Here is a 57,671-nt window from a genome sequence, read left to right as displayed (position 1 = left end):
AAAGATAGCGGTTCAGATGGCGACAAAAAAGAAAAAGTTCTTGTCTTTGGTCGCGGAGCTGACTCTGTAAAATTAGATCCAGCTGCTGTAACAGATGGTGAGTCACTGAATGTAACAAAAAATATTTTTGAAACATTAATCAATTTTGGTGAACAAAACACAGATTTAGTACCTGGACTTGCTTCAAAATGGGAAACATCAAAGAATGGCTTAGAATATACATTTGAGCTACAAAAAGGTGTTAAATTCCAAGATGGTACAGATTTTAATGCTGAAGCAGTTGTGAAAAACTTCGAGCGCTGGATGAATGGTAATGCTGAAAAGTTCCCATACTTCCAATCGATGTTCGGTGGTTTTAAAGGCGATAAAAATGCCGTTATTAAAGAAGTAAAAGCAGATGGTGAAGATAAAGTTATCATCACATTAAATTATCCGCAAGCACCATTCTTAAAGAACTTAGCGATGACGCCGTTTGCGATTGCATCGCCAACAGCACTTGAAAAAGAAGGTAAGAATTTCGAAAAGAAACCAGTTGGTACAGGTCCATTTACATTTGTTGAGTGGAAACGTAACGATTCCATTACATTGAAGAAGAATGAAGATTACTGGCAAAAAGGATTACCTAAACTAGATAAAGTCATCTTCCGTTCTATTCCAGATAACTCAGCACGTCTAAATGCTTTAACATCTGGTGAAATTGATTTAGCAGACGGTATTAACCCATCAGATGCAAAAATGATTGAAGATAATCCAAATTTACAATTATTCAAACGTCCATCTTTAAATGTTGGATACCTTGGTTTAACCGTAACACGTAAACCATTTGATGATAAAAAAGTACGTCAAGCTGTCAACTATGCAATTGATAAACAAGCGATTGTTGATACGTTCTATGAAGGACAAGCGGATGTAGCGAAAAATCCAATGCCACCAGTTATTAAAGGATTCAATGATTCGGTTGAAGACTATAAATATGATCCTGAAAAAGCGAAGAAATTATTAGCTGAATCAGATTATAAAGGTGAAACAATTGAACTTTGGGCAATGCCAGTGCCACGTCCATACATGCCAGACGGACAAAAAATTGCTGAAGCAATTCAAAAGAATTTAGAAGATGTTGGAATGAAATCTAAAATTGTCAACTACGAGTGGGGCACATATTTAGATAAAGCTTCAAAAGGTGAAGCAGATGCCTTCTTACTTGGTTGGACAGGTGATAATGGAGACGCTGATAACTTCCTATACACACTTTTAGATGAAGATAATATCGGTAGTAACAACTACACATTCTTCAAAAATGCTGAAACACACAAATTATTAAAAGAAGCGCAAAAAGAAGTAGATGAAGAAAAACGTGCGAAATTATACGAAAAAGCACAAGAAATTATCCATGAAGAAGCACCTTGGGTAGCGATTGCTTACTCAACACCTTTATTAGCAGGTAAAAAAGAAATTACTGGTTTCAAAGCTCATCCAACAGGCTCTGACCGCTTTGACACAATTGATTTTAAATAAGTAAACATGCGCTGTCGCACAGAGTTGAACAGTGTGACAGCGCATATTATTTTAGGAGGTAACGTGTATGCTACGCTATACAGGAAAACGACTTTTACAATTAATCCCTGTCCTCTTTGGTATGACATTTATTGTGTTTATGATTGTACGAGCTATTCCCGGTGACCCAGCGAAAATCATCCTCGGTCAACAGGCAAGTAAAGAAGCTGTGGCTGCATTACGAGAAAGTTTAGGTCTCGATAATCCATGGTACATACAATACTTTAATTATCTAGGACAATTATTTACAGGTAACTTGGGAGAGTCGATTAAAACAGGTGAAGCTGTTAGTGCAGAAATCTACCCATATTTAGCCGCAACAATGGAATTAGGCTTTGTTGCAATGGTTATTGCTATTGTCATTGGCGTCAATGCAGGAATTGTGTCTGCATGGTTCCAAAATTCATGGTTTGATTATAGTGCGATGATTTTAGCACTAATTGGTGTATCGATTCCAATTTTTTGGTTAGGTTTATTAGGACAGTGGGCATTCAGTGTTGAACTTGGTTGGTTACCAACTTCCAATCGATTTGATCCACGAGATCCTGTTGAAGCTATTACGCATTTCTATTTAATTGATACATTAATTGAAGGGCGTTTTGATCAATTTTTAGATGTTGTGAAGCATTTAATTTTACCAGCGACTGCTTTGGCTACAATACCAATGGCAATAATTGCACGTATGACACGTTCAACAATGATTGAAGTGATGCGTTCGGACTTCATTCGTACAGCACGAGCGAAGGGACAAAAGATGTTTTGGGTTGTTTATAAGCATAGTTTAAAAAATGCAGTCATTCCCGTACTAACAGTAATTGGTTTACAAACAGGGCTTTTACTTGGCGGGGCTATTCTAACGGAAACCATCTTTAGTTGGCCAGGTATTGGACGCTATATTTATGATGCGATTAGTTCCCGTGATTATCCAGTTATTCAATCAGGTATTCTAGTTGTAGCATTCTTATTCGTCATGATTAATTTACTGGTTGATTTACTTTATAGTGTGATTGATCCGCGTATTAAATACGATTAAGAGGAGGGAACAACATGACAGGTATTACACCCGAAATACAATTACCAGAAGAGAAAAGTAAGGCACGTAGTCCATTCCAAGATAGTCTACGAACTTTTCGGAAAAGTAAAGTAGCTGTAGTAGGCACAATCATTGTTGCTTTCTTCATCTTACTTGCTATTTTCGGTCCGTGGATTGCACCACAAGGGATTAATGAACAAAATTTAAAATTGCGACTCTTACCACCTTCTAGCGCACACTGGTTTGGGACGGACGTATTTGGACGCGATATTTTCTCACGCGTTATTTTAGGCGCAAGATTATCTTTACTAGTAGGTTTTGCGTCTGTTGCACTTTCCATTATCATTGGTAGTATATTAGGAATTTTAGCAGGTTATTATGGAAGATGGGTAGACACGATTATTTCACGTTTCTTTGATATTTTACTTGCCTTCCCAAGTATTCTACTAGCGATTGCAATTGTCACAGCACTCGGACCATCTTTATTCAATGCACTACTAGCGATTGCGATTGTCAATGTACCAAACTTTGGTCGTCTTATTCGTTCTAAAGTATTAAGTATTAAAGAAGAAGAATTTATTACAGCTGCTCGTGCAGTCGGAATGCGTGATACACGTATTTTATGGGGACATGTATTACCCAATTCCATGACACCGATTATCGTACAAGGTACGCTGGCGATTGCCACAGCGATTATTGAAGCAGCGGCACTAGGTTTCTTAGGACTTGGCGCACAAGCACCGCAACCTGAATGGGGGAAAATGTTAGCAGATGCGCGTATTTATTTAATCAATGCACCTTGGACGATGATTTTCCCAGGTCTTGCGATTATGCTAACGGTACTCGGCTTCAATTTAATGGGTGATGGTTTACGCGATGCTTTTGATCCAAAAATGAAAAATTAATACGAAAAAAGGACTTCGGCATAATCCGAGTCCTTTTTATTTTTAGAAAAAGTATTTGAAATATAAAAAGATAATCGCTGCGTACACTGCTGTCGCAATAACCATATGTAATGGATCTTTTGAACGGAAGCCTACAATACGGTTATACCATTTACGGTCGACAACGATTAATTTTACTTTATCAGGTAATGCAGAGCGAAGTGTTGCAGAAGATACCCATGTTTTAACGATTAATTGTTCACCATTTGGACGTGTAAATGTGTAGCGTTGTGATAACGAAAACTGATCATATTTCACCGTCTCAAACTCGGAAAATTTATAAGATGCTAATTCTTCAATCGCTAAAATTTTATCCGTTGTCGGTGTATCACGTGTTGGTTCAATAATCCGCACGAATAAAAAACGATCAACACCTGCTTTAAATAGTAAATGACTGGCACCCGGAACTTGTTTTGAATCTGTTTGTGCCACTTGATAACCTTTATATTGTTTATTTTTATTCATAAACTGTAAAATTTCATAGTTATTAATCATACATGCCGTCTCCTTTTCAATATACCTAGCGTAACATAGTTGAAAGCGAGTAAAAAACCCCTCTCCCTCAACTTTCTATAGCATTTTTGTGAAGGTTTGAATTTCCTCAAATAATGTAAGGACAGAACCTGGAAAACGACGATTTTTTAAATAGTATAAAAAGACAGGACGAGCTAAAATATTATCTTCAATCACACGATAGTCGAGTGTATCGGGAAAGGCATTTTTAATATAGTTTTCAGGCAAAATACTAATACCAAGTCCTTCATTCACAAGAAGTTTCGCCATTTCAAAGCGTTCAATTTGATAGTCAATTTTAGGTGTTAATTGTAATTTATCAAAAGCACTTAAAATCTGTTTACATGTTTCAAATTTCGGCATCCCTGTAATAAGAGAATCATCACATAAATCTTTCAATGTGATATGTTCTTTTTTAGCGAGTGGATGCTCCTTTTGAAAAATAACAACAAAGCGTTCTGTATAGAGCTGAATCCCTGTAATAGAAGGACTTTGAATGCGATGATTCGAAATCGCTGCGTGAATATGATATTTCTCAAGAGCTGTTACAACACGTGTGTTATACAGTGTATCAATCACTGAAAATTGAACAGCTGGATATTTCTTTGCGTAATCATACATAACCTTTGTAAACCAGCCATGTGCCGATTCAATCATGCCAAATACAATCTCGATTTCCTCTCCATGTACAATATCTTGAATTTCCTCATTCATAATTGAAAACTGTTCAAGTAAGGAAGTCGCACGTTCAAGTAGTAACTCACCTGTATCTGTTAATTTTAATTGTCTAGTCGTTCGTTCAAATAAAGAACTTCCAATCTCTTTTTCTAAATTCGCAATGGAATTACTAAGAGAAGGTTGTGAAATATGTAGCCCGAGCGCAGCTTTTGAGAAGCTAAGTGTTTTGGCTACTGTCACAAAATACGTTAATTGCTTTAAATCCAAGTGAACCATCCCTTTCATTTATAGTTTGAAACTATAAATATATACAAAATCAGTATTAGTAATTATATATAACAGAAATTATACTAAGAATACGCTTTCATGTAAAAGTTTTAAAGGGGGAGAGCCAATGTATGATTCGAAAGTATCAGCTTATTGGAATGGACGTGTTGATAGCGAAATAAATGAAGAGAGTTTTCGTTTACATCAAGTTGTCACACAGAAGAAAATCGATGAGCTTGAACATAATGCAGCAGACCTTGTTCTAATGGGTTTTGTTTGTGAAGAAGGAGTAAGACGTAATCAAGGAAGACTTGGCGCAGCAGAAGGGCCAAATGCTTTACGAAAAGGTCTTGCAAGCTTGCCGAAGAATGACCAACATATTCAGAATATTGTGGACGTTGGCAATATTGTGTGTGAAGGACAAAAACTTGAACAAGCACAACAACAATTAGGAGACGCTGTTCAACAAGCACTACAAACGAATGCGAAATGTATCGTTTTAGGCGGTGGACATGAAACATTATATGGACATTACTTAGGTGTACGTGCAGCATACGGTCAAGATGCTAAAATCGGTTTAGTGAATATTGATGCACACTTTGATTTAAGAAGTTACGATGAACAACCTTCATCTGGTACAATGTTCAAACAAATTTTAGATGAAGATGCAAATGCTTCTTACTTTGTTTGCGGTATTCAGCGCTATGGTAACACGAGAGAATTATTTAATCGTGCAGATAAGCTAGGCGTGACGTATTTATATGAAGATGAGATGACGTTAGCAGATGTTTCGGTAGAATTCGACCGTTTTGCAAATGAATGTGATATTGTATTACTTACGCTTTGTACAGATGTCATTGAATCGGCACATGCACCAGGGGTTAGCGCGCCGTCACCATTCGGGCTACATCCGAAAATGGTTCGCTCCATTATTCAACTCGTTACACAACACGAAAAAACAACAAGCTTCAACATTTGTGAGGTGAATCCAGCACTTGACTCAGAGGGGATTACAGTTAAGTTGGGAGCCTATTTAACAAATGAAGCGATGATCGGAATCACAAGGGGGAAATAATATGTTAGAAGTCAATCAAATTACAACATTATTCATTGCAGTAGCGATGTTTTTATTAGGTACATTTTTAGTTCGTAAAGTCGGCTTTTTAAGTCGCTTCTGTATTCCAGCACCGGTTGTTGGTGGTTTAATTTTCGCAATCATTGCGACAACTTTAAAAGCAACAGGCGTTGTCGAAATTGCATTAGATACATCGTTACAAAGTATCTTTATGATTACCTTCTTCACAACGATTGGTTTAGGCGCAAGTTTTAGACTGGTACGCTTAGGTGGCAAATTATTAATTATTTATTGGATTGCTTGTGGTTTCTTAGCACTTATGCAAAATGTCATCGGCGTTAGTTTCGCTAAATTATTTGGTTTAGAGCCATTATTAGGTGTAATGGCAGGCGCTGTGTCAATGGAAGGCGGACACGGAGCAGCTGCAGCTTACGGTGAAACATTACAAGGATTAGGCGTTGACTCAGCGATTTCAATCGGTTTAGCAGCCGCAACACTTGGTTTAGTTGCTGGTGGTTTAATCGGTGGTCCAGTTGTTCAATATTTAGTGAAAAAATTTGATTTAAAACCGGTAGAAGTACCAGAAGAAAAATATGTTGAGCAATACGAACATCCTGTAACTGAAAAGTCATTTATGAATCAAGTATTCTTAATTACATTCAGTATGGCAGTCGGTACGTATTTAGGTGAATTATTCTCAAATGCGACGGGCTTTGTGTTACCAGGTTATGTTGGTGCGATGTTTACAGCTGTTATCTTACGTAATGTAATGGACCGCGTAAAACCAGGCTTCATTAATATGAAAGAGATTAATTTGATTGGCGATATTTCATTAGGTATTTTCTTATCAATGGCTTTAATGAGTATCAAACTTTGGGAAGTAGCAGGTGTAGCACTTCCAATCGTCGGTATTGTATTCATTCAAGTCGTATTCATCACTGTTTTTGCGATTTTTGTGCTATTCAGAGCGCTTGGCAAAAACTACGATGCAGCTGTAATGGTTGCGGGTTTCTTAGGACATGGACTTGGTGCAACACCAAATGCGATGGCAAACATGTCAGCAGTTGTAAAGAAATTCGGCCCATCTCAAAAAGCATTTTTAATCGTTCCAATTGTAGGAGCATTCTTGATTGACGTATTTGGTATGCCAATCATCATTGCAACGATTAACTTATTCAAATAAAATGAAAAGGAATCGCATCGTGGTGCGGTTCCTTTTTTGATTACTGAATGAAAGGGACAAATCTGCGCGTGAAAGGGAATCCTGTTCGTTGAAAGGGACAAATCCGCGCGCAAAAGGGAAAGTGACTCGTTGAAAGGGAATCTTAACCATGCATAATACAATACACAAAAAGGAGAGACACTATGATTCGATTATTCCAAGAAAAAGATCGTCAGTCGCTTCAACAATTATTTTTAGAAGTACGAACAAAGCATTTCTTTTGGGAAGATGGAGCATCTTTTGAGCTACAAGATTTTGATTTGCAAACACAGGATGAAATTATACTTGTTGCAGAAGATGAAAAAGGTATACTTCAAGGATTTTTGGCAATTTATGAACCAGATCAATTCATACATCATCTTTTTATCGCAAATGATGCGCAAGGAAAAGGAATTGGTAAACAACTTATTGATGAAGCGGTTAAGCGTTTTGGAACACCACTCACATTAAAGTGTGTGAGCAAAAATACAGCCGCCTTACAATTTTACTTAAAAAATAACTTTTATACAGTGGAAGAAGTTGATGCGAATCCACCGTATCATTTAATGCGCTTAGAATAAAGGAATTGAGCTGCTTTATGTAGAATACGAACAGTAATACGAATAGCGGTTGGGGGAATGTGGTTATGCTTCGTAAATTATTCGGGATGGTGCTCATTGTATTACTCATTTATTTAATTGTAAATTATTTACAAACAGGCGTGTAATCAAAAAAGACTTTAGCACGCAAGCCAAAGTCTTTTACATAATTATTCTTTTACTTCAAATTCCCAGTAAATATCTTTGGCATCTAATGCATCCGCAGGTAGATACTTCACTGTATATTTGCCAGCACCTTCTACATCATACTGAATTGCACCGTTTACATCGGCTCCTTTTTCATAGTCGCCACCTAACCGTTTTGCTCCACCATAAAAAGCGTCTAGTTCTTTACCGTCTTTGTATAAACGGAATGACATAGATGAAATATAAACTTTACGATCAGAGTTGTTTTTCACGTTAAAATCAAGTGTTAAGATTTTCCCTTTTTTCGGTTTACCATAAGGGTCGCTATCAGACAATTTCGCTGATTTTAATGTGTAGTCCACATCTTCAAATGTCACTTTCTCACCAAGTTTGTGATAGGTCACATCTTTTGTTTCATCATCTTTTTTTACTTCCGTTTTTGTACCTTCATCTTTTTTATCTGATGAATCACTACAAGCACCTAAAAATAGAGCAGCTACAATGGGTAATGGAATTAATAATTTTTTCATGTACATGACCTCCTTTTAATTTATCCCTCATTTTCTGAATCTATAAACATTTCTTTTATTTTCAAGTAATTTTTTACTAAATATGATAAATTAATAATAATTAAATGTTAGGAGGAAGCGTATGAAGAAGTTATTATTAACACTATTTTGTATGACGGTGGTTTTTTCAGTGTATGGAACAAAAGCATTTGCAACGTCTGTAAAGTCGAGTGATTATTTACCAAGTACACAAAAAAGTCATTACAAAGAAGGTACAGGTTACTATTTAGATAATTATCGTTTTAAATATAAAACGGTATTTAAAAAAGGATATTGGCATACATATGAATATGATTATAAAAAGAAAAAATATAATACATATGTGTCTTCAAAATTAAAATATGTTGTGAAAAAAGATGGTATTCACACGATTGATTATCAAAATAATTATGGTGAGATTGATCGTATGGAGAGTAAGGTCTTACCAGCGACATTGAAAAAAGGAATGAAGTTTACAACGTATGCTAAACTGAAAGGTTATCCAACAGCTAAGTATCATAATGTAGTTGCTTCAACAAACGTAAATATGACGATAAAAGGCAAGAAATATAAAAATGTCGTAAAAATTGTTCAAGCTAATAAAAAAGAAAAATTAGTGCAGTATTGGGCAAAAGGCAAAGGAATCATCAAACACACGTATACGAATGGTGAAAATGGTGCATCGAAAATGCGCTCAACGTCTTATTTAATCAAATAAAATGATAAAAGTTCATAGAGTTTCTTCTATATAAATAGCGTGCTATAATCATAGTGGAAACGATGTAAATAAATTCGTTTGATTTATAATGTAGAAATGAGGAAATCAATATGTCAAATGCTTATGAAGAATATATGCGCGGAATCGTTGCGCCAATGCGTCAAGAATTAGTAGATGCAGGTTTTACACAATTATTAACTGCTGATGAAGTAGCAGAACATATGCAAGAATCAAAAGGTACATCATTAATTATGATTAACTCAGTATGTGGTTGTGCAGCAGGTCTTGCGCGTCCAGCTGTTATTGAAGCAGTACAGCAAGTAGAGAACAAACCAGACCACTTAGTAACGGTGTTTGCAGGTCAAGAAAAAGAAGCAACAGAACAAATGCGTGCATTCTTTGAAGAAGTGCCACCAAGCTCACCATCGATTGCTGTTTGGAAAGATGGTAACCTTGCTTACTTCATTCCACGTGAACAAATCGAAGGACATATGATGGAAGAAGTTCGTGACCATTTAGCAGGTGCATTAGAACAAGTATGTGCAAAATAAGAACTGTTGCCACTACAGGTGGTAGACCAGACGCGCTTTCTATTGAGAAGGCGCGTTTTGTTGGTCATACGTTACAAATCGATGTTGTGCCACGCGATAAAAAATCGGTTCAAAAAATAGCAGAACGATACGAAGCAAATGTGATTGTAGCAGGGAAAAATCGCTATGAGTATTATGCTTATGGCGCAAAAGAGCCTTTCTTTTTCCATCCGAGTTCGGCTGCTTTTCGTGTGAAAAGACTTGCAAAGGGACAAGCAGATCCACTATTAGAACTTGCAGAATTAAAGCAAGGTGATTCATTTTTAGATTGTACATTAGGACTTGGAACCGACAGTATGATGGCGGCAGTAGTTGTTGGAGAAGAAGGACGTGTAGTGGGGTGTGAAGCGAATCCTAATGTGGCGTTTATCGTGAAACAAGGTTTACAACACTATGATTTCGAATCAGAGGGTTTATCACTTCTTCAAAATATGCGTCGTATTGAAGTCGTTTCGCAAAATGCAGTAGACTACTTAAAAACCTTACGAGACAATACCTTTGATGTGGTCTATTTAGATCCAATGTTTGAAGAAACAATCGAAGAATCAGTTCATTTTCAGCCACTTCGACAAGCAGGTGTACATGATGTGGTAACAGAAGAGTGGATGACGGAAGCAAAACGAGTGGCAAAAAGAAGTGTGGTTTTAAAGGCACATTACCGTTCTACTTTATTTGAAGATTTCCATTTCCAAAGAATTGAACGCAAAAATACAAAATTCCACTTCGGTATTTATAAAATAGGATGAAAAAGCATTATATATAATATATAATTACTATGTATTTGTATGAAATTATTCATTTGTTTAAGTCCTCAAGATTATTTATACTAAATATAATCATATGTAAAGGAAGGAAGTTTTGGCTTGGAGTACGTACAGCACCAAGTTCTTCGTAAAGGTTGTAATGGACAGAATGATGTAACGGTAATTTTATGTTCAAGCGAATTATCAAAAGAAGAACGTGAACAGATTGTAAAAGAAAATAAACAGAAAGAGATTGCTTTTCTTTTTCCGTCTGACACAGCAGACTTTCGCGCAATTTTTTACATGCATAAAAAAGAACAGGATTTATGCTTTTTAGGGTTAACGGCCACTTTGCAAACACTACTTCAACAATATTCCTCTTATAAAGATTATTCGAAAATTACAATCGAAACAAATGTAGGACCTTTCGAAATGGATCTTGTCACGAAAGAATTTTCGTTAAAAGATTATCAACTATATGAAAAAATTAAAACAGCCGTAAACTCGGAACAAACGCCATATTGGACGAACGATGTTCCACACTTAAATGAGTATCCTAAAGAATGCTTTTTGTTAGATGTTCCTGAACCTTCGCTTGTATTAAGTGAACCGAATACAGAACACTATTTTTTGAAGTCGACACTCGTACGTCGAGAAGATATAGATGAAAGTTTTGCTAATCTATTTTCGATTTTTGATCAATTAAAATATCGACTACAGGTGAAGTGGCATACACATCAGATAGAAGCCATTTTTGTTACGCTCTATATTCAAAATTTAGCAACAGGAAGTATGCTTCGACTGGACTCATTAAGTTTAGAAGCTTAAATAGAAGTAAATGAAACTGTAAGCAAACCGAATGACTCAGTTTGTTTACAGTTTTTTTATCGTAAGGAGGAAGCGATGCAGCAAGCGGTTATTGAATTATTTCAAACAAATCCCCAAGTAGCGATTATGATTAGTCTACTTTTAAGTATAGCTATTAGTATATTAGGTGTAGTGCCGAGTGTATTTTTAACAGCAGCCAATTTAATTGTATTTGGTTTTTGGGGTGGTCTCTTGTTATCCTTCGCAGGAGAAGTATTAGGTGCGACCGTATCATTCTTCTTATACCGCAAAGGTTTTAAACGATTGAACGATACACGTGCTTTTCAATATCCCAAAGTTCAAAAATTATTACAGGCCAATCAAAAAGAGGCTTTTGCTCTCATTATTTCTTTACGTATTTTACCGTTCATTCCATCTGGGCTTGTGACATTTGTAGCGGCAGTTGGACAAACCACATTTTTCACATTTTTTATTGCGAATATGATTGGGAAGATTCCTGCCATTGTGATTGAAAGCTTATCTGTTTATCAACTGCTTCACCTATCATTTGAATGGAAAATTGGTGTCACGATTCTAGGTTTAGGTGTTCTCATCTATATAATGAAAAAAGTAGGTGTAGTTGGGCGAAGTTCATAAAGTTTGCTAGAAAAATCGTCAGTAAATTGCAACTTTTCTGTAGAAAAGTGCGTTCTAAAAAGTATTGAGGGTTTTTCTTATAAATATTTTTCAGTCTATTGTACAATAGAGACAAATCAGGTGAACGACTAATAAAAAAGAGGGTGATTTTATGAAGAAATGGATTCAAAAGTTCCTTGTTTCAGCGGTAGCAGTAGTAACATTAGGTGTTATTACACCAAGTCATACCATTTGGAATAATATTTTAAGTGATGAACAGGCAAGTGCTAAGTCACAAAATATTGGCGAGGATACACAACACTCCACCTACATAGAATCAACTTTTGAAGAACCAACACAACCAGAAGTTGATTTGATTGTGGAAGCCAAAGAACAGGCTTATCAAAAATTCGGTTCTCGTATCGGACCGAAAATTCAGGAAGACTTTGATACACATATTTTTCCGAAAATCCAAGAAGCTATTGATCAAACTGTAACGAACGCAGAAGTACAGCAGCTAGCAATTACCGAAAATCCAAGTGGCAACTATGCTGAAAAGATGTTCAATATTTACGATGAACAAACCGGCAAAGACTTAATTCGATTCCACGTGCGAACAGAAAATCGCCCAGGAGAAGGGTATTACTACAACTTCCACTACCATACAGCTGAAGATCAATTTGCAACACATCATAATCTTGGGGATGTTTATTGGAGTAAAAATACGCCACCTAAATGGTTATCTTAATAATAGAAGAAAATACTGAGCGATTCATCGCTTGGTATTTTTTTATTGCTAATTTTAAGTTATTAATATATAGTAAGTTACATAAAGTAAGTTAATGAGAGAGGGATTTATATGCCAACAACATTTCATCAAAAACCAAATTTATTTATTCAAAACGTTACATTAAAAGTTTCAAATCTTTCGCGTTCGATTGATTTTTATACAGAGATTATTGGTTTTCGTGTTTTACAACAAGAAGAAGGACGAGTTACGTTAACAGCAGATGGTCAGCACGCACTGATTACATTAGTAGAAGTACCGAATGCTCAGTTTGTAAGAGGCGCAACTGGTTTGTATCATTTTGCATTATTATTGCCAAGTAGAAAAGATTTAGGAAACTTAATTCAACATTTTATTCAGAAGAATGTTCAGATTGGTGCGGGAGACCATGATGTGAGTGAGGCACTTTATTTATCAGATCCAGACGGTAATGGCATTGAGATGTATATTGATCGACCAGCTGATACGTGGAAGTGGGATTCGAACGGACAAGTTTACATGACAACAGACCCTGTACAGTTCCAATCTGTGTTACGTGAGGCAGATGGTACATGGAGTGGTTTACCAATAGATACAGTAATGGGACATATTCATCTATCTGTGCGCAATCTACAAGAGTCGGAAGATTTTTATACATCGTTATTAGATTATGCCGTTGTTTCACGTTACGGTGGACAAGCGTTATTCATTTCTACAGGTGGTTATCATCATCATATTGGTTTGAATACATGGCATAGTGAAGGAGCAGAGGCTTTACCAAAAGATGCGGTAGGTATTCAATCTTATACAGTTCAATTACCGGATCAAGACTATGCGGTAAACTTAAAAAAACGTTTTGTTGAGCAAAATATGGAAATAAAAGAACAAGAAAACATTTTTTCAATCATTGAACCAAATGGAATTGAAGTGAAATTTACAATATAAGGATAAAATAAAGGCTCTTTGTAACAATTGGGCATTTATAAACAACATATTTTCATTTTAAACGTGTATTTCGATAGAAAATACACGTTTTTTATTTATTTATTTTGTTGAAAAATGTCGAAAAAACAAATATAGATACCAAAAAATGGAACACTTAAAATATTGATATAACGCGATTTATGAAAAAAATCCATTAAAATTGCGAAACTACATCCATTTTATACCATGGTATGTAACATTGCTGTAACATGCGTGAAAATGAACTGACATCTGATTGAAATTTATGCTTGGTATAGTAGTGACAGTTAGAAAAACCGAGGAGGACATTTCACATTATGAAAAAACAAATTATCGCACTGACAGGTGCCATCGCATTATCAACAGCAGCATTCGCAGGTACAGCGTCAGCGAAGACAATTACGATCCAATCAGGTGACACACTATCGAAATTAGCAGCAGAGCACAACACAACAGTGCGTACGCTTCAAAATATGAATCATATTAAATCAGCAAACTTAATCTATGCAGGCGCTCAACTAGAAGTTGGTGACGGCAATGGAAACGCAACTTACCAAGCTCCTGTAAAACAACAAACAACACAATCAACATATAAAGTACCAGCGCAACAACAAACACAAGCAAAATCAACATATAAAGCGCCAGTACAACAAAAACAACAAGCACAAACACAAACAAAGTCATATCAATCAACACAAAAGGCACAAACAACACAAAAAGCAAGTAATGCATCATCATACCAAGGTTCATCATCTTCAGCGAAATCATGGATTGCCCAAAAAGAATCAAGCAACTCATATGAAGCAAGAAGTGCAACAGGTAAATATATTGGTAAGTACCAATTAGATAAATCATATTTAAATGGTGACTATTCAGCAGCTAACCAAGAACGTGTAGCGGATAACTATGTGAAACAACGTTATGGTTCATGGGAAAAAGCAAAACAATTCTGGGTTTCAAACGGCTGGTACTAAGATTTTTTAAAACAGTGAACTAAAGAGGGGCTGCTACGCGCAGTTTCTCTTTTTTATTAGGTAAAAATCAGATTGAGACATGAGTGTAAAAATACCCTCCTATATGAGCATAAGAAAAACTGGAATCGCGCTGTGACGCGGTTCCAGTTTTTCTTTGTGAACGCTAAAAAAGAAAGTGACATATTTCATCCCAGTCTGATTTTCTATTTTGGCAGAATGATTTGCCAATCAGCTGCTTTTTGAATTTTTTTAGATTTTTCATCAAGAACATCTGTTGTCTTCACTTGGATTGTTCCTGCTGACTTTTCATGTAAAATAACGCCTAAATTACCACGCTTTATTTCACCAGGAAGATAAGTACCATTCAAATTATCTAAATAGACTTCTTGCTCATGTGTCCACATCTGTTTTCCTAAAAAAGCAACAGCAAATGGCGCAAACTGAATTTTTTTCTTTCCGGTATTTTCGATTGTCACAAATACTTTCGCAATCGGAAAAGTAGTACGGTCTGTTAATCCATGAAAATAATCAATCATACTGTGAGAAGGTGTCAGTTGTAAAATTTTTGTTTCGTGAACGGTCAATTTTATATCACCTAGATTATACGTATCTACTTTGAATGAAGCATTCTCTAATGTAGCAACACCAAGGCGAGAACGAACGGTATCTTCTTGTTCTTTTAAATTCGTATCATCGGGTACTTGAGGGTTGACCGTATAATCTGTCCGATAATCTTCTTGTTGTTTTTCTGGTTTTGTTTCAGCTTGTGATGTACAACCTGCGAGTAATAAGCACAAAAATAAACTACCATACATCCATTTTTTCATATAAGCCTCCTATGTAAAACAGAGACAATTCATATAGAATTGCCCCCGTATTCCTTAGCGGTCTTTAATGACCGTTTGTTTTTTCGCACCTTTTTCAATAATCTTAAAGATTTTTTTTGCTTGGTCAGTATTATCAAGTAACCCGCGGAATTGGTCTGATCCTGGCCCATATGCATAAACGTTTACATCTTCACCTGTATGTCCACCTGTTGTCCAACCGGTATTAGAGCGCTGATTGACAATTTTTTCGATAGCGTTATCAATCGTTGTTACATCTTTTTCCTTTACAGCGACAACAGATTGAATTTCTTCTTCACTTAGAGGGAATTGAATGTATTTTTTTAATACTTTTTCAGGTGCGACACCGTCTGTAATTTGTTCTGCCATAAAGTCAGGCGTTCTTGTAATGGAACGAATCACTTCAGGATTCCAATTATAGTCGCCACCTTGTGCTACCGAGAATCCACCTGTTGAATGGTCAGCTGTTGCCACAACTAATGTATGTTTATCTTTTTTAGCGAACTCCACAGCTGCTTCGAAAGCATCTTCAAAATCTGCCATCTCACTCATAGCACCGACAATATCATTATCATGTCCAGCCCAGTCAATTTGACTGCCTTCTACCATTAAGAAGAAACCTTTTTTGTTTTTAGATAATTGTTTTAATGCTGCATTCGTCATATTACCGAGAGAAGGAGTCGAACTATTGCGGTCAATTTTTTTATCTAATCCACCATCTGCAAATAATCCAAGTAGTTTTTCATTTGTATTTTTTTGAAGTTGATCTTTTGATGTGACATAACGATAACCTGCTTTTTTAAATTCCTTTGTTAAGTCACGGTCTGTTCGTACAAAGTTCGCTTTACCACCACCAAGTAGAACGTCTATCTTATGTTTACCTTTAATTTTTTCATCAAAATAATCATCTGCAATCCCATTCATATTCTTACGCGTTTCATCATGCGCGCCAAAAGCAGCTGGTGTTGCATGTGTAATTTCAGATGTTGCAACAAGCCCAGTTGATTTACCTTGTTCTTTTGCGGCTTCTAAAACGGTTTTCACATTTGAACGGTCATTGTCAACAGCGATTGCTGCATTGTATGTTTTAACACCGGCAGACATGGCAGTAGCTGCACTTGCAGAATCTGTTACATTTTGCGTTGGATCTTCAGGATACGTCATCTGTTGCCCAACTAAATAGCGATCAAAGATACTTTTATCGACAAATTTAGTCGATGAGCTATTTTGTAAGTAACGATAAGCAGATGTATAGGATGTTCCCATACCGTCACCTATTAAAAAAATGACATTTTTAATTTCAGGTGTAGTTGGTTTTTTCTTTGTTGCAGCAGAGACATCAGACGTTTGTACAGCTGCAATGGTAGAGAATGCTATTGCAGATGCAGCAAAAGTAGAGAGTAATTTTTTTGATATGATTTTCAAAGGTAAATCCTCCTTTAGTTTGATAATTTTACTATACAGAATAATTGTAAAGAAGGATTGTTCTAAATGTAAAAGTATGTAAAAATAATAAAATGATTGTCTTTTCCATAAAAATACTTTTTTAATATTTTAGTAAAAACTAGCAACCATGTTTAAAGTATTTATTTTTAGGATAAGATAATAAAAGAGTCTTGCTGTAAGGAGGAAGCTATATGTCAAAAATATCGTTTATTCTACCGGCATACAATGAAGAAGAGAATGTGCCACGAATTTACGAAGCGATTGATCGGGAGGTTCGAGAGTCCAAATACGACTACGAATTTATTTATGTCGATGATGGGAGTAAAGATCGAACGCTAGAACGTATCAGAGAACTACAGCAAAAAGATAATCACGTGAACTACGTATCTTTTTCAAGGAATTTTGGTAAGGAAGCGGCTATCTATGCAGGTTTACAACATGCTACGGGAGATGCAGTCATCTTAATGGATAGTGATTTACAACATCCGCCAAGTTTAATAATGGACATGATGAAAGGTTTCGAAGAAGGGTATCACCAAGTCATTGCTTGCCGCGATCGTCGTGGAGAGAGTATGGTTTATCGTGGTATTACAAACACTTTTTATCGAATGATGAATAAATTAAGTACAGTAGAATTGCAAAATGGCGCAGGAGATTTCCGTCTATTAAGTCGCCAAGCAGTTGATGCACTTTTATCTTTAAGTGAAAATAATCGCTTTTCAAAAGGACTTTTTGAATGGATTGGATTATCAAAAAAGAATATCTACTATGAAAATGTCGAGCGTCAATTTGGCGAAACGAAATGGTCCGTTAGTATGTTATTCTCGTACGCAGTAGATGGTATTTTATCCTTTAATACAAAACCGCTTCGCATCTGTCTATATTTAGGGTTATTGACGATGCTTTCAGGGATTGCTTATATCGCAATTATGCTTGGAGGAATCTTTTTCAAAGGAATTGACGTACCTGGCTACTTTACAACGATTTCTGCCATTCTTGTGCTGGGAGGTTTACAGTTGATGAGTTTGGGCGTAATTGGCGAATATATCGGACGCATCTATTGTGAGGTAAAAAGAAGACCGCACTATATCGTAGGCGAAACGAATGTGAATCGTGCATTACGTGTTGTAAGTATGGAGAAGAGTAAGGTCAATTCAAAATAGAAAATGAGTCGTGTGTATGAATACTAGAAAAGAATATATCAAATTTATCATTGTAGGTGTTCTGAATACGGGCCATTATTACTTATGGTATCTGCTACTCTATACAGTATGTGAATGGCCTTATCTCCTCAGTCATATTGTGGCGACATTTAACAGTATGATTGGTTCGTATTTTATGAATGTATACTTTACGTATGAGGAAAAACCATCATGGAAATCATTTTTACTCTTTCCATTAACACAAGTAACGAATATCGTCATTCAAACGATTGGTATGTTTGTATTTGTGGAATGGCTGTTTGTATCACCTTATTTTGCACCGATTGCAACAGTATTAATTAGTATTCCGATTACTTTTGTTGTGACAAGGAGGATTATCCGTGTTTCAAAAGAAGCGTAGAAGGGTCAACGGAGTTGTGCTAATAAGCATGCTCATCATCTCTTTATTGGCACATCTTTTTTACATAATTACCTGGCAACAAGGTACTGTAATGAAGGGGATTAATGACGGCTTATCACAAATGCTGCCTTTTAAACAATTTATTTATAATCAATATGCAGAAGGACGTTTTTTCTATTCTGCTGATTTCGGACTAGGTGGCGATTTTTTTAGTTCGCTCGCTTATTATTTCACAACGAATCTCTTTTTCTTACCATGGGTTGCAATCACATGGGGATTTGCAACTCTTTTTCAATTTACGCCAGATTTTGATTACTGGATGATGCTCGTCTTACCAATGAGCATATTTAAACAAACGGTCATCATGTTTGTTGCGTATATATTTTTAAAGCAAATCTTACAATCCATTCGCGGGGCATATGTTGGTGCCGTTTTTTATGCACTAAGTCCATTTTTCTTCCGACATGAGATGTACTGGGATATTTTAACGGATGCGATGTTCTGGTTACCGCTTATTTTAATTGGTGTCGAGCGAATTATACGTAAACAATCATTATTTGTATTTACACTATCAGCAGCACTCATGATGATTAGTAACTTTTATTTATCCTATGTTGTATTATTAACCGCAGTAATCTACATGATCGTGCGTCAATTTATGCATCTAACAGATAATGAAAGAAGCGCTTTTGAGCAGTTAAAGCGATATATCGCAAGTGGCATCATCAGCTTTGCTCTTGCTTGTTTTGCGTTTATACCAGCTGCTTATGGATTTATAAATAATGTGAGACCGCCATTTCAAGACCCAATCAAAGGTTTTGAAATCAATGACGCCATCATCATGAGTCCGCGTGTTTTATGGTTACCGATTTTTATCTTTATTTTATTCTTTATCAAACCGTTATATCGTCATCGTACATTCCGCTTCTTTGCAATTTTTGCAGGGGTAGGAATCATTGCGCACTTTATTCCATATATCGGCAGTATCTTTAATGGTTTTTCAGCACCACAACAGCGCTGGGAATCGATTGTTATCTTAAGTTTTGCAGGGATGCTTGGTGTAGCTATTAAGTATTTTGAAGAATGGCGTCGAGATCGTACGATTGTTTATGGAGTCATTGGCTTCATAGCACTATGGAGTCTCTTTATATGGCTCATACCACAATATGAATCATCTGTGCCATTACTGATTACCACAGCTATATGGCTTGTTATTTTCGCTATTACACAGTGGTATCGTGCACCACTCATTTGGTTTTCAGCAAGTATTCTCGTGTTTAGTATAATCGAAGCCAATATTTTTTCAGAAGATTTAACAAAAACAGGTGTTGCAACGAAGTCTTTTATCACATCAGAAGCGTATCATTCGAATGAGCAACAACAAGCAGTCGAATGGATGCAACAACGTAAAGTTTCAAAAGATGCACGCATTGATTGGATGGTACCTTATCGCAATAATACACCGATGGTTCAAAACTTCCGCGGTACGAGTATTTACTCCAGTATTCTAAATGGAGATTTACTATTATGGTATTTACGTGACTTGCAAATTGATATGGCACGTGAAAGTGTTAGTCGTTATGGAACGCTTGGTAATCGTACAAACTTAATGGCGATGCAGCAAGTTCAATTCTATATGCGTGAAAAGTCGAATGAAGCAGTACCATATAATTACCGTCTCGTAAAGGTAAATGAAAATACGCAAATTTACGAAAATGACCAATATTTACCTGTATTTCGTATTGCGACAAAAACGTATCGTCAGTCTGATTTAGACGATGCACCGGTTCTTGCGAAAGAACACGCAATGCTAGATGGCGTTATTATGACAGATGGTAAGGAAAAAGCACCGAAAGTCAAAAAACGTAAGATTCTAAGCAATACGGTACAAGGTGGGCATTGGGATGGTGAAGAACTAATTATTAATCAAGATAAAGGTCGTGTAGCATTCAGTCTTGCACCAATTATGGGTGCTAAAACAATGTATGTTCAAATGTATATTGAGGGCATTCGAAATTATACTGGTTTTACGATTGAAGCGAATGAGTATCGTACAACAAGGAAAAAGTCAAATTCAATTTACCGTACTAACTATAATCATATTACATTAGCGATTGATGCCTCAAACCAATTACTCATTGAATTACCAAAGGGAACGTATCGTTTAAAAGATGTAGCGATTTATGATGAGGATTATACAACATTAAATGCAGCTTATAATAAAAAGAATGAAGCAGATGTCTCGTGGAACCACGGCGAGGCGAAAGGTGAAGTAAATGTGAAAAAAGACGATGTACTCGTATCGTCGATTCCTTACGAAAAGGGATGGCATGCTAAAGTAGACGGAAAAAAAGTAGCAGTCGAAAAAGTGAACTATGCTTTTGTTGGTGTACCGATGAAGGTAGAAGGGAAGCACGAAGTAGAACTATACTATCGTCCACCGTACTGGCCATATGCTTTATGGGTTTCGGTTATTACATGGGTTATATTCCTCATCTATTCATGGCGACAACGACAAAAAATACCGAAATGGCAACGTCGTTAAAAGAAAACAAATTAAATAACCCCTATCAAATCGTATATAAATTTGATAGGGGTTATTTTTATTTATAATTCTTACTTAAAAAAGCTTTTGTTCGTTCGTGTTGCGGATTGTCGAAAATTTCTTCAGGTGTTCCTGCTTCTACAATCTCACCATCTGCCATAAAGACCACGCGATCGGCAACTTCACGCGCAAATGCCATCTCATGCGTTACGACAATCATCGTCATATCTTCACGCGCTAAATCTTTCATTACTTTTAACACTTCACCTGTTAATTCAGGGTCTAGTGCAGAAGTCGGTTCATCGAATAATAGTAGTTCAGGGTTCATCATTAATGCGCGCGCAATGGCGACACGCTGCTTTTGACCACCTGATAGACTATTTGGCATCGCCTCAGCCTTATCTGATAAACCTACTTTTTGTAATAGTTCGCTACTCTTTTGGCGAAGCGCTTGTTTCTCTTGTTTTTTCACAAGACGAGGTGCCATTTCTAAGTTTTCTTGAACCGTTAAGTGTGGGAAGAGGTTAAAATGTTGGAACACCATACCCGTCTTCGCTGTAATCGCACGAATATCCTTTGCTTTCGGATAGTGACCATCTTTTGCAAGGTATTCGCCGTCAATGGCAATCGAACCACCATCAATTTTCTCTAAATGTACAAGACTACGGAGCATTGTACTTTTACCTGAACCAGAAGGGCCAATCACTGCTACAACTTCATTCTTTTCAACAGAGAACGTAATACTTTTTAATACTTCATTTTGACCAAATGATTTTTTTAAACGATTAATTTCAATAATAGCCATGAAAATCCCTCCTATTCAAATGAAAATTTCTTTTCGAGTAGTTTAAAGATGAATGTTAAGACTGCAGTTAATAATAGATAGATGACACCCGCAATAACGAATGGGAAGAAGTTTAAATCACGATTTACAGCTGTCTGTGCATAGTGTAGTAATTCAGGAACTGCCACTGCGTATAGAAGTGCTGTATCTTTCATTAATGTAATCGACTCATTTGCAAGTGCTGGTAGGGCAATACGGAACATTTGTGGAATGACAATACGTGTTAATGTTTGGAATTTATTAAATCCAAGTACCTGTGCTGCTTCGTATTGACCTTTATCAATTGATAATACGCCACCTCTAAAGATTTCAGCAAAGTAAGCTGCATAGTTTAAAACGAATGCAATTCCTGCCGCTGTGAAACGATCCAATACTAAATATTCGCCAATACCTGGAATGACAGGAAGACCAAAACACACAACAATCAGTTGTAATAATAGCGGTGTACCACGCATAACATAAACGAATGTATGCGCTAACCATGCAAGTGGCTTAAATGCACTTTTTTGTGCCAACATGACTAAGAAGCCAAGTGGAATTGACAAAATAATCGTAATAAAGAATAACAGTAGTGTCATTTGAGCGCCTGTCAGCATGGGTTTTAGTACAGACATAAAATAATCAAAGCTCATAAATAAATTGTCCTCCTCATTTCTTGTAAAAAGCTCCTTTGTAAGTGTATCGTGTTCACAAAAAGTCGACAAGTGTCAATTTCTCACACTTGTCGACGTGTTACGACCTTTTTACTTTAATACTTTACTTTCACCGAACCATTCTTTTGAAATCTTTTCAGCTTCGCCATTTGTATTCATTGTATCAAGTGCTTTTTGTAACTTGTTTAATAATTCTTCATTACCTTTTTTCACACCAATACCGTATTGTTCAGGTGCTAAAGATTCTTCAAGTAATGTGTATGTGCCTTTTTCTTTTTTCATGTAGTAATCAATAACCACTTCATCAATAACGACTGCGTCTGTACGACCTGATTTTAAATCGTTTAGTGCAAGTACGTTATCTTTATATTCGCTCACGTTTTTCACGTCTTTTTTAATTGGGTTTGCGTTCAATGCTTCAGAAGCTGAAGATTGTGCTTGTAAACCGATGTTTTTACCTTTTAAATCAGCTAATTTTTTAATTGGTGAATCAGCTTTTGTTACGATTACTTGTGCATTTTCTAAGTAAGGTTTAGAGAATAATACTTTTTGTTTACGTTCATCTGTAATTGTATAACCGTTCCAGATTAAGTCAATGCGTCCACTTTGTAATTCAGCTTCTTTTGTTGACCAGTCGATTGGTTGGAATTTCGCTGTGTAACCCATTTCTTTTGCTGCAGCTTTTGCATAGTCGATATCGAAACCAACTAGTTCATTTTTGTCATCTCGGAATCCCATTGGTGCAAATTGATCATCAACACCAATTACCAATTCTTTTTTATCTGAGCTATCTGCTTTTGATGTACCACAACCTGCTAAAACAACTGACAAAGCAAGTAGTAGCGTAAAAATAAGTCCCATCTTTTTCATATTTATTCGCTCCCTTTTTTAAGTAAACACTTTAGTGTGCTAATGTATTAGTAAGTGAATATAGTATAACATTAAAAGACGAAATTAGACAATAGCTTTTTACGAAAAATAATAAGAACTTTTGGATTTACATTTACAACCAACTACCATTTTGTTACTGTAAACGTACAGTCAAAAAAGAGGAGGATTGTATGAAAAAAATCGTTACAGCTAGTTTATTGTGCGGTACTTTACTATTAACTGGTTGTACAGAATCGGCAGACAACAAAGAGTATACACGTACAGAACAACAAGCCAAAAATTATACATTAGCAAAAGATTTTATGATGTATCAGGTTAAATACAAGAGTTTTACCATATATATAGAAGAAAGTCAGAAACAAATTGAAAAGACCATTGCAAGTTATGTGAGAAAAGAAGGCTTTAATGAAGAAGGGTATGACAAAGAAGGGTATGATCGACGTGGTTATAACCGGAACGGAATTGACCGAGAAGGTTATGATCCAGATGGTTTTAACCGTTTAGGTGTAAATAAAGAAGGTACTACACATGAAGGTAAACCATCGCATTTTAAATCGCCATACGACCGTTATGGTTATGATGCAGCAGGGTATGATGCAGATGGTTATGACCGCTATGGTTATAATCGACAAGGCTTTAATGAAGATGGTTTTAATAAAGACGGAGAATATAAAGACGCGAGTGAAGAATCGATTCAAGCGTATAATAAACGCGAGTGGGATGAGATTTCAAAAGAAGAACAGTTCCAACATGCACTTTATTTTCCATTAGTTAAAAATTGGATGAAAAAACAGCCAAAGCTTCAAGAACAATATTATGAACAGGGTGTGCATCCTTTCAGTGAATCAGCCTATCACTTAAATTTACTTTATAATACGCAACCAGCACTGTTTGATGATTTACTACCATTTATTCGTATAGAAGCAGTTGCGCAGTTTCAACCAAACCATTTAAATAAGCATGATCAAAAAATTCGACTAGAAGCAAAAGACGGAACGATGATAACGCTAATACAAGATGATGCACTATTACCGAAATATTTAGAGCGTAAATGGTCGACCCTTGAATCTGTGAAAGAGGGGCAAACCATCACATTAGATACTGAAGAAGGAGTCAGTGTAACTTACGAGGTAGTACAAGTGACAGATTTAGCACCAACTGAACAAATCTATATCGATGTAGCTCGACAAGCCATTCAACAGTCAAAAGGCAAGTGGGCAGAAGCACAGTACCTGTTTGATGAAGCTTTTTATAAAGCAGTAGATGCAGAAGAAAAAGAGATTGCTTTGAATCAAGTTGTTTTAAATCAATTAAAAAAAGAGCGCGAAAAATCATGGCCTAAAAACTATCTACATGATTCTAATGAAGAAATTGAAGTATTTAATGAAGAAGCAAGAGAACAGCTGATTACACAACTTATGCATGATGTGAGTGGTTATGATCTGATGAAAAAAGAATTGAAGTAAATAAAAAAAGTCGGAACCACACTACAGTACGGTTCCGACTTTTTTGTTGCGAAATGACATGTTTTGATGGTTTCATTGTTATTATTCAAATACAGGTTTATATGTAAGAGTTGTGTACCCACCAAGAATGCCAATCCCTTCAATAAGAAAAAGCCTTCCTTTTTCATCTTCTAATTTAATACTCTTTTTATTGAAGAAAAAATAATCTTCCGACTTTCTATTCACTACTTTTTCAACTTCTGTATTCGATACACATGCTTTGTCTTGGCAATCGAATTGATGTTGAACGGCTAACCAATCAGTGAAAGAAGCATTAGAGGGTTTTGAAAATGGTAATATGAACAGAAATACAATAAAAAGTGACCAGAAAATGAGGCTACTACGTTCACGTTTAACAACTGCTATTGTATTTATTATGAATGCAGCTATTAATAGAATAATTCCTAAAAATACTACGATGAAAGATTGTTTAATACCAATAAAAATAATTATAATGCTTAAAAAAGTAAATAGTAATGACAAGCGTGAGTAGTTTTTCTTCATCGTGATCCTCCAATTTCGATAGAATTCTGATTTATTAAGGTAAGCGAAGACTTCTTTATTCAATAGGATAACTTATTTTCTAATAAATGTAAATTTTAGTAAAAATAAAAGGGATGTAGTTTGAATAGAGTAAATATATATTGTAGGTAAACATCTTCTACCTTGCAATCCATTAAATTTGGCATACCACGCATAAGTTGCTCGCTATTTTATAAAAAGTCATACAAAAAAGAGACTGCCTAGGCAATCTCTTTTTTTGTATGACTGAGAACAGTTTATGTCCTCGTCTTTTTTTATAAAAAACAACATGAGTAAAATGTGTTTCTACCTATTTAAACGAATTAAGCGTTTTTTGGTTCTGCTGCAACAGCTGCTTCTTTTGGAGCTTCTGGTGTAACAGCCACTTCTTCCCAAGCACCTTGAGCAAGTAATTTTTTCTTGCCAACGAATGCCCAGATAATTAAGAAGATGTTAATTACTAATAAAGCAAGTACTACGAATAGTACAGAGTTATAAGAACCTGTTAATTGGAACATGAAACCGTATGCTGGTAATGCTACGATCCCTGCTACTGCAAGACCAATTGCAGCTAGAGAGTAGATTTGAGCATAATCCTTCATACCAAATAATGAAGAAGTTAATAGCGGTCCTAATGTACCTAATGAAGATGTTATAAAGCCGAAGATTGTTACACCTACGATGAACATAGCAGGGCTTTGTGGAACTAATAAGAAAATGATAATTGGTACAACACCTAAAATCATTGCAAAAATTGCTGTATTACGAGCGCCAATTTTGTCAGCTAAAATACCGAATGAAAGTGCGCCAACTACGATACCAAGTTGCATGATACCAAGAGCAGTACCAGCGAATTTGATTGAGTAGTCATTTGTCATAGCGAACGGTGCTAAATGCTGACTGAATGAAGCGATTGACGTAATAATGAAGAAGAACAAGAATAACGCGATGAACGCAGTTGATTTTTTCGCTTTTGCGAAAGATACGCCACTGATTACTTGTGGTTCACTGTTTCCTTGTGCATCTGTTACTTCTTCAGCACCTAATGGTTGTAAACCTTTATCTTTTGGTGCAAAACGAATTGTTAATAAGATAATTGGAATAACGATTGCTGCAACTCCACCAGCTAAGATGAAGTAAGTGTTACGCCATCCAGCGTCTGCGATTAAGTTACCAGCAGCAGGTTGTAAGATTGAACCGATAATACCACCAGTTGCTACCATGATCCCTAAAGCTAAGCCATTATGTTTTTTAAACCAGTTGTTTAATAGAACAGGACCTGCGATTTGTGTTAAAAATACAGAACCGATTGACATTGGGATACAGAAAATGTACCAACCCCATACAGAGTTCATTAAACCGAATGCTGCAAAACCACCAGCTTGTAATAGCATAGCTACTACTAATACAACGCGAACATTATATTTCGCAATAATTTTACCTGCTAAAGGTAAGAAGAACATCGTTACAATTGAAGCGATTGAGAAGTATAGCGTTAAGCTACCCATACCAATACCTAAATCAGTTGTAATCGGTGTTAGGAATAAACCACCAATTGTCGATAAACCAGCTTTAGTTAAACCGACCATTAGAGCTACACCAATTAAAATTACCCAAGCGTAATGAAGTTTTTTCTTTGTTTTCATTTGATGGACCTCTTTCTATAGTCTCTGCCTAAATTTGTGAAATGTTAAAAAAATGATATTTTGATTTTTAGTATGAAAGCTAAAATATGATGTATGAATGAATCATTTTTAAAACTGAGAGACCTTTTTTATTTTTTTAAGTGCCGCAACAGCTGTTTGCTGTACAAATATTAACGGAAGGTTAGAAATGTGTCAACACTGTGAATTGGCTGTAAATCGCTATTTATAAAGAAAAAAGTAGTTGGGAAATAGGTCAAAAAAGTATTGTCATAATTTAGAATAAAATATTTTAGTGCTAAAATATTCAACCTTAATACAATGGGTTTTTTAGAGATGTGTTAGTAGAGTGTCGAAAAAGCTCGATAAATAGATGAAAAAGAATTATTATTAATTAAAAAAAGAATGATTGAAAATGAATAAAAATTCTTTTTATTGAATAATAATAAAAGATTGATTTTTGAGACTTTCTGGGAAAGAAAATAATAACGTGTAAAACTTTTAAAAAATCAACCCCTAAATTCGTGAAAAATTTTTTTATTTTTAGCGTTTTTCGCTCGTTTTTTTCCAAAAATTACAAGGTTTTTTTATAAATAAAAGGATATTTTTTGAAAAATATGCACAAAAAATTCATCTTAAAATTACTCTAATTTGAGTATTTTTTAAATAAATTCTCAATTAAATACATTTAATTTATAAAATATTCCATATCAAAAATGTTATAAAACAGAAAAAAGGAATGTAACAGCTGTTACATTCCTTTTTGTAGTAAAGTAAGTTGTTTTCTAGTTCTCGATTTGGATATGAGTATTATTCAACGCCAAGTGTAACGCCCGTTTTTTTCAAGTATTGGCGATATGCAATACTTAATCTGTCGAATTTTAGCGATAATTCAGCTTGTAAATCAAGTGGTAGTTCTTCAGGTTTTTGATTTTCAACAATTGGCTTATCTTGTGCGAAGATCATATCTTGGAAAGCAACAATCTCCTCATCTGTTTGTCCTGTTTCATAATTGAACGACAAAATACCGTAAGCAACCGACTTTAATTCCTCAACTGGTTTGATTGTTAGAAGGATTGTCATCTTCGTCCCGTTATTTGGTTCTTCTTTTGTGAAACGAACGGTTAAAGGACGTAATACTTCATATGTATAGTACACGTTCTTCGATTGTCCAGAACCATCTGGATCAGGTTGGAAGACATCAATTGGTGTTGTGTAAATACGTTCGTCTTCTGTAATTACGCGATAATCACCAATAACAGGTTTGTCTTGTACACCTAAATAGCCCTCATGTACGAACGCTAAGTGACCAACATCTAAGAAGTTCTCTACAATACGTGGTGGTTTTGCTTCCACAGATTGTGGTCCCCATAATACATTACGGAACTCACCGCCCGTAACTTCTTCATATGGGAAGAAATCAGGGTTATTATTATTTAAATTTACCCATACAAAGCCATAAGCTACTTTACAGCCATATTTGAATGCCTGTGCTTTTTGCGAGATTTGTTTGCCTTCAGGTAATTGTGGAATCTTCGTACAATGACCTTCATCATCATATTGCCATCCATGATATGGACAAACTAATTGGTCGTCTTTTACACAACCAAGCGATAATGCTGCCCCGCGATGAATGCATAAATCTTTGAATGCATGAATTCCTTTACGGTTACGGAATAATACAATACGTTCCCCAAGTACGATTTGTTGTAATGGCTGTTCTTTTACATCTTCCTCTTTGCAAACGACAATCCAATCGTTACGCAAAACTTCATCTTTCATCAATGTACATCTACTCCTTAACTAGCTAAATGGTATAGCTTTATTCTATAGGATAGAGAAAGGAGTCGTCAATATAAAACACGAACATTTTAAGTTTAAAATTTTAATAATGTATGTATTTTGGTGTTTACAATTCAAAAAAACGTTTGTATAATGCAAATATAGTTTTGAAAGGGAACAATCGAATCCCTTTATTTTAAAAGATGTACATACAACTTGTTAAGACGTAAATTGAAATTAAAGGAGCAGTTCAAGTGGAGAATCCAAAGGAAAACACGAACAATTTTATTGGGGTGAATGAAAAGATTGGATGGGGGAGAGCGTTTTTACTTGGCACACAGCATGTATTAGCCATGGATTTATACATAGCACCGATCATCATCGCGAGCTTACTTGCATTAGGCAGTGATACATCTTTCTTCGTACAAATGTGCTTTTTAGCAGCAGGGATTGCAACACTGATTCAAACGGTTGGGGGACTAAAACTACCTGTTGTTCAAGGACCATCATACATTCCAGTTGGTGCCCTTGCAGCCATTGGTGGTAAATTAGGTTTAGGAGCTGTATTCGGTGCATTATTACCTGGTGCATTGTTAATTGCATTACTTGGTTATCCATTAAAAGTATTTGCGAAAACCGTTAAGAAAATCATTCCACCATTAGTGGGTGGGACAGTGATTGTTATTGTTGGTATCTCATTAATGCCGACAGCTTTTACAAGTCTTTATGACGGCGATGTAAAAACAAACTTAATCGTATCGGCAGTAACAGCAATTGTCTTAGTTGTTATGATGTTATTAGGTAGAAAAACGAGTGGTTCAGGTACATTCTTCCGTTTAACGTCTGTTGTTATTGCGATTATTGTCGGAACGATTGTTGCATCATTCTTCGGTTCAGTTAGTTTTGCGAAAGTAGCAGAGGCGAAATGGTTCTCTCTACCGACAGCATTCCCATTCGGTAAACCAGAGTTTAATTTACAAGCTGTTTTAACGATGGTATTCATTTATTTCATTATCTTAATTGAGACAACAGGTACATGGTTCGTTGTATCAACCGTAACAGGCGAAAAGTTGAATGAAAAACGCTTAAATAAAGGAGCAGTTGGTGAAGGTCTTGGCTGTTTCGTTGGTGGAATCGCTGGTGGTACACCAATGACAGGTTATTCATCAAATGCAGGGATTATCGCAATTACAAAAGTAGCGAGTAAACGCGCAATCATTGCAGCAGGGATTATTTTAGTCTTACTAGGCTTAATGCCAAAATTAGCGACAATTATTACATGTGTACCACTGACAGTTATTAATGCTATTTTCGGTATTGTTTGTGTGGCGATTATCATGAACGGTTTAAAAGTTATTCAAAAAGTAACAATTAATGACCGTAATATGATGGTCATCGGGATTCCAATCCTTTTAACAATTGGTACAATGGGGATTCCAGCAGAAGTGATGAGTAGTGTACCTGACTTCGTGAATTACATCTTATCATCAGGAACAGCTGTTGGTGCAATCGCAGTACTAATTTTAAACTTAATTATTCCAGCTTCAAAAGAGGATCAAGCAGAGGCAGCAAAACACGCTATTACAGAATAAAGTAACGGAAGGAATCGTATGAAGGATGGTACGGTTCCTTTCGTTTTGTTATAATGAAACACAAACAGTTTTAAGGAGAATGACAATGAAGAATCACGTAGATGAGGCGTATTTAACGCTTTGCCAACATATATTAGAAGAAGGTCATGCAAAAGGAGACCGTACAGGTACAGGTACATGGAGTACATTCGGTTATCAAATGCGCTTTGACTTACAAAAGGGTTTTCCACTTTTAACAACAAAACGTACTGCTTTTCGCTTAATTGCGACAGAGTTATTATGGTTTTTAAAGGGCGATACGAATGTTCGTACATTAATCGCACAAAATAATCATATTTGGGATGAATGGGCATTTGAAAAATGGGTGACAAGCGAGGAATACACAGGACCTGATATGACAGATTTCGGACGTCGTGCTGTAACAGACGAAGATTTTGCGCCAGTTTATGAGGAACAGATGCGTATATTCCAAGAACGTATTGTAGAAGATGCGGCATTTGCTGAAAAATATGGTGATTTAGGACCTGTTTATGGTAAACAGTGGCGCTCATGGCCATCAGCAGATGGGGGAACGATTGACCAAATTAAACAAGTCATTACGTCAATTAAAGAAAATCCGAACTCTCGTCGCCATATTGTGAGTGCATGGAATCCAGCCGAAGTAGATGACATGGCATTGCCACCTTGTCATACATTATTCCAGTTCTATGTAGCAGACGGAAAATTATCGTGCCAATTATATCAACGCTCAGCAGATGTTTTTTTAGGAGTACCATTCAACATCGCTTCATATGCACTATTAACGCATTTAATCGCAAAAGAATGTGGTTTAGAAGTAGGCGAGTTCATTCATACCTTAGGTGATGCACACATCTATAAAAACCACCTAGCACAAGTGGAAGAACAGATGTCACGTGAACACCGCGAATTGCCAACACTTGTATTAAATGAAGAAAAGGCATCTATTTTCGATTATGAAATGGAAGATTTAAAAATCGAGGGGTATAATCCGCACCCAAGTATTAAAGCACCAATCGCGGTGTAATACAAAAAGTCAGCTAGATGTTCTGCATACTAGCTGATTTTTTAGTTATGATTTGAAAATGAAAGTCCAGGGCATGCTCGTGTAAGGGGGAATAGTTAGTTTAGGAATCGTAAAGATCCCCTCTAAATCACCAAAGCGGACAAAACGTTCTTGGAATGTAATGGTGTAATCTGTTGTATTATGAACAAGTAATGTGACAAGTTGTTCATTCTTGTGGTTCATCGCTGTTCGAATATGTGTATAGCACACATCCTTATTACAATATTCGAAAATTTGTTCAATTAATGTGCGATCTTGATGTGAAATGGTTCTGTCCCAAGTTTGTTCAAATAGTAGTTTCATTTACTCACTCCCTTTTTTTAACAGTAGCAAAAAAGATCGAAAAACAAAAGTGAAGATTGTGTGAAAAGTTGCTATTTTTAGCATGTATTACTCATTATGGAGAAAAAGAGTGAAATCCAGTGTTTCTTCTATTAGAATAGAAAAGATAGAAAGAGAGGTGTAAAGAGATGATTTCTTTAATTGTAGCACATGATAATAATCGTGTAATTGGTCTGAATAATGAAATGCCGTGGCACTTACCAGGCGATTTAGCGTATTTCAAAGAAAAAACAATGGGAAAACCAATTATTATGGGACGCAATACATTTGAGTCAATTGGTCGTCCACTCCCGGGGCGTCGTAATATTATTATTACACGTAACAAGGCATACGAAGCAGCAGGAGCAGAAATTGTACATAGTTTAGAAGAAGCACTTGAGCTGACAAAAGATGCAGAAGAACAGATGGTGATTGGCGGCGAGCAAATCTTTAAAGAGGCATTGCCATTAGCAGACCGTCTATACATTACAAAAATCGACCATTCATTTGAAGGCGATACATTTTTCCCATCATATGAAGGTTGGGTAGAAAAGACTACAACGGAAAACCATGAAGCGAATGGTTTTACTTTCCGTTACACAATTTATGAAAAAAGATAAGCACTGTACTACTATTGTAGTATAGTGTTTTTTTAGTAGGAGGAAATAGGATGCGAAACACATTTAAGCAAGTTCTATATGTTGTACTATTTGCGATGTTGATGACATGTACAATTGGTACAGCTGCACAAGCGGCAACAAAGCCAGCAATTAAAGGGGCAACAACAAAAACAATTACACTTGGAGGTACATTTGATCCAAAAAAAGGTGTAACAGCTGTTGATGCAAAAGGTAAGAGCCTTACAAAGAAAATTAAAATAACAGGCAAAGCCAACACAAATAAAGTTGGGACATACACATATATGTATCAAGTTACTATTTCAAAAAAACAAACTTTGAAAGTAAAAAGAAAAGTAATCGTTAAAGCCAAAAGTTATAAACTAAAAGAAGATACAAGACCTTTCACGGTAAAAGGTGGTTATGGTCGTCATGCACTGAAAAAAGCGGGTACGACTCTATCGTTGATTGAAAAATCAACAGGTGGCTGGTATAAAACATCAGCAAATCATTGGATTAAAACAGGTCTTGTCGGGGACTATGTATTTATTCATGAAACAAAGCCAGTCTATGCAACATCTTCTACCAAAACATCGAGTGGTAAAGCTACATATGGTATTTCAAAAGTAGAAGGTACGTCGATTAAAAATAAGCGTATTAAAATTGCGAGCGGTTGGATTACAGCACCACCGTATATCGATCCTTTTGTATCAAAAGGAATTCAAGCACAGCAAGACGAAATTTTAAAGATTATGAACGCAGAACGTGCTAAAGTTGGCGCACAACCATTAGTGAAAGATGAGACATTATCAAAAATCGCCGTACTTCGTGCATATGATATGATAACACATCGCTACTTCTCACATTATGCAACAAGCACATATGGTCCTTATTATACACTCGTAAATCAGTGGAATTACTGGTACTGGGCAAGTGGTGAAAATATTGCAGCAGGAGCGAGTTCAGCAGCGCAATATATGAATATGTGGATGAACTCACCAGGACATAAAGCCAATATCCTCAATAAAAATTACAATCGCGTAGGTGTGGGCGTAGTGAAGAGTCCGACAACTGGTTGGTATAGCTCTGTCGCAACGCAAGTCTTTGCACAGCAATAATATAAGTAGAAAAGAGAAATCTCATTTGTATGGGATTTCTCTTTTTGATATGGATAGGAGCAGTGACCCATTTTCGCCCTCGAATGTCCCGTTTGAACGAGCGAATGACCCGATTTCGTTCTCGAATGCCCCAACCACTTCAACGAATGTCCCGTTTCGCCGGTCGAATGTTCGAATTCACATGATTGTAGACAATTCAAGTCCCTTTCTATTACTCAAAAGCCTTGAAGAAAGTGCGGAAAGGAAGCAATTAAGGTTGTTTAGGCGAGTGACCCATTTTCGCTCTCGAGTGACCCGTTTGAACGAGTGAATGTCCCGTTTCGAGGTGCGAGTGATCCAACCCCTTCAACGAGTGACCCATTTCGCTGGGCGAATGTTCGAATTCACACGATTGTAGACAATTCAAGTCCCTCTCTATTACTCAAAAGCCTTGAAGAAAGTGCGGAGAGGGAGCAATTTAGGTTGTTTGGGCGAGTGACCCATTTGAACGAGCGAATGCCCCGATTTCGTTCTCGAATGCCCCAACCACTTCAACGAATGTCCCGTTTCGCCGGTCGAATGTTCGATTTCACACGATTGTAGACAATTCAAGTCCCTTTCTATTACTCAAAAGCCTTGAAGAAAGTACGGAAAGGGAGCAATTAAGGTTGTTTGTTCGAGTGCCCCATTTTCGCCCTCGAATGTCCCGTTTGAACGAGCGAATGTCTCGGATCGAAGGGCGAGTGCCCCATTTTCGCTTTCGAATGTCCCGTTTGAATGAGCGAATGTCCCGAATCGCCCTCGAGTGCCCCAAAATACCGGTCGAATGTCCTTCTACACCTCTCTATCCCCAAATAAAAAAGATTGGATATTACTCCAACCTTCTCAATTAAACATATCCAATAATACAAATGAACATCATCGCACTACCGCCTAAAACGAATAGATGCCAAATCGCATGGTTATAAGGGATTTTTCTATTCGCATAGAAATAAGCGCCAACAGTGTATAAAATACCGCCTGTTAATAGAATCCAAAATCCGTTCATCGTAATATGTGAGATGACGGGGTTGAATGCAAAAATAATGACCCAGCCCATCGCAATGTAAAAGATGAGCGATAATGCTTCAAAGCGATGAATGAAGAATACTTTGAATAAAATGCCGATGATTGTTAAACCCCATTCTAATGCGAAAATCGCCCAACCTAATTTCCCGCCGATTGCAAGTAGCGCAAATGGCGTATAAGTTCCTGCGATTAAAATATAAATGGACGAGTGATCAATGATCGAACAGATTTTTTTATAGCGCTCTGGTACGCTATGCAATAAAGTGGAAGCTAAAAAGAGAATCATCATTGAAATCCCGAAAATCGTGAAGCTCATCATGTAGAGGGGAGATTCCATCTTTTCTGCTTGCAAAATAAGAAGAATACAGGCAGGAATCGCGAGAATGAATCCAATACCATGTGTAATAGCATTCCAAAATTCTTCTCTCTTTGTTTTGTAATCATCTAGTGCACCATTCATGATGCATCCCTCCTTAAATTTGAACAACTTGTGATAATTCCATTATGAAACAATTTAACTTTAAAAAGAATTGACATTTGTCACATGTATAACATGACAAAAGAAAGTAAAATAGAAAATAAGAAAGCTCATTGTGCAAAAACACAACAAGATGCACGAAGGCAAATTTTAAAGGATGTGCTAGAAATGGGACGTATCCATATCGTAACCGATTCAACAAGTGGAATTACAAAAGAAGATATAGCAAAGTATGACATTCATATTGTACCGTTATCAATTCAATTTAATGGACAAACATATATAGACGGTGTTGATATTACACCTGAACAGTTTTTAGAGCGTATGGGAGAGTCAAAAGAGTTACCAAAAAGCTCACAGCCAGCAGTAGGTGTATTCGAAGAATTATTTAATGAGCTTGGTAAAGATGGCGATGAAGTATTAGTCATTACGATGACAGGTGGTATGAGTGGTACTGTAAAATCTGCAGAGGCAGCCGCAGCTATTTCAGATGCGCATGTAACGGTTGTTGATTCACGCTTTACAGCTGGAGCGCTAGGATTCCAAGTATTAGAAGCAGCGAAAATGGCGCAAGAAGGTCAACATTTAGATGACATCTTAGCTCGTATTGAACATGTAAGACAAAATACACACCTTTACGTAGTAATTGATACATTAGAAAACATGGTAAAAGGTGGACGAATCGGTAAAGCGACGAGTCTAATCGGTTCTTTACTCAACATTAAACCAATTGCGAACTTAGAAGGTGGCGAATATAATCTTGTAACAAAAGTACGTAGCTACAAAGCCGTTACAAAGTATTTGTTTAAGCAATTTGAAGAAGATACAGCAGGCAAAAAAGTACTTGGTGTGACAATCGAGCACGCAAATGGTATGAAGATGGCTGAACCTCTTGCCGAACAAATTCAAAAAAGTGGATTCAATGATTTAAAGTACAGTTTTACCTCGCCAATTATTAGTACACATACAGGTCCTGGTGCAATTGGTTTTTGTTACTATACTGAATAATATCCCTTTTAAATAAAAGAAAACATTGTTACAATAAAAGGAAGTTAAGACGTTTTGTATGTGTTTTCAATCGACGAATCGTTTATTGAGAAATGAAAGAGATGAGAATCGCACAACAGGGCGATTCTCTTTTTCGGTTCAGAAAGGTGGAACGTGTTTGAAAAAGTATCATATACTTCTACTCGCCTTCATGTTACTCGCGTTGACAGGCTGTAGCGCAACGGAAGCAATTCGTGATACAGGGGTATTTAGTCGAGAAAAAGTATTACCTAAAAAAGAGATTGAACTAGTTGCATTAGGTGACTCCTTAACTGTAGGTGTTGGAGATGAAAAAGATGCAGGTGGTTATGTGGGGCGTCTTGCAAAAGAGATGCCAGAAAAAATGGATGGCGTTGAGAAAGTAAACATTACGCAAACTGCTAAAAAGGGTAGACGTTCAGATCAATTACTCACGCAGTTAAAGAGTGGTGAAATCAATGATGCATTAAAAAAAGCAGACATCATTACGATGACCATAGGTGGAAATGATTTGATGAAAATTTTAAGAGAAAATTTCACCACTTTAGAAAGACAGCATTTTGATACAGAACGCCCGAATTATGAAAAACGTTACATAGAAATTTTTAAATTAATTCGTGCGCAAAATCAAACAGCACCGATTATTGCGGTGGGCGTATATAATCCTTTAACTGTATATGCAGAAGATACATCTGAGTTTGAAAAAATTCTAGATGAATGGAATCAAGATATGAAAAATATCGTAGAAAAAGATGCATATGCCATTTTTGTACCAACTGTAGATTTATTTCATACAAATAAAGCAGAAGTTTATAGCGATGACTATTTTCATCCGAATGCAAAAGGGTATACAAACATGAAGAATCGTATTTTTGAGACATTGGATACAGTAAGTGTCTATAAAAAATCAAACGGTCGCATGAAGATGAAGGGAGAAACAGTAAATGAATAAATGGAAAGTGGCATTCCTTACACTTTTAACATTGATTATACTTGGGTTTGCTGCACTTATTATTTTAATGTTAAGTGGTAAAGAAGACATGCCAAAACCAGAAGCGATTAATCGAACAGGTAGTAGTGTTAATATTTCAACAACACCAAAAGAATTTGAGGATTTAGCGAATACACTCATTCAGAATTCAAATGATACAAAGAATATTCAATTATGGTTAGAAGTAGATAAGGAATTGATTTTAAAAAGTAATGTAGAAGTATTAGGTGTTACAGTACCTGTTACGCTTGCTTTTGAACCAAAAGTAGACGATAAAGGGAATTTAGAGTTATATCAAACAAATGTAAAAGTCGGAATGCTTGATTTACCATCTCGAACAGCTTTACAATTGGTAAGAGATAGTGGTGGCTTACCCGAATGGTTGACAATTCAGCCGAGCGAGAAAACAGCTTATATTGACCTATCTTCATTCAATTTACCAATTGATGGTGTAGGAACAGCGCATTTACGTGCGAAAACCTTTAATCTAGAAAAAAAAGAAATTACGCTACAAATCGTTATTCCTAAAAAATAATGAAAAGGAGTGAAATCGATGGCTACTGAAAAAGCAATTTTTGCAGGTGGATGTTTTTGGTGTTTAGTAAAGCCTTTTGATAAAGAAGAAGGGATTATTCGAGTCCTATCAGGTTATTCTGGAGGACATACAGAAAATCCAACATACGAAGAGGTATGCCTCGATTTAACAGGTCATTATGAAGTGGTGGAGATTGAATATGACCCAACAATTTATCCATATGAAAAATTAGTGGAAACATTTTGGACATTAATCGACCCAACCGATGAAGGCGGGCAATTCTATGATCGTGGCTCATCTTATCGAACAGCTATCTTCTATACAACAGAAGAACAAAAACGCATTGCAGAGAAGTCAAAAGCAAAGTTACAAGCCTCTGGGAAGTTCGGACATGAGATTGTCACACCAATTTTACCAGCGAAAAAATTCTATTTAGCAGAAGAATACCATCAATATTATTATCGTAAAAATCCAGAGCATTATGAACGCTATCATGTCGGTTCAGGACGCGCTGCTTTTCAAGAGAAACATTGGGGGACTCAACATGAAAAATAAAGAAGAACGTTTAAAAGAATTAACACCATTACAATATCACGTGACACAAGAAGAAGGAACAGAGCCACCTTATCAAAATGAATATGATAATCATTTTGAAGAGGGAATCTACGTGGATATCGTATCGGGTGAACCATTATTTTCTTCAACAGATAAGTACAATTCAGGTTGTGGTTGGCCTGCTTTTGCCAAACCAATTGATGAAACAGAATTGACAGAATTAGAAGATCGTCGCTTACTTAGTGTTCGTACAGAAGTGCGTAGTAAGGAAGCAGATTCACATTTAGGACATGTCTTCCCAGACGGTCCGAAAGAATTAGGCGGTCTACGCTACTGTATCAATTCAGCGGCACTTCGCTTTATTCCAGTTGCTGACTTAGAAAAAGAAGGTTACGGTAGATATCTAGTACTATTTAATAAATAAAATAATGAAGAGGACCTCAGCTCACGCTGAAGTCCTCTTTTTCTATTTATACAGTTACTTTTGCTTTTTCAAGTGCTTGTGAAATATCTGCAATTAAATCGTCAACATGTTCAAGTCCAACAGATAGACGAAGTAAACCATCTGTAATACCCCGTTTTTCACGTTCTTCTTGTGGAATGGCGGCGTGACTCATCGTAACAGGATACGAGAGAATCGACTCGACACCACCTAAACTGACAGCGAAGATTGGGATTTGCATGCTTTCTACAAATACTTTTGTGAAGTCACGAGTTGGTAGTTTAAATGATAGAACGGCACCTCCAGAAGTACTTTGACGTTGATGGATGTCATAACCAGGATGTGTCGGTAATCCTGGGTAGTAAACATCGACTACATCTTCGTGTTGCTGTAAAAATTCTGCGATTTTTTGTGCATTATGTGACGACATCTCAAGTCGTGCATGTAATGATTTAATTCCTTGAATGACAGAGAAGCAGTCATGTGGTCCAAGAATACCGCCCATCCCGTTTTGAATCGCGTAAATCGCTTGACCGAGTTCTTCGTCTTTTGTGACAGCGAGCCCTGCAATGACTTCACTATGACCACCTAAAAACTTCGTCGCACTATGCAGTACAACGTCTGCTCCTAAGTCGAGTGGTTTTTGATAAAGAGGTGTCATAAATGTGTTATCAACGAATGTTTTTAATTGGCGCTTCTTCGCAATTTTAACGACACCTTCTAAATCCGTAATCCCAAGCAGTGGATTTGCAGGTGTTTCAGCATAGAGTACAACTGTATTCGGCTGAATCGTTGCTTCAATCGCTTCTAAATCCGTGAAGTCAGCGAAGGTATGCGTAATCCCGTACTTCGGTAAAAGCGTTGTTACAAAGCGATAAGTACCACCATATACTTCGTTCGTTACAACAATATGGTCACCAGCATTTAATGTAAGTAAAGCTGCTGAAATGGCACCGATTCCTGAAGCAAAAGCAAAGCCACGTGAACCATTTTCAAGCTGTGCAATTGTTCGCTCAAGTGCATCGCGCGTTGGGTTACCAGAACGACTATAATCATATGGGCCAAAAGCATCGAAATGCTCTTGGTCGAAGGTAGAAGAAGCGTAAATTGGTACATTAACAGCTCCCGATTTTGCTTCGTAATCATGTTTTGTAGCACCTGTAATTAACGTTGTTTCAATTTGTTCTTTAGTCATGTACAACAGCCTCGCTTTCTAATACGTTAAATACGTTTTGTAAATCCGCAATTAAATCTTCTGCTTCCTCAATGCCAACTGAGAAACGAAGAAGTGAATCATCTACGCCACGCGCATTGCGAATTTCTTCCGGAATGTCTGCATGTGTTTGCGTTGTTGGGTACGTAATAAATGATTCCACACCGCCTAAACTTTCAGCGAAAGCAATCAGTTTTAAATTACGTAAGAATGGATCAATCTGTTTTCCAGATTGTAGACGGAAGGATACCATGCCACCGCGTCCAGCATATAAAACGTCACGTATATGTGGCGACTTCTCTAAAAATGCCACAATCGCCTGAGCGTTTGCTGTATGTTGTTTCATACGAAGGTGTAGTGTTTTTAAACCGCGAAGTAGTAACCAGCTATCAAAAGGTGAGAGTGTCATACCAATCGCATTATGTTGTAAGAAAAGACGTTCACTTAGTTCAGTACCTTTTGACACAACCAGTCCTGCTAATACATCATTATGTCCACCAATATATTTTGTGCCACTATGCATAACAATATCTGCACCTAACTCAATTGGGCGTTGATAGTACGGTGTTAAAAATGTATTGTCGACAATCAATAAAATGCCATATTTTTTCGCAATTTTCACACATTCTTCGATAGAAATTTCCTGCATTAAAGGATTCGTCGGCGTTTCTAAGAAAATCGCCTTAACAGGATGTTCAATAACAAGTTGTTCCACCTCTTCAAGAGATGAAAAGTCGTTAAAGATTGCTTGAATACCATATTGTGCTTCATATTGTGTTGCCAGTCGGTATGTGCCACCATATAAATCCTCCGGGTAAATCACTGCATCACCTGTTTTAAATAGCGAGAGGATTAAATGAATTGCAGCCATACCGCTACTACAGGCGAAACAAGCATCTCCGCCTTCTAAACGTGCAAATTCCTCCTCTAATACCGATCGCGTTGGATTTTTTGTACGCGTGTAATCAAAGCCTGTTGATTCTCCAAGACCTGCATGGCGATAAGCAGTTGAAAGGTAGATTGGAGCGTTGATTGCACCTGTTTTTTCATCTGAATGTGTTCCCACCTGAGTTAAAAGTGTTTCGATTTTTGTCATTGTCCTCATCCTTTTTTGTGTAATAAAAAAAGTTTTCTTCTAATAGTAAGAAGAAAACTCTATGTAAGAGTGATTCTTCTTATCTTCAAGAACTGCGTCTTACTGGATTTAGCACCTGTCCCTTTAAAGAGGGGGTTGCTGAGATTTCATCGGGCCATGTCCCTCCATCTCTCTCGATAAGAAAACCTATTTAATTAATCGATTATTAGTCAATTAATGGAATCTTACCATGCAAACAGCGAAATTTCAAGCTAAATTAAATAATTATTCAGAATTTAGAGAAGATAAAAAAAGAACCGTAGTCTAAACTACGATTCCCATTTGATTATTTTTTTGTCATTGTTACAAAGTCTTTGTAGACGTAATTTTTTTGACCGTTGAAGTCGAACTCAACCCAACCAAATTTACTTGTAGAATTCACATGAATTTTCGTACCTTTTTTCAAAATACCAAGTGATTTTCCTTTTGTTGAAGCTGTTTTATAGTAATATACATTCGATTTAATTGTCGCATTTGCAGCTTTTTTTGAAGGAACTTTTGATACAAGTGTGTCAGTTGTTGGTTTTTTAGTTGTTGTTGGTTTCTTTGTTGTTGGTTTTTTCTTTGTATTCAACTTCACGTGATCTTTTGAAATATAAGCCAATTTATTATTGAACTTCACTTGGTACCAATATGTTGTTTCTTTATAAATCGTAACATTTGTTCCTTTTGTTAATGTACCAAGATTTTTTGATTTTGGTGTAGATGCCGCACGTACGATTACGTCTTTTGACACAACACCTTCTTTTTTTGTGGCAGCAAAAGCTTCCGTAGCAGGTAAAGTATAAGGTAGAGTAGCACCTGTTAACATCCCAAATGCTAATACGTATTTTGTTAATTTCATTTTGAATCACTCCTCGATTGCTTATACTAGCACTTTTTATCATAAAAGAATAGGGAATATCCGTTTATGTTGCGAGAAAAATGTTATTTTATGAAAAATAGGGCATTTGATATGGAAATAAAAAACAAAGACTAGGACAGAAGCAAAGTAAATACTTAGCTAGCCTAGTCTTTGGTCAGATTAAATTTTAAATTGTTGAACTAAATCACGTAATGAATCTGCTTGACGTGACAATTCTTCAGAAGATGCATAAATTTCTTGAATAGATGCAGAGCCTTGTTCAGCCGCCGCTGCCGATTGATCCGCTTGATGTGCTGTATGTTCTGCCATCGAGTTTACTGCGATGAACGACTGCATAACATCTTGACTGACATTCTTCGTCTCAGCGATTCGCGTTACCATGTTTTCAATAATACGAATCGTTTTCTCTGTCTCGCGTGTAATGGCATCGAATGTTTGAATCGTTTCATTCGTAATTTCGACCCCTTGAATGACTTTCGACACGCCAGCCTCATTTTGCTTGACCATGACCGAAATCTCGTCTTGAATCGTGTGTACAATCGTTGCTACTTCACTTGCAGCGCGTTGTGATTGTTCTGCAAGCTTTCGGACTTCATCTGCTACAACCGCAAAACCTTTACCATGTTCACCTGCACGTGCCGCTTCAATCGCCGCATTTAAGGCAAGTAAGTTCGTCTGTTCAGCAATACTCGTAATCGTTCCGATAATCGATGTGATCTCCTCAGAACTTTCACCAAGACCTGTGACAGTTTGGTTCGTATTCGCAATAACTTCTTCAATCTCCATCATCGATTTTGCAGACTGTTGGATTTTATTTTGTCCTTCTTTTGCTGCTTCACGCATTGTCGCTGAAGTTTGACGTAAATCCTGTGCATCATCATTCAGTTGCAGTGTTGTTTCTTCTAGATGTGACATTTTGTTAGATGATTGCTCCATTGAACGAATCGTCTGTTCACTGCTCTCTGCGATTTCCGCAGTTGAGTTCGCAATCTGTTGAATTGTTGTCGCGTTTTCCTGTGCAGAAGCAGTCAGTTGTTGGCCACTTGCAGATACATTCTCTGTTAAAGCACTGACTTTTCGCACTAAATTCGCAATCGACTCAATTAATGTGTTTGTACTAGCAGAGATTTGACCAAATTCATCGTCATTTTTAATTTCAAGACGTTTTGTTAAGTCACCACCTGCACTTGCCATATCCAATAGTGAACGATTAATTTTGTGCGTATTCACTTTAATTGTACGGAAGATCGCTGTACCTGACATAAATACGAGAATGATCGACAATAATGTTAAAACGAAGAAAATAATCATCGAAACTTCCGTGCTTTTTTCTACTTTTTTAATTTGTGCATCCGTATTTTTAGCTAATACCTTATTCATCATGTCTATGTGGATATCTACATAAGACATAGCTTTAGCACCTGTTCCAATCTGAACAATTCGTTGTGCCGCATCTAAACCACTCTCTTTACGAACATCAATGACGCGTTTAGAATAGGTTAAATAGTTATTATAAAATTGGTCAATCGAATCAATTCGGTCACGCGCATCACCTTTTTTATTAAAGGCTTTATGTAGATCTTGAAGTGTTTTGTCAATTGTCTCTTTTTGTTCTTCATATTGTCCAAGATATACATCGCTACCTGTTATAATAAAGCTCTGTTCTAAGTTGGATAGTTGTGCAATTTCACCAGCGAGTAAATTGACGCGCATTTGCTGATCTACATTTTTACCCGTCAGTGTTTTGAGTTCATCTTTCAAGCGTTCTGTATTATTGTAAGATACAATAAGCATCGCTGCTAAAATAATGGTGAGGACTGCGAAAACAAGTACTACACGCCCACGAATTAATTTAAGAACCTTGAATGATTTTAAAAATTTTGGGGGAGTGGCATTGTTTTTAGAACTTTTCTTACTTCGTTTCGTAGCTTTTTTAGAAGTGGGTACTTTCTTTTTTGTCATAACCATCGTGTCACCTACTTTACGTAATTTGAAATTTTCTATCTATTCTATATATTACGGAAACAGAAGTAAAAAAGCCATACAAAAATTTCAAAAAACCAATTCTAATTTACTAGTTAAGGAGAATATATATGCGACATAGTTTCTATCAATTTGCATTAACTTACAGAGGAGGAGGTAAAAATGATGTTTTTGCACGATTTGCAGAAGCGATGTTTTTAGATCATACCTTTCCAAAACAATCGGAGGACTTTGATGAACTTTCACGTTACATTGAGGAAGCCGCAGACCCTGATATGACAGCGATTACGTTCGATGATTTTTGGGTATTATACGTAGAGCGTGAAAAATAAGTTTTTAGATTGTCAGATGTCAGACATTAAGTTACAATAGCATAGAATGAAGACTTCCAAGCGAGTTAAAAAGAGCATTTGTTTTCAAAAATATACAGGAATGGTGAGGGAAAAACATGAGCATTCACATTAACGCTGCACAAGGCGAAATCGCAGAAATCGTATTATTACCAGGAGATCCACTACGCGCTAAATTTATCGCAGAGACATTTTTAGAGGACGTAAAACAATATAATGACGTACGTAACATGTTCGGTTACACAGGTACATACAAAGGTAGACGTGTATCTGTACAAGGAACAGGCATGGGCGTTCCATCTATCTCAATCTACGCAACAGAATTAATGAAAGATTATGGCTGTAAAAAATTAATTCGTGTAGGTACAGCAGGCGCATTAAAACGCGACGTAAAAGTACGTGACGTTGTCATCGCACAAGGTGCTACAACAGACTCAAAAATGAACGAAATCCAATTCGGTGGCTTAGACTTCGCACCAATCGCAGACTTCGATTTATTATTAAAAGCATACAACGCAGGTAAAGAAGCAGGCTTAAACCTACGCGTAGGTAACGTATACACAGCGGACCTATTCTACGGCGACAAAAATCCAAACGAACTACTAGCAGACTACGGTGTACTAGCAGTTGAGATGGAAACAGCAGCACTTTACACACTAGCAGCAAAATACGACGTACAAGCATTATCAATCCTAACAATCTCTGACCACCTAATCACAGGTGAAGCAACATCATCAGAAGAACGCCAAACAACGTTCAAAGACATGATGGTTGTTGCACTTGAAGCAGCGATTCAAGACTAATTAGATATATGAATGAACCACACACGACTGATGGTTGTGTGTGGTTTTTTGTGTGGTGTTTATTTTGAAAGTTATGAATAACTATCTTATGGTTTGAAAATGACCTGTTACATTTATGTGCGCTAATGGATATAATGAGTATGTAAAGAGCTATTTTATAAAAGCTTAATTTAATAAAAAGAGGTACAAACCACATGATTAATTTCCAAGACAAAGTAAGCTTCATTTGGTCAATTGCAGAGATTTTGCGTGGTCCATATAAGCCAGAAGATTACGGTAAGATCGTTTTACCATTAGCAGTGTTACGACGCTTTGACTGCGTATTAAAAAGTACGAAAGAAGAAGTATTAGCGAAAGCTGAACAGTTTGCGACAATGTCCGAGGAAGCACGTGAGCCGATTTTAAATCGTGTATCAAAACAAAACTTCCACAACACTAGTAAATATGATTTCAAAAAACTGTTAACAGATTCAGATAACATCGCAGACAACTTACGTGATTACATTAATGGGTTCTCAAAAGTAGCACGTGATATTATGGAGCACTTCGATTTCGACCGCCAAATTGATAAGTTAGATCAAAATGACTTATTATATTTGACAATTAAACGATTTAGCGAATTAGATTTGCATCCAGAAACGGTGTCAAACGTTGAAATGGGTTATGTATTTGAAGAATTAATCCGTCGTTTTAGTGAACATGCAGAGGCAGGGGATCACTATACACCGCGTGAAGTTATTCGTTTAATGATACATTTACTGTTTTTACACGATGATGCCAATATTTTAACGAAACCAGGATTAACACAAACATTATATGACGCTGCAGCTGGTACAGGTGGCATGGGTTCTGTTGCACAAGAGTATTTAGAGAAAGTAAACCCAACGGCGCATTTAGAATTTTTTGGACAAGAAATTAATCCAGAATCATATGCCATTTGTAAAGCAGACTTATTAATTAAAGGGGAAGATGCTACGAATATTCGTTTAGGGAATACATTATCAAATGACCAATTCCCACTTGATAAATTCGACTATTTAATTTCAAATCCTCCATACGGCGTTGACTGGAAATCATATCAAAAGCCAATAGTTGCAGAACACGAACAACAAGGCTTTGACGGTCGTTTCGGTCCAGGCACACCACGTTCAAGTGATGGACAGTTATTATTCCTATTACACTTACTTTCAAAAATGAAAGACGTCACGCCAGAAAATCCACAAGGCTCTCGTTTAGCGATTATTATGAATGGCTCTCCTTTATTTACAGGGGATGCCGGTTCTGGTGAAAGTGAAATCCGTAAATATGTGTTAGAAAATGATTTAGTAGAAGGCATTGTCGCATTACCGAACGACCTTTTCTACAACACAGGGATTGCAACATATATTTGGATTTTAACAAACAACAAAGCACCATTATCAAAAGGGAAAGTACGTTTAGTAAATGCGGTTGATTTCTATAAGAAAATGAAAAAATCAATGGGTAGTAAACGTAACGAAATTAGAGAAGATCAGTTAAATGAAATCGTTCGTTTATATGGCGATGCACAACCAAATGAATATGTGAAAATCTTTGATAATGAAGATTTCGGATATGCGAAAATCACTGTTGAACGCCCGTTACGTTTAAATTTCCACGTGAGTGAAGAACGTCTTGCACGTGTCGTTGAAGAAAAGGGCTTTGTGAACTTAGCGACTTCAAAGAAAAAAGGTGACACAGCGCACTTTGAAATCGAAGAAGGTAAAAAAATTCAAGCACAAATCTTACACGTCTTACGCACGTTAGAGAGCGATGAAGTATACAAAAATCGTGAAACGTTTACGAAAATTTTAAAAGATGCGTTAGCAGAAGCAACTATTAAACTTGGCGCACCTGTACTAAAAGCGATTTTAAATGGTTTATCTGAAAAAGACGAAACAGCCGATGTATGTATGAAAAACAAAAAAGACATTGAGCCAGATACAGATTTACGTGATACAGAAAGTGTGCCATTAAAAGAAGATATTGAAGAATACTTCGCACGTGAAGTATTGCCACATGTACCGGATGCATGGATTGATCACTCGAAAACAAAAATCGGCTATGAAATTCCTTTCACTCGTCAGTTCTATAAATACATAGCATTACGCAGTTCAGCAGAAATTATGGACGAAATTCGTGCATTAGAAGTGGAGATTGCTGAGCAGTTGAAGAAGGTGATGGGATGATTTATAAAGAGAGTGGTATTGAATGGATAGGGCAAGTTCCTAACCATTGGCATACTTTATCAGTAAGTAAAGCATATGATGTTACATTAGGCAAAATGCTCCAACCTAATTCAAATGATGAAAATGATATAAAAGTACCTTATTTAAAAGCAATGAATGTACAAGATGGTTATGTAAGTTTCGAGAAAATTGAGGAAATGTATTGTTCTATTAATGAACTAAATAACTATAAATTAGAATGTGGAGATTTAGTTGTCTGTGAAGGGGGAGAAGTAGCAAGATCTGCTGTTATAAAAGAAAATTTAGCAGGTTTTATTTTTCAAAACTCAGTACACAGAGTTAAGGGAACAGCGAAAGGTGATACAAGATTTTTACACTATTTATTAATAGCTTTAAGAGCTAGTGGTTTTATTAACATTTTAGTAAACAAAGCTACAATAGCGCATTTTACTAAAGATAAGTTTAACAGTTTAAAAATAGCTTTACCGCCATTAGATGAACAATTAATAGTAAGCGACTATTTAGATGATAAATATGATGAGATAGAAAATTTAATTAAGACAAAGCAAAAATTAATTACTTTATTAGAACAACAACGCCAATCAATTATTACAGAAACTGTAACAAAAGGTTTAAATCCGAATGTGAAAATGAAGGATTCAGGTGTTGAGTGGATTGGTGAGATTCCTGAGCATTGGCATAAAGGGAAAGTTAAACATTTTTATAATATTGTGTTGGGGAAAATGCTTCAGCCAGCTAGGAAAGAACCATCAGATGAGTTAATAAAATATTTTAAAGCTGCGAATGTTCAAGATCGATATTTAAGTAATAATAAAGATGATTTCATGTATGCTTCATATCATGATATAAAAAACTTTAATTTACTGAAAGGTGATTTATTAGTTTGTGAGGGAGGAGAAGTAGGTAGATCTGTAATCTTACAAAATGATTATCCTAATACTATATATCAAAATTCTTTACATAGAGTTAGAGGTAAAGAAGGAAATGATAATAGATTCTTAATGTTTTTACTTAATGTAGTAAGAAATACAAATTTTATAAATTTGCTGGTAAGTAAAGCTACTATTGCACATTTTACAAAAGAGAAATTTGAATCGTTACAAATATGTTTACCTCCATTGGGAGAACAGCAATTTATTTCAGATTACTTAGAAAGGAAAAGTAATGAAATTGATGAAATTAAGAAATTATTGATGAAACAAATTGATAAACTAAAAGAATACCGTCAATCTTTAATCTACGAAGCTGTAACAGGTAAAATTGATGTACGTAATATGGAACTAGACTAAGTGAGGTGAAATGGAATGGCTGTAGATATATCTGAAAAAGGATTTGAAACGAATATTGAACTAGCATTAATTGGTGCAGGGTATAAAAAGCGTGTATTAGAAGATGAAGCGAGTAAAGCGTTTAAAGAGCATGCGATTGATGTAGAAGAATTGTTTGCATTTTTAGAAGATACACAAGAAAAACGCATGCGTATATTAGAAAAATCATACGGCCCTTCTTATAAAAAAGAAGTATTGAAACGTATTAAAATGCAACTTCATAAACAAGGTCTAGTGGAGTGTCTGCGTAAAGGAATTAAAGATCGTGGTGTTACGTTACAGCTTGCCTATAATAAACCACCAACAGATATGAATAAAACATTGAATGAGCAATATGCGAAAAATCGTTTTAACGTTGTACGCCAAGTTTATTACAGCGATAAGCATAACAATAGCTTAGATATGGTGTTATTTTTAAACGGTTTACCAATCGTTGTGATGGAGCTCAAAAACCCATTAACGAATCAAACAGTAGAAGATGCGATGAAGCAACTGAAAAAAGACCGGGATCCACGTGAGCAATTGTTTAAGTTTAATGAACGTGTCGCTGTTTACTTTGCGGTAGATCCAGATGAAGTGTTTATGACGACAAAGCTGGATAAAGAGAAAACATACTTCTTACCGTTTAATAAAGGCAACAATGGCGGTAAAGGGAATCCTTTAGCATATAGTGAAAATTACCGTACACATTATTTATGGGATGAAATTTTAACGCCAGATAGCTTATTAGACATTTTATATCGCTTTGTTTTCGTGAAAAAAGACGATATTAAAGACTCGAATGGTGAAACAATTGGAGAGCGTCAAATGCTTATTTTCCCACGTTTCCATCAATTAGATGCAGTGCGTAAATTAGAAATAGATGTTAATGAAAAGCAAGTTGGTCAAAACTATTTAATTCAGCACTCTGCTGGTTCCGGGAAAACGAACTCGATTTCATGGCTTGCACATCGTTTAGCGAAATTGCACAATGCAGATAATGAATCGATTTTTAGTAGCGTAATTGTCATTACAGACCGTCGTGTATTAGATAAACAACTGCAAGATGCAGTGTATCAGCTGGAACATAAAGCGGGTATGGTAGCGCCGATTGATAAAGATTCTGAGCAGCTTGCACGAGCGCTCAATAATGAAACTCGCATTATTATTACGACGCTTCAAAAGTTCCCATTTGTATTAGAAAAGGTAGCAGGATTAGAACGTAAAAAATATGCGGTCATTATTGATGAGGCCCACTCTTCACAAGGTGGGAAGGCATCTACTGCTTTAACGAACGTATTATCTGATAAAACACTTGAAGCAGCATACGAAGAAGATCGTATTGCGGAAGAAAACTTAGATGATGTCGATGAAAAAATCGTTGAAACGATTATGAAAAGCGGTAAGCAAGATAATGTATCATTCTTCGCTTTTACAGCGACACCGAAGCCGAAGACGCTTGAAAAGTTCGGTACGATGGGCACAGATGGAAAACCACATGCATTCCATCAATATACGATGCGCCAAGCGATTGAAGAAGGCTTTATTTTAGATGTACTTGAGAACTATACGACGTATCAAACGTTCTGGAAAATTGCGAAGACAGTTGATGATGATCCAGAAGTATCGAAAAAACAAGCAACGCGTACGCTATCAAAATATGTTTCCTTGCATCCACATAGCATTGCGCAAAAAACAGAAATTATTATGGAGCATTATCGTAATTTTGTGCAACGTAAAATTGGTGGTCGTGCGAAAGCAATGGTCGTCACAGCAAGTCGCCTGCACGCTGTTCGTTATAAGATGGCGTTTGATAAGTATATTAATGACATGGGCTATGATGATTTAAAAACAGTTGTAGCCTTCTCTGGTACTGTAAAAGATAACGAAATCAATTATACAGAGCCTGATATGAATGGTTTCTCTGAGAAAGAGCTACCAGAAAAATTTAATTCAGACGAATATAAAGTGTTACTCGTGGCAGAGAAGTATCAAACAGGGTTTGATGAACCACTATTACATACGATGTATGTAGATAAACCTTTAAGCGGTATTAAAGCGGTTCAAACATTGTCTCGTTTAAATCGTATGTGTCCAGGAAAAGAAGATACATTTGTGTTAGATTTTATTAACGATCCAGATGTCATTAAAGAATCATTCCAACCTTATTATGAATCAACAAGTCTTTCAGAAGTAACGGACCCGAATATTTTATATGATATGCAAGCGGAAATTGAACCGTACCAAGTGTTTACGGATGATGAAGTACAACGAGTGAATGAAATTGAAGTAGCTGGTGGTGTTACAAAATCAACAAAAGCGCAAACGACTTTAAATGCGATTCTTGATCAAGGTGTTGAACGTTTCAAAGACCTTTCCGATGAAGAACAATTTGCTTTTAAACAAGTCGCAACGAAGTTTACACGTACGTATGGGTTCGTGCTGCAAGTCGTCACGTTTATTGATTTAGACTTACACAAGCAATACATTTATTTGACGTACTTACTGCGTAAACTACCACGTGGTAAAGGGGATAAAGATGTTTATATCGCAGATGATGTGGCATTAGAATATTATCGTAATCAAAAAGTATTCGAAGGTAGTATTGAACTTGAAAAGACAGGTGGCATTGACCTAGATCCACAAAAACATGGCGGTGGCGGTCAGCAAGAAGATGAAAAAGTGCGCTTATCAAGTATTTTAGATAAGTTAAATGACCGATTTGGTACGAACTTTACTGAAACAGATTTCCTTTCACGTGAACAAGTGAAAGAGGATATGCTGAATAGTGAAGAAGTACGCCAACAAGCGCAAAATAACACAAAAGACAACTTTAAATTTGCTTTTGAACGTTCATTTATGAATTTTGTCATTGATCGTATGAATACAAACCAAGAATTCTTCATGAAGATTTTAGAAAACGATGAATTTAAAACATATATCATGAGTGACATGATGGATGAAGTTTATGGAGAAGTGAATAATTAGTCGTAAATTTTTAATGAAAAACCAGTATCCTTTTAAAATATTAATAGGGTACGGGTTTTTTTAATAAATTAAAAGCGAACTAGATACATCAAGTACTCTTTAAAAGAAATATAAATGGTTTAAATATAACTTTTTTTCGCATCTAAATAATCCTTAAATATATTTATTGAGTTTAAAACGTATTATTCGTTTTTAATTGAAGTATTTTTGATGAATATTACAATTAAATGAATATAAAAACGTAATTTACGTTTAAAAAATAGTTCATGATGAGGTTTTTAAAAATGAAGTTGAGTGTACCGTTAAAATATTTTAAAGATTAATAATATTAATGCTTTAGTACAGTCATTTAAAAACTTACTACTTAAAATAAAAATTATATAAAGTCGATTAAATCTAATCTGTTGCTAAAATTTTTGTCTAATGATGTGCATTTAAGATGAAAATCTCAATGATATTCTAATTGATTATATGTTATTTTTTGTTATATTTATTAAAGATATTGTATTTTTTATTAAAAGTATATTACTCGTGTATACGATTAATAGAATAAAGTAATCAGAAATAGTAAATGTTCTTTCAAATAGCTTAATGCTATAAACAATCTTTTAATTTGCTATATTTTAGAAAGTACATTTTAATTGAGGTGAAAACATGCAAAAAAAATTCTTTGGAATTCTAGCAGATTTAGCGTTTGGATTGCAAAAAAAACAGTTTGTTTATGAAAAACTAAAGAAAAATGAAGAATATTTTTACTTTCAACAACCAGAATTAGTCAAAGCAATTCAAGAATTAGGTCTTTTTATGCTAGAAAATGGAATTGTTACAGAAGAAGGTGTTCCTCTTGCACCACAAAATGAAACAGATGCTATAAATAACTATTTTTCTAAAACATTAGATGAATGGCCATGTGGAAAACATCCACATTTTCAAAATTTACTTGTGTATCAAGAGAATGAAGAAAGGCTTATTTATTTAAGTCCAGAACGAACTCATTATGAGGTAACCTCTTGGTGTGAAGAATTAGCAGCAGCTAGTCAAAGTTTTAACTATGAAGCAATGCAGGGAGCTGTTTATGAGCAGTTTGCTTTTGTTAGCGAAGAACAATATGTATTTCTAAGAAAATATATAATTGAACACCCTATTATCAATTTAATTGATAAATATGAGTTTAATCAGTCAGGTAAAAAAATGGGACTTACAACAGATTACATGGATAAATTTATTGAAACTGCTTTTGAACCAATTCCTGAAAATGTAGTAGGGATTTGTGGGTTTTGTAAATGGACAGTAGTTAAGACAACTTTCAATGAGCGCTGTATAGATAGACTTTGTTATAATAATACGGATAATTTCTTTCATGTAGAAGAAATAAAAGATAAAACTACTAAACTTCGTTTAAAACCAGGAGTAATGAAGTTTATGTCCTTACCAGGAAAAGATGAGTTAGAGCTTTATGAATATTGCAAAGCTCTCAAGTTAGATGTTGCATTATGGCCAGACAAAGACCGTTATGATTTAAAAATTGTAACATCATCTACTGTATTAGCAGTTGATGTAAAAAGCTATTTTAGTCCGTATTTGTTAGCTCATCATATTGAAAGTAAAGGCATTTTTAAAAATTTACAAGGAAGTGAGAGGCGAATTCTCGTTGTACCAGACCATCGCGTGCAGAAAAAGGATTATATACAAATAATTCGGAATATTCTGGATGATAAAGGGGTAGAATCCATGACAATGAAATCACTTAAGAAAATAGTGAGGGAGGAAGCAAAACGTAATGGTTAAAGTATATAGTAAGTTACTAAAAGATATCTATACTATTCATAGTCATGGAAATAATATAATTCAAAAAAAAGATATGGATAATGTTATTAAGCTAGAGTGTTTACTTTATTACAATTATTTCAACAAAATCACTGGAAAAGTAAAAAACTTGCAAGGGTTACTTCAAAACCTACATAAAATAGGAAGGAATGAGTTTTCAAAAATCCATTATGAATTAGATATTCTAAATAAAAACTTGAAATCACTTTCAAGTATGCAGCAAATGAAAAAAGCAATTCAACTATATATGCAGTTAGAAGATAACTTGAGACTATTTAATATAAATGATATTTTGCATATTAGAGAGAATATAGATTTCGAAAGTGAAAGAATTAGAGTATATGAATATTTATTTCGAAATGTAGTAGAGGAAGTAGAGTTGAGCATTCCGCAAGTTAAAACAGATATTTCTTACGTAAAGATTGATGATAAAAAAATTGATATCTCAGCTTATAACTTACCACTATATGATTTAGAATCACCGAAGCCTAAAAAAGGTGGGGATATCAAAATATCTATAAAAGATTTAAAAATTGTAGCAGAAGAAATGGATGAAATTATTTCACGAAATAGTTTTTTAAAACGTCAAAGCTATAGAAAGCGTTTAGAAAGTTTTAAAGTTAGTTTGAATAATCAATATGGTATTGAGGAAGTAGAGAATATTACTATCAAAGAAGTTTGTCATATTATAGGCATGGTAGGAACAGGGAAGTCTACACTTATTCAAGTACTTGTATTTTACTTAGCAAAAAAGGGTTATCGATCAATGGTGCTATTTGAAACAGTGAAAGAAGTAGTGGATAATACGTTTTTATTTGAAAAGTTAGGAATACAAGCAGTAGCGATTAATGGAGAGAGGAACCAACAAAATAGAATACAAAAAGTAATAGAATATGATGAAATGATAGTAAATGAGCATTACGCACAATATTTAACTGGAAATTGCTATATTAGTAATTTAGCAGAAGGTGTGTACGATTCTTTAACTAATTATGGAAAAGAGCCATGTTATAACATGAAGTATAATGATCAAGCTATCTTATGTCCATTTTTTTCAATCTGTCCAAGAAAACAAAATATTAGAAAGCTTAATAAGGCATCTACTATTTTTACCAATGTGAATAGTCTGTTAACTACTAGGACAGGTATGATTAAAAAACGTGGAAGGTTGTTATTATTAGAATATGCACTCGACTTTATGGATGTTGTAATTTTCGATGAAGCAGATGCTATTCAAGTACGATTAGATTCAACATTAAATGAAGCTGAGTATACAGAGGATTTATTAAAAAGTAATTTTTCGGAAATTAAAAATTATATTGAAAAAGCTATCTTAGGTTCGGAATTTGAATCCTATAGAGATTTACATGTGAGTTTTACAATGGTAATAGCAACATTATCTGAGGTAAAATCTTTGATTAATACTAAAACCATACATGAAAATTTTTCGAATATTAAATATGGACAATGGTTTTCAGGATATGTATTAATTAATTCGTTGAAATTCTTACCTGATCAATTTATCAAAGATTACTTAAGTTTTGTGCAAAACAATAAGTCTGAATTTTCAGATTTAGAAGATGCATATATTTTAAATTCAGCTAAATTGAAAATTAAATATGAAGAATTGTATGAACGCTATGGAATTGAAAGCGAGTATAAGATAATAGTCCGGTTTTTAATCGCATTGATATTTACTGAAAAATATATATTTTCTTTGCAAACTGAATTAGAACAAGTACAAAAGATACATGATAGTATAGATCAAGCTACATTACCAAATATATTTAGAAAAATAAATAATAAATTAAAAGGTTTGTTGCCGAATTCACCTACTAATAATCGTTTTGGCTTTTTATATGATAGAGAACAAAATACACTTCAAATTTTTAGACAGCAAGCTATAGGAAGAAGTGCAATGATTGATTTACCTTATTTGAAAATTGATGAGCATGGTAAAGCTTTAGGTCCTCATACAATTTTATTATCTGGTTCAAGTTTTGCGCCTGGAAGTCAAGCAGGTCATATTTATCGAAAGGTAAATTATATTCTAGAACCGCCCAATGAAATGCAAGAATTTATAAAGAAAATTAAGATAAAACACATGAAAACAGATATAAGAATTTCAGGTACAAAAGATAAGAAGGTGGCATTAGAAAAAATGTGTCAAGAATTTAAAGATGTTTTTATTAATGCTGCTGAAGAAGAAGGGCGATCTTTAATTATTGTTAACAGTTATCAACAAGCGAAGTGGGTTCAAGAGATATTAAATCGAATTCTAGCTTGTAAAGTATATAGGTTAGTTCCAGATTCAAAAAAAGCAGAAAATTATTGCATACAAAGGAATAAGTTGAATAATTCTATAAATATAGATTATAAATTTTTAGTAGCACCTGCAACAGCTATTTCAAGAGGGTTCAATATAGTAGATAACAATGGACAATCACTTTTTAAAAAGTTATTTGTACTTATAAGACCAATGTCCAAGCCCAAACAAGTGGGAGAGGCTGTTACAATTGTAAATGGTAAAGTGACAGAATTTTTAAGTAATTGTAGCGCTACAGTTTATGGATCAGAATATTTAAATCAAATTCAAAATGCGAGAAGTCATGCACAAAAAGTTTGGAATGATATTTTACGTGACTTTTATAGCATTAGCCATGCTGATGATATTTTAAAAAAGAATATTACTGTCTCCCGACTAGTTTTATTAATGCAATTAATTGGTCGATTATTGAGAGTGACAGATTATAGCGTAGAACCACCAGAAATCTTTTTATTAGATCATGCATTCACAGGAGAAAAAGAAATTTCATTCAATTTGTTAAAAGAAATAGAAGAATATTTAGAAGGTGGATGTGAAAATGATCAGTATGGAGTTTTGATGGAAAAATTATACATGCCTTTTTTGGAGGGATTAAGGAGAGGAAAATAAATTGTTTAAAACAATTAAATTGCAAGCATATAAGTTAAAATCAAATTTAGAAGTGAAAGTATATCGTTATAAATATCCAAAGCAATGGGTTGAAAGTTTTAAATCTGTAAATGCTCGTTTAGCAAAAGATAAAAAACATATGCCTTTCAAACAAATTAAAGAATTTTTATATAGTTGGGATTCAAATATAGTATATATAAATGACCTGAAAAATACTTATAAGGACTCTACATGGATACTTTCTACTAAACCAATTGATGAGCTATTAGCTGTAGCTATAATTAAAATTTGTTTTGAGGAAACGATTGAAAATATAAAACAACCTCATGTAAAAGAGATGTTTCAAGAATGGGTCGAAAAGTTAGATGTGGTAACAAACTTAGAAAGTGACTATGAGTCTTTGAAATTAACTAGAACTGATGGGGAATTAGAAGAAAATAATTTAGCATTTGAAGTTATTCCACGCCTTGTTTATCAGCAACTACAAAAACAGCCTCTAAACATTGAACATAATATTGTGCATTTCATACAAAGTTCAAATGGCTTATTCTCAAAACCAAATAATCTTTATTATGAGATGAAAAATAATAAAATTTATTATTCTATTAAGGTTATTGCAGAAATTCAAACAACACCTCATCAAAGATTACCCATGCTACATTTCAAATTCAGTATTTCGCGATGGATGAATTATAAATTGCCTTTAAACAATGAGTGGGCATCTCGAACGTCTACCTATTTTAATTTAGACGATAGATTGGTGAAAATAGAATTAGTTAAAGAAGGAGATAAGCTGTACTGGGATCCATTACAACAAAAAATATACAGTACTATTTATATAGGTAGTACTTTACCAGATGTTAAAAGTTTAGTTGAAAAGCCAAATATGTATGAAAACATTTATGTCGCCCATAGATTAAGTTTCGGTAAAAATTTTGTAGGTTCTGGAGAGTCTATGAAAGACCGCCACATATTAAATAAATGGATTCAAGAAGAAGTATCTGAAATCATCGAACCATTAGCTCCTAGCTTGAAAAGTAATAGTGTAATTGGTCAAAATAGTAAAATAAAAATTTCATCTAACCTAGAAAATATTGAAAATTTGTATGATACACTTTTGACTGTAACAGGGCGCAATGTATTAAACATTGAAATTCTTTATATGGGTGATAAAACTGAATGGATTAGTACTTTCAAAAAAGAGTTAACTGATATATTTGGAGCAGAAGAAGGTGA

At 35.5% G+C, this 57,671-nt stretch carries 52 protein-coding genes and 1 riboswitch (2 of these 53 cut by a window edge); of the genes, 35 read left to right on the top strand and 17 right to left on the bottom strand.

Features of this window, described 5'->3' with window-relative positions; genetic code table 11:
* The 3 genes from ASO14_RS09250 to ASO14_RS09240 all read left to right on the top strand — a co-directional run.
* Positions 1–1,515, top strand: the 3' portion of a protein-coding gene (locus tag ASO14_RS09250; protein ID WP_068454136.1) for an ABC transporter substrate-binding protein. Its footprint begins 78 nt before the window's first position; the window shows 1,515 of its 1,593 coding nt (coding positions 79–1,593); its start codon lies off the left edge, out of view; the stop codon is at positions 1,513–1,515.
* Positions 1,516–1,582: 67 nt separating this feature from the next.
* Positions 1,583–2,587 (top strand): ABC transporter permease, encoded by a 1,005-nt coding sequence (locus ASO14_RS09245; protein ID WP_068454132.1) that lies wholly within the window; start codon positions 1,583–1,585, stop codon positions 2,585–2,587.
* A gap of 14 nt (positions 2,588–2,601) precedes the next feature.
* On the top strand, positions 2,602–3,492 hold the full coding sequence (locus tag ASO14_RS09240; protein WP_068454129.1) for an ABC transporter permease: 891 nt from the start codon (positions 2,602–2,604) through the stop codon (positions 3,490–3,492).
* Between the two features lie 42 nt (positions 3,493–3,534).
* Here ASO14_RS09240 and ASO14_RS09235 read toward each other — a convergent pair whose 3' ends face one another.
* Together ASO14_RS09235 and ASO14_RS09230 are read right to left on the bottom strand one after the other, a co-directional pair.
* Positions 3,535–4,026 carry a hypothetical protein gene (locus ASO14_RS09235; protein ID WP_068454126.1) on the bottom strand — a complete coding sequence of 164 codons (492 nt, stop codon included), beginning with the start codon at positions 4,024–4,026 and terminating at the stop codon, positions 3,535–3,537.
* 75 nt (positions 4,027–4,101) lie between these two features.
* The gene (locus ASO14_RS09230; RefSeq protein ID WP_068454123.1) at positions 4,102–4,989 is read right to left on the bottom strand and encodes a LysR family transcriptional regulator; all 888 of its coding nucleotides are present in this window, start codon (positions 4,987–4,989) and stop codon (positions 4,102–4,104) included.
* Between the two features lie 127 nt (positions 4,990–5,116).
* On the opposite strand from ASO14_RS09230, the gene hutG reads away from it, so the two are divergent.
* From hutG to ASO14_RS09215, 3 genes are all read left to right on the top strand, one after another.
* Positions 5,117–6,064, top strand: coding sequence for a formimidoylglutamase (hutG, locus tag ASO14_RS09225; RefSeq protein WP_068454120.1), 948 nt, complete (start codon positions 5,117–5,119; stop codon positions 6,062–6,064).
* Position 6,065: 1 nt separating this feature from the next.
* The gene (gltS, locus tag ASO14_RS09220) at positions 6,066–7,247 is read left to right on the top strand and encodes a sodium/glutamate symporter (protein WP_068454117.1); all 1,182 of its coding nucleotides are present in this window, start codon (positions 6,066–6,068) and stop codon (positions 7,245–7,247) included.
* A gap of 182 nt (positions 7,248–7,429) precedes the next feature.
* Positions 7,430–7,846 (top strand): GNAT family N-acetyltransferase, encoded by a 417-nt coding sequence (locus ASO14_RS09215; RefSeq protein WP_068454114.1) that lies wholly within the window; start codon positions 7,430–7,432, stop codon positions 7,844–7,846.
* A 188-nt stretch (positions 7,847–8,034) separates the two neighbouring features.
* On the opposite strand, the gene ASO14_RS09210 is transcribed toward ASO14_RS09215, so the two are convergent.
* Entirely contained in the window at positions 8,035–8,541 is a 507-nt protein-coding gene (locus ASO14_RS09210; protein WP_068454111.1) for a DUF4352 domain-containing protein, read from the bottom strand.
* A gap of 121 nt (positions 8,542–8,662) precedes the next feature.
* Here ASO14_RS09210 and ASO14_RS09205 point away from each other — a divergent pair, with 121 nt between their 5' ends.
* The 8 genes from ASO14_RS09205 to ASO14_RS09170 all read left to right on the top strand — a co-directional run bounded on the left by ASO14_RS09205 (position 8,663) and on the right by ASO14_RS09170 (position 14,756).
* Complete coding sequence (locus ASO14_RS09205; RefSeq protein WP_068454107.1) at positions 8,663–9,277, top strand: hypothetical protein; 615 nt, start codon at positions 8,663–8,665, stop codon at positions 9,275–9,277.
* A gap of 110 nt (positions 9,278–9,387) precedes the next feature.
* The gene (locus tag ASO14_RS09200) at positions 9,388–9,828 is read left to right on the top strand and encodes a BrxA/BrxB family bacilliredoxin (RefSeq protein WP_068454104.1); all 441 of its coding nucleotides are present in this window, start codon (positions 9,388–9,390) and stop codon (positions 9,826–9,828) included.
* Complete coding sequence (locus ASO14_RS09195; RefSeq protein ID WP_068454102.1) at positions 9,816–10,613, top strand: class I SAM-dependent methyltransferase; 798 nt, start codon at positions 9,816–9,818, stop codon at positions 10,611–10,613. The genes ASO14_RS09200 and ASO14_RS09195 overlap by 13 nt, the downstream gene beginning before the upstream one ends.
* Positions 10,614–10,730: 117 nt before the next feature.
* Positions 10,731–11,438, top strand: a complete 708-nt coding sequence (locus ASO14_RS09190; protein ID WP_068454099.1) for a PhzF family phenazine biosynthesis protein — start codon at positions 10,731–10,733, stop codon at positions 11,436–11,438.
* A 75-nt stretch (positions 11,439–11,513) separates the two neighbouring features.
* Positions 11,514–12,074: a TVP38/TMEM64 family protein gene (locus ASO14_RS09185; RefSeq protein ID WP_068454096.1), complete on the top strand. Its 561-nt coding sequence runs from the start codon at positions 11,514–11,516 to the stop codon at positions 12,072–12,074.
* A gap of 151 nt (positions 12,075–12,225) precedes the next feature.
* Positions 12,226–12,801: a YpjP family protein gene (locus ASO14_RS09180; protein ID WP_068454093.1), complete on the top strand. Its 576-nt coding sequence runs from the start codon at positions 12,226–12,228 to the stop codon at positions 12,799–12,801.
* Positions 12,802–12,912: 111 nt separating this feature from the next.
* Entirely contained in the window at positions 12,913–13,764 is an 852-nt protein-coding gene (locus ASO14_RS09175) for a VOC family protein (RefSeq protein ID WP_068454090.1), read from the top strand.
* 335 nt (positions 13,765–14,099) lie between these two features.
* Positions 14,100–14,756, top strand: a complete 657-nt coding sequence (locus tag ASO14_RS09170) for an aggregation-promoting factor (RefSeq protein WP_068454087.1) — start codon at positions 14,100–14,102, stop codon at positions 14,754–14,756.
* 203 nt (positions 14,757–14,959) lie between these two features.
* Here ASO14_RS09170 and ASO14_RS09165 read toward each other — a convergent pair whose 3' ends face one another.
* Both ASO14_RS09165 and ASO14_RS09160 read right to left on the bottom strand, forming a co-directional pair.
* Positions 14,960–15,583 (bottom strand): hypothetical protein, encoded by a 624-nt coding sequence (locus tag ASO14_RS09165; protein ID WP_068454084.1) that lies wholly within the window; start codon positions 15,581–15,583, stop codon positions 14,960–14,962.
* A gap of 54 nt (positions 15,584–15,637) precedes the next feature.
* Positions 15,638–17,026: an alkaline phosphatase gene (locus tag ASO14_RS09160; protein ID WP_068454081.1), complete on the bottom strand. Its 1,389-nt coding sequence runs from the start codon at positions 17,024–17,026 to the stop codon at positions 15,638–15,640.
* A gap of 212 nt (positions 17,027–17,238) precedes the next feature.
* Between ASO14_RS09160 and ASO14_RS09155 the strand changes: the two genes are divergently transcribed.
* Genes ASO14_RS09155 through ASO14_RS09145 form a run of 3 tightly spaced genes read left to right on the top strand, consistent with a single transcriptional unit; the run spans position 17,239 to position 21,155 of the window.
* On the top strand, positions 17,239–18,210 hold the full coding sequence (locus ASO14_RS09155) for a glycosyltransferase family 2 protein (protein WP_068454078.1): 972 nt from the start codon (positions 17,239–17,241) through the stop codon (positions 18,208–18,210).
* A 16-nt stretch (positions 18,211–18,226) separates the two neighbouring features.
* Positions 18,227–18,610 (top strand): GtrA family protein, encoded by a 384-nt coding sequence (locus ASO14_RS09150; protein WP_068454075.1) that lies wholly within the window; start codon positions 18,227–18,229, stop codon positions 18,608–18,610.
* Positions 18,591–21,155, top strand: coding sequence for a YfhO family protein (locus ASO14_RS09145; protein ID WP_156422363.1), 2,565 nt, complete (start codon positions 18,591–18,593; stop codon positions 21,153–21,155). The genes ASO14_RS09150 and ASO14_RS09145 overlap by 20 nt, the downstream gene beginning before the upstream one ends.
* A 58-nt stretch (positions 21,156–21,213) precedes the next feature.
* Here the strand turns inward: ASO14_RS09145 and ASO14_RS09140 are convergent, their stop codons facing one another.
* The 3 genes from ASO14_RS09140 to ASO14_RS09130 form a co-directional block, all read right to left on the bottom strand.
* Positions 21,214–21,960, bottom strand: a complete 747-nt coding sequence (locus tag ASO14_RS09140) for an amino acid ABC transporter ATP-binding protein (RefSeq protein WP_068454068.1) — start codon at positions 21,958–21,960, stop codon at positions 21,214–21,216.
* 11 nt (positions 21,961–21,971) lie between these two features.
* Positions 21,972–22,631: an amino acid ABC transporter permease gene (locus ASO14_RS09135; protein WP_068454066.1), complete on the bottom strand. Its 660-nt coding sequence runs from the start codon at positions 22,629–22,631 to the stop codon at positions 21,972–21,974.
* 111 nt (positions 22,632–22,742) lie between these two features.
* Positions 22,743–23,522, bottom strand: a complete 780-nt coding sequence (locus tag ASO14_RS09130; RefSeq protein WP_068454063.1) for an amino acid ABC transporter substrate-binding protein — start codon at positions 23,520–23,522, stop codon at positions 22,743–22,745.
* 191 nt (positions 23,523–23,713) lie between these two features.
* Between ASO14_RS09130 and ASO14_RS09125 the strand changes: the two genes are divergently transcribed.
* Complete coding sequence (locus tag ASO14_RS09125) at positions 23,714–25,009, top strand: hypothetical protein (RefSeq protein ID WP_068454060.1); 1,296 nt, start codon at positions 23,714–23,716, stop codon at positions 25,007–25,009.
* An 81-nt stretch (positions 25,010–25,090) separates the two neighbouring features.
* On the opposite strand, the gene ASO14_RS09120 is transcribed toward ASO14_RS09125, so the two are convergent.
* The 3 genes from ASO14_RS09120 to ASO14_RS09110 form a co-directional block, all read right to left on the bottom strand.
* A complete protein-coding gene (locus ASO14_RS09120; RefSeq protein WP_068454057.1) occupies positions 25,091–25,552 on the bottom strand; it encodes a hypothetical protein in 462 nt (153 codons plus the stop codon).
* Between the two features lie 341 nt (positions 25,553–25,893).
* Positions 25,894–27,216 (bottom strand): MFS transporter, encoded by a 1,323-nt coding sequence (locus ASO14_RS09115; protein WP_082701438.1) that lies wholly within the window; start codon positions 27,214–27,216, stop codon positions 25,894–25,896.
* An 807-nt stretch (positions 27,217–28,023) separates the two neighbouring features.
* The gene (locus tag ASO14_RS09110; RefSeq protein WP_068457436.1) at positions 28,024–28,995 is read right to left on the bottom strand and encodes an aromatic ring-hydroxylating oxygenase subunit alpha; all 972 of its coding nucleotides are present in this window, start codon (positions 28,993–28,995) and stop codon (positions 28,024–28,026) included.
* 254 nt (positions 28,996–29,249) lie between these two features.
* Here ASO14_RS09110 and ASO14_RS09105 point away from each other — a divergent pair, with 254 nt between their 5' ends.
* Together ASO14_RS09105 and ASO14_RS09100 are read left to right on the top strand one after the other, a co-directional pair.
* Positions 29,250–30,587, top strand: a complete 1,338-nt coding sequence (locus tag ASO14_RS09105; RefSeq protein WP_068454054.1) for a uracil-xanthine permease family protein — start codon at positions 29,250–29,252, stop codon at positions 30,585–30,587.
* Positions 30,588–30,672: 85 nt separating this feature from the next.
* Positions 30,673–31,632, top strand: coding sequence for a thymidylate synthase (locus ASO14_RS09100; RefSeq protein WP_068454051.1), 960 nt, complete (start codon positions 30,673–30,675; stop codon positions 31,630–31,632).
* Between the two features lie 45 nt (positions 31,633–31,677).
* On the opposite strand, the gene ASO14_RS09095 is transcribed toward ASO14_RS09100, so the two are convergent.
* A complete protein-coding gene (locus tag ASO14_RS09095; protein ID WP_068454048.1) occupies positions 31,678–31,974 on the bottom strand; it encodes an SLAP domain-containing protein in 297 nt (98 codons plus the stop codon).
* Between the two features lie 167 nt (positions 31,975–32,141).
* Between ASO14_RS09095 and folA the strand changes: the two genes are divergently transcribed.
* Positions 32,142–32,612, top strand: a complete 471-nt coding sequence (gene folA / locus ASO14_RS09090) for a type 3 dihydrofolate reductase (RefSeq protein WP_068454045.1) — start codon at positions 32,142–32,144, stop codon at positions 32,610–32,612.
* Positions 32,613–32,662: 50 nt separating this feature from the next.
* Positions 32,663–33,727: a CAP domain-containing protein gene (locus ASO14_RS09085; protein ID WP_068454042.1), complete on the top strand. Its 1,065-nt coding sequence runs from the start codon at positions 32,663–32,665 to the stop codon at positions 33,725–33,727.
* A gap of 868 nt (positions 33,728–34,595) precedes the next feature.
* Here ASO14_RS09085 and trhA read toward each other — a convergent pair.
* The gene (trhA, locus tag ASO14_RS09080) at positions 34,596–35,234 is read right to left on the bottom strand and encodes a PAQR family membrane homeostasis protein TrhA (RefSeq protein ID WP_068454041.1); all 639 of its coding nucleotides are present in this window, start codon (positions 35,232–35,234) and stop codon (positions 34,596–34,598) included.
* Between the two features lie 186 nt (positions 35,235–35,420).
* Between trhA and ASO14_RS09075 the strand changes: the two genes are divergently transcribed.
* The 5 genes from ASO14_RS09075 (at position 35,421) to msrB (ending at position 38,783) form a co-directional block, all read left to right on the top strand.
* Entirely contained in the window at positions 35,421–36,260 is an 840-nt protein-coding gene (locus ASO14_RS09075; protein ID WP_068457434.1) for a DegV family protein, read from the top strand.
* A gap of 157 nt (positions 36,261–36,417) precedes the next feature.
* Complete coding sequence (locus ASO14_RS09070; RefSeq protein WP_231726946.1) at positions 36,418–37,230, top strand: GDSL-type esterase/lipase family protein; 813 nt, start codon at positions 36,418–36,420, stop codon at positions 37,228–37,230.
* Positions 37,223–37,804: a YpmS family protein gene (locus tag ASO14_RS09065; RefSeq protein WP_068454039.1), complete on the top strand. Its 582-nt coding sequence runs from the start codon at positions 37,223–37,225 to the stop codon at positions 37,802–37,804. The genes ASO14_RS09070 and ASO14_RS09065 overlap by 8 nt, the downstream gene beginning before the upstream one ends.
* Before the next feature lie 18 nt (positions 37,805–37,822).
* Positions 37,823–38,359 (top strand): peptide-methionine (S)-S-oxide reductase MsrA, encoded by a 537-nt coding sequence (gene msrA, locus ASO14_RS09060; RefSeq protein ID WP_068454038.1) that lies wholly within the window; start codon positions 37,823–37,825, stop codon positions 38,357–38,359.
* A complete protein-coding gene (gene msrB, locus ASO14_RS09055) occupies positions 38,349–38,783 on the top strand; it encodes a peptide-methionine (R)-S-oxide reductase MsrB (RefSeq protein ID WP_068454036.1) in 435 nt (144 codons plus the stop codon). Before msrA ends, msrB begins: the two co-directional genes overlap by 11 nt.
* 46 nt (positions 38,784–38,829) lie before the next feature.
* Here msrB and ASO14_RS09050 read toward each other — a convergent pair whose 3' ends face one another.
* The 4 genes from ASO14_RS09050 to ASO14_RS09035 all read right to left on the bottom strand — a co-directional run bounded on the left by ASO14_RS09050 (position 38,830) and on the right by ASO14_RS09035 (position 43,976).
* Positions 38,830–39,996 carry a PLP-dependent transferase gene (locus tag ASO14_RS09050; protein ID WP_068454034.1) on the bottom strand — a complete coding sequence of 389 codons (1,167 nt, stop codon included), beginning with the start codon at positions 39,994–39,996 and terminating at the stop codon, positions 38,830–38,832.
* Positions 39,989–41,110 carry a methionine biosynthesis PLP-dependent protein gene (locus ASO14_RS09045; protein WP_068454032.1) on the bottom strand — a complete coding sequence of 374 codons (1,122 nt, stop codon included), beginning with the start codon at positions 41,108–41,110 and terminating at the stop codon, positions 39,989–39,991. Before ASO14_RS09045 ends, ASO14_RS09050 begins: the two co-directional genes overlap by 8 nt.
* Positions 41,111–41,186: 76 nt before the next feature.
* Positions 41,187–41,293, bottom strand: a riboswitch (SAM riboswitch).
* A 142-nt stretch (positions 41,294–41,435) separates the two neighbouring features.
* On the bottom strand, positions 41,436–41,993 hold the full coding sequence (locus tag ASO14_RS09040) for an SH3 domain-containing protein (protein WP_068454030.1): 558 nt from the start codon (positions 41,991–41,993) through the stop codon (positions 41,436–41,438).
* Positions 41,994–42,173: 180 nt separating this feature from the next.
* Positions 42,174–43,976 carry a methyl-accepting chemotaxis protein gene (locus ASO14_RS09035; RefSeq protein WP_068454028.1) on the bottom strand — a complete coding sequence of 601 codons (1,803 nt, stop codon included), beginning with the start codon at positions 43,974–43,976 and terminating at the stop codon, positions 42,174–42,176.
* Positions 43,977–44,107: 131 nt separating this feature from the next.
* Here ASO14_RS09035 and ASO14_RS09030 point away from each other — a divergent pair, with 131 nt between their 5' ends.
* The 8 genes from ASO14_RS09030 to ASO14_RS08995 form a co-directional block, all read left to right on the top strand.
* A complete protein-coding gene (locus ASO14_RS09030; RefSeq protein ID WP_068454025.1) occupies positions 44,108–44,329 on the top strand; it encodes a YozE family protein in 222 nt (73 codons plus the stop codon).
* A 116-nt stretch (positions 44,330–44,445) separates the two neighbouring features.
* Positions 44,446–45,150, top strand: coding sequence for a purine-nucleoside phosphorylase (gene deoD, locus ASO14_RS09025; RefSeq protein WP_068454024.1), 705 nt, complete (start codon positions 44,446–44,448; stop codon positions 45,148–45,150).
* A gap of 194 nt (positions 45,151–45,344) precedes the next feature.
* Positions 45,345–47,357 (top strand): type I restriction-modification system subunit M, encoded by a 2,013-nt coding sequence (locus tag ASO14_RS09020; RefSeq protein ID WP_068454022.1) that lies wholly within the window; start codon positions 45,345–45,347, stop codon positions 47,355–47,357.
* A complete protein-coding gene (locus ASO14_RS09015) occupies positions 47,354–48,667 on the top strand; it encodes a restriction endonuclease subunit S (RefSeq protein WP_068454020.1) in 1,314 nt (437 codons plus the stop codon). The genes ASO14_RS09020 and ASO14_RS09015 overlap by 4 nt, the downstream gene beginning before the upstream one ends.
* Before the next feature lie 15 nt (positions 48,668–48,682).
* Positions 48,683–51,673: a type I restriction endonuclease subunit R gene (locus ASO14_RS09010; protein WP_068454016.1), complete on the top strand. Its 2,991-nt coding sequence runs from the start codon at positions 48,683–48,685 to the stop codon at positions 51,671–51,673.
* Positions 51,674–52,327: 654 nt separating this feature from the next.
* Positions 52,328–53,461 (top strand): restriction endonuclease-related protein, encoded by a 1,134-nt coding sequence (locus ASO14_RS09005; RefSeq protein ID WP_068454014.1) that lies wholly within the window; start codon positions 52,328–52,330, stop codon positions 53,459–53,461.
* Complete coding sequence (locus ASO14_RS09000) at positions 53,454–56,435, top strand: hypothetical protein (protein WP_068454012.1); 2,982 nt, start codon at positions 53,454–53,456, stop codon at positions 56,433–56,435. Before ASO14_RS09005 ends, ASO14_RS09000 begins: the two co-directional genes overlap by 8 nt.
* Position 56,436: 1 nt before the next feature.
* Positions 56,437–57,671 carry the 5' portion of a pPIWI_RE module domain-containing protein gene (locus ASO14_RS08995; RefSeq protein ID WP_068454010.1) on the top strand. 1,219 nt of this gene lie beyond the right edge of the window, so 1,235 of the gene's 2,454 nt are visible here — the first part of the coding sequence; it begins with the start codon at positions 56,437–56,439; its stop codon lies off the right edge, out of view.

The organism is Kurthia sp. 11kri321 (genome assembly GCF_001534765.1).
GTDB classification, from domain to species: Bacteria; Bacillota; Bacilli; order Bacillales_A; family Planococcaceae; genus Kurthia; species Kurthia gibsonii.
The sequence above is the reverse complement of the archived record's forward strand: the minus strand, read 5'-3'. Positions and strand labels throughout refer to the sequence as shown.

Bases quoted from the DNA above. Each gene is read 5' to 3' on its own strand.
- ASO14_RS09245 (WP_068454132.1), top strand. From the start codon at position 1,583: ATGCTACGCTATACAGGAAAACGACTTTTACAATTAATCCCTGTCCTC.
- gltS (WP_068454117.1), top strand. From the start codon at position 6,066: ATGTTAGAAGTCAATCAAATTACAACATTATTCATTGCAGTAGCGATG.
- ASO14_RS09010 (WP_068454016.1), top strand. From the start codon at position 48,683: ATGGCTGTAGATATATCTGAAAAAGGATTTGAAACGAATATTGAACTA.
- ASO14_RS09095 (WP_068454048.1), bottom strand. From the start codon at position 31,974: ATGAAACTACTATTTGAACAAACTTGGGACAGAACCATTTCACATCAA.
- ASO14_RS09020 (WP_068454022.1), top strand. From the start codon at position 45,345: ATGATTAATTTCCAAGACAAAGTAAGCTTCATTTGGTCAATTGCAGAG.
- ASO14_RS09240 (WP_068454129.1), top strand. From the start codon at position 2,602: ATGACAGGTATTACACCCGAAATACAATTACCAGAAGAGAAAAGTAAG.
- ASO14_RS09125 (WP_068454060.1), top strand. From the start codon at position 23,714: ATGAAAAAAATCGTTACAGCTAGTTTATTGTGCGGTACTTTACTATTA.
- ASO14_RS09045 (WP_068454032.1), bottom strand. From the start codon at position 41,110: ATGACAAAAATCGAAACACTTTTAACTCAGGTGGGAACACATTCAGAT.
- folA (WP_068454045.1), top strand. From the start codon at position 32,142: ATGATTTCTTTAATTGTAGCACATGATAATAATCGTGTAATTGGTCTG.
- ASO14_RS09165 (WP_068454084.1), bottom strand. From the start codon at position 15,583: ATGAAAAAATGGATGTATGGTAGTTTATTTTTGTGCTTATTACTCGCA.
- ASO14_RS09115 (WP_082701438.1), bottom strand. From the start codon at position 27,216: ATGAAAACAAAGAAAAAACTTCATTACGCTTGGGTAATTTTAATTGGT.
- ASO14_RS09100 (WP_068454051.1), top strand. From the start codon at position 30,673: ATGAAGAATCACGTAGATGAGGCGTATTTAACGCTTTGCCAACATATA.
- ASO14_RS09135 (WP_068454066.1), bottom strand. From the start codon at position 22,631: ATGAGCTTTGATTATTTTATGTCTGTACTAAAACCCATGCTGACAGGC.
- ASO14_RS09170 (WP_068454087.1), top strand. From the start codon at position 14,100: ATGAAAAAACAAATTATCGCACTGACAGGTGCCATCGCATTATCAACA.
- ASO14_RS09195 (WP_068454102.1), top strand. From the start codon at position 9,816: ATGTGCAAAATAAGAACTGTTGCCACTACAGGTGGTAGACCAGACGCG.
- ASO14_RS09155 (WP_068454078.1), top strand. From the start codon at position 17,239: ATGTCAAAAATATCGTTTATTCTACCGGCATACAATGAAGAAGAGAAT.
- ASO14_RS09205 (WP_068454107.1), top strand. From the start codon at position 8,663: ATGAAGAAGTTATTATTAACACTATTTTGTATGACGGTGGTTTTTTCA.
- ASO14_RS09075 (WP_068457434.1), top strand. From the start codon at position 35,421: ATGGGACGTATCCATATCGTAACCGATTCAACAAGTGGAATTACAAAA.
- ASO14_RS09005 (WP_068454014.1), top strand. From the start codon at position 52,328: ATGCAAAAAAAATTCTTTGGAATTCTAGCAGATTTAGCGTTTGGATTG.
- ASO14_RS09215 (WP_068454114.1), top strand. From the start codon at position 7,430: ATGATTCGATTATTCCAAGAAAAAGATCGTCAGTCGCTTCAACAATTA.
- ASO14_RS09210 (WP_068454111.1), bottom strand. From the start codon at position 8,541: ATGAAAAAATTATTAATTCCATTACCCATTGTAGCTGCTCTATTTTTA.
- msrB (WP_068454036.1), top strand. From the start codon at position 38,349: ATGAAAAATAAAGAAGAACGTTTAAAAGAATTAACACCATTACAATAT.
- ASO14_RS09015 (WP_068454020.1), top strand. From the start codon at position 47,354: ATGATTTATAAAGAGAGTGGTATTGAATGGATAGGGCAAGTTCCTAAC.
- ASO14_RS09030 (WP_068454025.1), top strand. From the start codon at position 44,108: ATGCGACATAGTTTCTATCAATTTGCATTAACTTACAGAGGAGGAGGT.
- ASO14_RS09150 (WP_068454075.1), top strand. From the start codon at position 18,227: ATGAATACTAGAAAAGAATATATCAAATTTATCATTGTAGGTGTTCTG.
- ASO14_RS09110 (WP_068457436.1), bottom strand. From the start codon at position 28,995: ATGAAAGATGAAGTTTTGCGTAACGATTGGATTGTCGTTTGCAAAGAG.
- ASO14_RS09130 (WP_068454063.1), bottom strand. From the start codon at position 23,522: ATGAAAAAGATGGGACTTATTTTTACGCTACTACTTGCTTTGTCAGTT.
- ASO14_RS09175 (WP_068454090.1), top strand. From the start codon at position 12,913: ATGCCAACAACATTTCATCAAAAACCAAATTTATTTATTCAAAACGTT.
- trhA (WP_068454041.1), bottom strand. From the start codon at position 35,234: ATGAATGGTGCACTAGATGATTACAAAACAAAGAGAGAAGAATTTTGG.
- ASO14_RS09140 (WP_068454068.1), bottom strand. From the start codon at position 21,960: ATGGCTATTATTGAAATTAATCGTTTAAAAAAATCATTTGGTCAAAAT.
- ASO14_RS09085 (WP_068454042.1), top strand. From the start codon at position 32,663: ATGCGAAACACATTTAAGCAAGTTCTATATGTTGTACTATTTGCGATG.
- ASO14_RS09185 (WP_068454096.1), top strand. From the start codon at position 11,514: ATGCAGCAAGCGGTTATTGAATTATTTCAAACAAATCCCCAAGTAGCG.
- msrA (WP_068454038.1), top strand. From the start codon at position 37,823: ATGGCTACTGAAAAAGCAATTTTTGCAGGTGGATGTTTTTGGTGTTTA.
- ASO14_RS09040 (WP_068454030.1), bottom strand. From the start codon at position 41,993: ATGAAATTAACAAAATACGTATTAGCATTTGGGATGTTAACAGGTGCT.
- ASO14_RS09050 (WP_068454034.1), bottom strand. From the start codon at position 39,996: ATGACTAAAGAACAAATTGAAACAACGTTAATTACAGGTGCTACAAAA.
- hutG (WP_068454120.1), top strand. From the start codon at position 5,117: ATGTATGATTCGAAAGTATCAGCTTATTGGAATGGACGTGTTGATAGC.
- ASO14_RS09000 (WP_068454012.1), top strand. From the start codon at position 53,454: ATGGTTAAAGTATATAGTAAGTTACTAAAAGATATCTATACTATTCAT.
- ASO14_RS09120 (WP_068454057.1), bottom strand. From the start codon at position 25,552: ATGAAGAAAAACTACTCACGCTTGTCATTACTATTTACTTTTTTAAGC.
- deoD (WP_068454024.1), top strand. From the start codon at position 44,446: ATGAGCATTCACATTAACGCTGCACAAGGCGAAATCGCAGAAATCGTA.
- ASO14_RS09235 (WP_068454126.1), bottom strand. From the start codon at position 4,026: ATGATTAATAACTATGAAATTTTACAGTTTATGAATAAAAATAAACAA.
- ASO14_RS09200 (WP_068454104.1), top strand. From the start codon at position 9,388: ATGTCAAATGCTTATGAAGAATATATGCGCGGAATCGTTGCGCCAATG.
- ASO14_RS09035 (WP_068454028.1), bottom strand. From the start codon at position 43,976: ATGACAAAAAAGAAAGTACCCACTTCTAAAAAAGCTACGAAACGAAGT.
- ASO14_RS09180 (WP_068454093.1), top strand. From the start codon at position 12,226: ATGAAGAAATGGATTCAAAAGTTCCTTGTTTCAGCGGTAGCAGTAGTA.
- ASO14_RS09065 (WP_068454039.1), top strand. From the start codon at position 37,223: ATGAATAAATGGAAAGTGGCATTCCTTACACTTTTAACATTGATTATA.